Origin of the sequence: Nocardioides sp. REDSEA-S30_B4, assembly GCF_001627265.1 — a bacterium.
Lineage (GTDB): Bacteria > Actinomycetota > Actinomycetes > Propionibacteriales > Nocardioidaceae > Nocardioides.
Genome location: NZ_LUPI01000080.1, coordinates 1 through 56,628 on the forward strand (window position 1 = coordinate 1; position 56,628 = coordinate 56,628).

At 72.9% G+C, this 56,628-nt stretch carries 54 protein-coding genes and 1 pseudogene; 17 read left to right on the top strand and 38 right to left on the bottom strand.

What is annotated here, in order from left to right:
- Positions 1-50 precede the first annotated feature (50 nt).
- Complete coding sequence (locus A6R01_RS14670) at positions 51-710, top strand: inositol monophosphatase family protein (RefSeq protein ID WP_292607297.1); 660 nt, start codon at positions 51-53, stop codon at positions 708-710.
- Here the strand turns inward: A6R01_RS14670 and A6R01_RS14675 are convergent.
- Genes A6R01_RS14675 through A6R01_RS14685 form a run of 3 tightly spaced genes read right to left on the bottom strand, consistent with a single transcriptional unit; the run spans position 682 to position 3,140 of the window.
- Positions 682-1,341, bottom strand: a complete 660-nt coding sequence (locus A6R01_RS14675) for a hypothetical protein (RefSeq protein ID WP_292607299.1) — start codon at positions 1,339-1,341, stop codon at positions 682-684. The two genes, A6R01_RS14670 and A6R01_RS14675, sit on opposite strands and share 29 nt — an antisense overlap.
- 26 nt (positions 1,342-1,367) lie before the next feature.
- Positions 1,368-2,765: a glycine--tRNA ligase gene (locus A6R01_RS14680; RefSeq protein ID WP_292607302.1), complete on the bottom strand. Its 1,398-nt coding sequence runs from the start codon at positions 2,763-2,765 to the stop codon at positions 1,368-1,370.
- Positions 2,766-2,819: 54 nt separating this feature from the next.
- The gene (locus A6R01_RS14685) at positions 2,820-3,140 is read right to left on the bottom strand and encodes an antibiotic biosynthesis monooxygenase family protein (RefSeq protein ID WP_292607305.1); all 321 of its coding nucleotides are present in this window, start codon (positions 3,138-3,140) and stop codon (positions 2,820-2,822) included.
- Positions 3,141-3,212: 72 nt separating this feature from the next.
- Between A6R01_RS14685 and A6R01_RS14690 the strand changes: the two genes are divergently transcribed.
- From A6R01_RS14690 to A6R01_RS14700, 3 genes are read left to right on the top strand one after another with little or no spacing between them, the layout of a single operon-like run.
- Entirely contained in the window at positions 3,213-4,217 is a 1,005-nt protein-coding gene (locus A6R01_RS14690; RefSeq protein ID WP_292607308.1) for a metal ABC transporter substrate-binding protein, read from the top strand.
- Positions 4,208-5,014, top strand: a complete 807-nt coding sequence (locus A6R01_RS14695; protein WP_292607311.1) for an ATP-binding cassette domain-containing protein — start codon at positions 4,208-4,210, stop codon at positions 5,012-5,014. Before A6R01_RS14690 ends, A6R01_RS14695 begins: the two co-directional genes overlap by 10 nt.
- Positions 5,011-6,018 carry a metal ABC transporter permease gene (locus A6R01_RS14700; RefSeq protein WP_292607313.1) on the top strand — a complete coding sequence of 336 codons (1,008 nt, stop codon included), beginning with the start codon at positions 5,011-5,013 and terminating at the stop codon, positions 6,016-6,018. The genes A6R01_RS14695 and A6R01_RS14700 overlap by 4 nt, the downstream gene beginning before the upstream one ends.
- Positions 6,019-6,031: 13 nt before the next feature.
- Here A6R01_RS14700 and A6R01_RS14705 read toward each other — a convergent pair whose 3' ends face one another.
- Genes A6R01_RS14705 through A6R01_RS14720 form a run of 4 tightly spaced genes read right to left on the bottom strand, consistent with a single transcriptional unit; the run spans position 6,032 to position 9,985 of the window.
- The gene (locus A6R01_RS14705; RefSeq protein WP_292607315.1) at positions 6,032-7,474 is read right to left on the bottom strand and encodes an alpha/beta hydrolase; all 1,443 of its coding nucleotides are present in this window, start codon (positions 7,472-7,474) and stop codon (positions 6,032-6,034) included.
- Positions 7,475-7,525: 51 nt separating this feature from the next.
- Positions 7,526-8,329, bottom strand: a complete 804-nt coding sequence (locus A6R01_RS14710) for an isoprenyl transferase (RefSeq protein WP_292607318.1) — start codon at positions 8,327-8,329, stop codon at positions 7,526-7,528.
- A gap of 31 nt (positions 8,330-8,360) precedes the next feature.
- On the bottom strand, positions 8,361-9,089 hold the full coding sequence (gene recO / locus A6R01_RS14715; RefSeq protein WP_292607321.1) for a DNA repair protein RecO: 729 nt from the start codon (positions 9,087-9,089) through the stop codon (positions 8,361-8,363).
- A 35-nt stretch (positions 9,090-9,124) separates the two neighbouring features.
- Positions 9,125-9,985, bottom strand: a complete 861-nt coding sequence (locus A6R01_RS14720) for an alpha/beta fold hydrolase (protein ID WP_292607324.1) — start codon at positions 9,983-9,985, stop codon at positions 9,125-9,127.
- Positions 9,986-10,143: 158 nt separating this feature from the next.
- Between A6R01_RS14720 and A6R01_RS14725 the strand changes: the two genes are divergently transcribed.
- A complete protein-coding gene (locus A6R01_RS14725; RefSeq protein WP_292607503.1) occupies positions 10,144-12,819 on the top strand; it encodes an ATP-binding protein in 2,676 nt (891 codons plus the stop codon).
- A gap of 79 nt (positions 12,820-12,898) precedes the next feature.
- Here A6R01_RS14725 and leuA read toward each other — a convergent pair whose 3' ends face one another.
- The gene (gene leuA / locus A6R01_RS14730; RefSeq protein ID WP_292607507.1) at positions 12,899-14,590 is read right to left on the bottom strand and encodes a 2-isopropylmalate synthase; all 1,692 of its coding nucleotides are present in this window, start codon (positions 14,588-14,590) and stop codon (positions 12,899-12,901) included.
- Between the two features lie 319 nt (positions 14,591-14,909).
- Here leuA and A6R01_RS14735 point away from each other — a divergent pair, with 319 nt between their 5' ends.
- A complete protein-coding gene (locus A6R01_RS14735; protein WP_292607327.1) occupies positions 14,910-15,473 on the top strand; it encodes a response regulator transcription factor in 564 nt (187 codons plus the stop codon).
- 24 nt (positions 15,474-15,497) lie between these two features.
- Here the strand turns inward: A6R01_RS14735 and A6R01_RS14740 are convergent, their stop codons facing one another.
- Positions 15,498-17,267, bottom strand: a complete 1,770-nt coding sequence (locus A6R01_RS14740; RefSeq protein WP_292607328.1) for a glycosyltransferase — start codon at positions 17,265-17,267, stop codon at positions 15,498-15,500.
- 28 nt (positions 17,268-17,295) lie between these two features.
- On the bottom strand, positions 17,296-18,918 hold the full coding sequence (locus tag A6R01_RS14745) for a hypothetical protein (protein WP_292607331.1): 1,623 nt from the start codon (positions 18,916-18,918) through the stop codon (positions 17,296-17,298).
- A gap of 205 nt (positions 18,919-19,123) precedes the next feature.
- On the opposite strand from A6R01_RS14745, the gene A6R01_RS14750 reads away from it, so the two are divergent.
- Positions 19,124-19,615: an NAD(P)H-dependent oxidoreductase gene (locus A6R01_RS14750; RefSeq protein WP_292607334.1), complete on the top strand. Its 492-nt coding sequence runs from the start codon at positions 19,124-19,126 to the stop codon at positions 19,613-19,615.
- Positions 19,616-19,659: 44 nt separating this feature from the next.
- Positions 19,660-20,460 (top strand): septum formation family protein, encoded by an 801-nt coding sequence (locus A6R01_RS14755; protein ID WP_292607337.1) that lies wholly within the window; start codon positions 19,660-19,662, stop codon positions 20,458-20,460.
- A 25-nt stretch (positions 20,461-20,485) separates the two neighbouring features.
- On the opposite strand, the gene era is transcribed toward A6R01_RS14755, so the two are convergent.
- Genes era through A6R01_RS14795 form a run of 8 tightly spaced genes read right to left on the bottom strand, consistent with a single transcriptional unit; the run spans position 20,486 to position 28,016 of the window.
- Entirely contained in the window at positions 20,486-21,424 is a 939-nt protein-coding gene (gene era / locus A6R01_RS14760) for a GTPase Era (protein WP_292607339.1), read from the bottom strand.
- On the bottom strand, positions 21,421-22,203 hold the full coding sequence (locus A6R01_RS14765) for a siderophore-interacting protein (protein WP_292607341.1): 783 nt from the start codon (positions 22,201-22,203) through the stop codon (positions 21,421-21,423). The genes era and A6R01_RS14765 overlap by 4 nt, the downstream gene beginning before the upstream one ends.
- A gap of 13 nt (positions 22,204-22,216) precedes the next feature.
- Positions 22,217-23,503 (bottom strand): class I SAM-dependent methyltransferase, encoded by a 1,287-nt coding sequence (locus A6R01_RS14770; protein ID WP_292607344.1) that lies wholly within the window; start codon positions 23,501-23,503, stop codon positions 22,217-22,219.
- Positions 23,500-24,870, bottom strand: coding sequence for an FAD-binding oxidoreductase (locus A6R01_RS14775; protein WP_292607347.1), 1,371 nt, complete (start codon positions 24,868-24,870; stop codon positions 23,500-23,502). The genes A6R01_RS14770 and A6R01_RS14775 overlap by 4 nt, the downstream gene beginning before the upstream one ends.
- A 21-nt stretch (positions 24,871-24,891) precedes the next feature.
- Complete coding sequence (locus A6R01_RS14780; RefSeq protein WP_292607350.1) at positions 24,892-25,248, bottom strand: cytidine deaminase; 357 nt, start codon at positions 25,246-25,248, stop codon at positions 24,892-24,894.
- On the bottom strand, positions 25,241-26,536 hold the full coding sequence (locus A6R01_RS14785; RefSeq protein ID WP_292607352.1) for a hemolysin family protein: 1,296 nt from the start codon (positions 26,534-26,536) through the stop codon (positions 25,241-25,243). The genes A6R01_RS14780 and A6R01_RS14785 overlap by 8 nt, the downstream gene beginning before the upstream one ends.
- Positions 26,533-26,988, bottom strand: coding sequence for an rRNA maturation RNase YbeY (gene ybeY / locus A6R01_RS14790; protein ID WP_292607354.1), 456 nt, complete (start codon positions 26,986-26,988; stop codon positions 26,533-26,535). The genes A6R01_RS14785 and ybeY overlap by 4 nt, the downstream gene beginning before the upstream one ends.
- Positions 26,985-28,016, bottom strand: a complete 1,032-nt coding sequence (locus tag A6R01_RS14795) for a PhoH family protein (protein ID WP_292607357.1) — start codon at positions 28,014-28,016, stop codon at positions 26,985-26,987. Before A6R01_RS14795 ends, ybeY begins: the two co-directional genes overlap by 4 nt.
- A gap of 146 nt (positions 28,017-28,162) precedes the next feature.
- Between A6R01_RS14795 and A6R01_RS14800 the strand changes: the two genes are divergently transcribed.
- Positions 28,163-28,438, top strand: a complete 276-nt coding sequence (locus tag A6R01_RS14800) for a hypothetical protein (protein WP_292607359.1) — start codon at positions 28,163-28,165, stop codon at positions 28,436-28,438.
- Between the two features lie 6 nt (positions 28,439-28,444).
- On the opposite strand, the gene A6R01_RS14805 is transcribed toward A6R01_RS14800, so the two are convergent.
- Positions 28,445-29,683 (bottom strand): hypothetical protein, encoded by a 1,239-nt coding sequence (locus A6R01_RS14805; RefSeq protein WP_292607361.1) that lies wholly within the window; start codon positions 29,681-29,683, stop codon positions 28,445-28,447.
- A gap of 20 nt (positions 29,684-29,703) precedes the next feature.
- Positions 29,704-30,045: a histidine triad nucleotide-binding protein gene (locus A6R01_RS14810; protein WP_292607364.1), complete on the bottom strand. Its 342-nt coding sequence runs from the start codon at positions 30,043-30,045 to the stop codon at positions 29,704-29,706.
- A 91-nt stretch (positions 30,046-30,136) separates the two neighbouring features.
- Here A6R01_RS14810 and A6R01_RS14815 point away from each other — a divergent pair, with 91 nt between their 5' ends.
- Positions 30,137-31,048 carry a Gmad2 immunoglobulin-like domain-containing protein gene (locus A6R01_RS14815; protein ID WP_292607367.1) on the top strand — a complete coding sequence of 304 codons (912 nt, stop codon included), beginning with the start codon at positions 30,137-30,139 and terminating at the stop codon, positions 31,046-31,048.
- Positions 31,049-31,261: 213 nt separating this feature from the next.
- Here the strand turns inward: A6R01_RS14815 and A6R01_RS14820 are convergent, their stop codons facing one another.
- The 3 genes from A6R01_RS14820 to hrcA form a co-directional block, all read right to left on the bottom strand.
- Entirely contained in the window at positions 31,262-32,002 is a 741-nt protein-coding gene (locus A6R01_RS14820) for a 16S rRNA (uracil(1498)-N(3))-methyltransferase (protein WP_292607369.1), read from the bottom strand.
- Between the two features lie 4 nt (positions 32,003-32,006).
- Positions 32,007-33,182, bottom strand: a complete 1,176-nt coding sequence (gene dnaJ, locus A6R01_RS14825; RefSeq protein ID WP_292607371.1) for a molecular chaperone DnaJ — start codon at positions 33,180-33,182, stop codon at positions 32,007-32,009.
- Positions 33,183-33,267: 85 nt separating this feature from the next.
- Entirely contained in the window at positions 33,268-34,299 is a 1,032-nt protein-coding gene (hrcA, locus tag A6R01_RS14830) for a heat-inducible transcriptional repressor HrcA (RefSeq protein ID WP_292607374.1), read from the bottom strand.
- 150 nt (positions 34,300-34,449) lie between these two features.
- On the opposite strand from hrcA, the gene A6R01_RS14835 reads away from it, so the two are divergent.
- The 5 genes from A6R01_RS14835 to A6R01_RS14855 all read left to right on the top strand — a co-directional run bounded on the left by A6R01_RS14835 (position 34,450) and on the right by A6R01_RS14855 (position 37,712).
- Positions 34,450-35,166, top strand: coding sequence for a hypothetical protein (locus A6R01_RS14835; RefSeq protein ID WP_292607376.1), 717 nt, complete (start codon positions 34,450-34,452; stop codon positions 35,164-35,166).
- A 46-nt stretch (positions 35,167-35,212) separates the two neighbouring features.
- The gene (locus A6R01_RS14840; protein ID WP_292607378.1) at positions 35,213-36,070 is read left to right on the top strand and encodes an MBL fold metallo-hydrolase; all 858 of its coding nucleotides are present in this window, start codon (positions 35,213-35,215) and stop codon (positions 36,068-36,070) included.
- Positions 36,071-36,128: 58 nt separating this feature from the next.
- Positions 36,129-36,362, top strand: a complete 234-nt coding sequence (locus tag A6R01_RS14845; protein WP_292607380.1) for a hypothetical protein — start codon at positions 36,129-36,131, stop codon at positions 36,360-36,362.
- A gap of 85 nt (positions 36,363-36,447) precedes the next feature.
- Positions 36,448-37,302 (top strand): DUF3097 domain-containing protein, encoded by an 855-nt coding sequence (locus A6R01_RS14850; protein WP_292607382.1) that lies wholly within the window; start codon positions 36,448-36,450, stop codon positions 37,300-37,302.
- Positions 37,299-37,712 carry a DUF4870 domain-containing protein gene (locus A6R01_RS14855; protein WP_292607385.1) on the top strand — a complete coding sequence of 138 codons (414 nt, stop codon included), beginning with the start codon at positions 37,299-37,301 and terminating at the stop codon, positions 37,710-37,712. Before A6R01_RS14850 ends, A6R01_RS14855 begins: the two co-directional genes overlap by 4 nt.
- A 6-nt stretch (positions 37,713-37,718) precedes the next feature.
- On the opposite strand, the gene hemW is transcribed toward A6R01_RS14855, so the two are convergent.
- From hemW to A6R01_RS14885, 6 genes are all read right to left on the bottom strand, one after another.
- Positions 37,719-38,678 (bottom strand): radical SAM family heme chaperone HemW, encoded by a 960-nt coding sequence (gene hemW, locus A6R01_RS14860; protein ID WP_366925114.1) that lies wholly within the window; start codon positions 38,676-38,678, stop codon positions 37,719-37,721.
- 157 nt (positions 38,679-38,835) lie between these two features.
- Entirely contained in the window at positions 38,836-39,816 is a 981-nt protein-coding gene (locus tag A6R01_RS14865) for an intradiol ring-cleavage dioxygenase (protein ID WP_292607388.1), read from the bottom strand.
- An 80-nt stretch (positions 39,817-39,896) separates the two neighbouring features.
- Positions 39,897-41,717 (bottom strand): long-chain fatty acid--CoA ligase, encoded by a 1,821-nt coding sequence (locus A6R01_RS14870; protein ID WP_292607391.1) that lies wholly within the window; start codon positions 41,715-41,717, stop codon positions 39,897-39,899.
- 132 nt (positions 41,718-41,849) lie between these two features.
- A complete protein-coding gene (locus A6R01_RS14875; protein ID WP_292607393.1) occupies positions 41,850-42,494 on the bottom strand; it encodes an MOSC domain-containing protein in 645 nt (214 codons plus the stop codon).
- Between the two features lie 55 nt (positions 42,495-42,549).
- Positions 42,550-43,908 carry an MFS transporter gene (locus A6R01_RS14880; RefSeq protein ID WP_292607395.1) on the bottom strand — a complete coding sequence of 453 codons (1,359 nt, stop codon included), beginning with the start codon at positions 43,906-43,908 and terminating at the stop codon, positions 42,550-42,552.
- Entirely contained in the window at positions 43,905-44,759 is an 855-nt protein-coding gene (locus A6R01_RS14885) for an aminoglycoside phosphotransferase family protein (protein ID WP_292607397.1), read from the bottom strand. Before A6R01_RS14885 ends, A6R01_RS14880 begins: the two co-directional genes overlap by 4 nt.
- Positions 44,760-44,886: 127 nt before the next feature.
- On the opposite strand from A6R01_RS14885, the gene A6R01_RS14890 reads away from it, so the two are divergent.
- Positions 44,887-46,308 (top strand): sugar transferase, encoded by a 1,422-nt coding sequence (locus A6R01_RS14890; protein WP_292607400.1) that lies wholly within the window; start codon positions 44,887-44,889, stop codon positions 46,306-46,308.
- Here A6R01_RS14890 and A6R01_RS14895 read toward each other — a convergent pair.
- From A6R01_RS14895 to A6R01_RS14925, 8 genes and pseudogenes are all read right to left on the bottom strand, one after another.
- On the bottom strand, positions 46,265-46,567 hold the full coding sequence (locus A6R01_RS14895) for a hypothetical protein (RefSeq protein WP_292607402.1): 303 nt from the start codon (positions 46,565-46,567) through the stop codon (positions 46,265-46,267). The two genes, A6R01_RS14890 and A6R01_RS14895, sit on opposite strands and share 44 nt — an antisense overlap.
- Before the next feature lie 191 nt (positions 46,568-46,758).
- Positions 46,759-47,370, bottom strand: a pseudogene (locus A6R01_RS18350) (glycosyltransferase); the annotation flags it as partial.
- Complete coding sequence (locus tag A6R01_RS14900) at positions 47,289-48,614, bottom strand: hypothetical protein (RefSeq protein ID WP_292607405.1); 1,326 nt, start codon at positions 48,612-48,614, stop codon at positions 47,289-47,291. The pseudogene A6R01_RS18350 and the gene A6R01_RS14900, both read right to left, overlap by 82 nt.
- A gap of 176 nt (positions 48,615-48,790) precedes the next feature.
- Positions 48,791-49,897 carry a glycosyltransferase family 4 protein gene (locus A6R01_RS14905; RefSeq protein WP_292607407.1) on the bottom strand — a complete coding sequence of 369 codons (1,107 nt, stop codon included), beginning with the start codon at positions 49,895-49,897 and terminating at the stop codon, positions 48,791-48,793.
- Positions 49,894-51,063, bottom strand: a complete 1,170-nt coding sequence (locus A6R01_RS14910; RefSeq protein WP_292607410.1) for a glycosyltransferase family 4 protein — start codon at positions 51,061-51,063, stop codon at positions 49,894-49,896. The genes A6R01_RS14905 and A6R01_RS14910 overlap by 4 nt, the downstream gene beginning before the upstream one ends.
- Positions 51,060-52,196 (bottom strand): O-antigen ligase, encoded by a 1,137-nt coding sequence (locus tag A6R01_RS14915; protein ID WP_292607412.1) that lies wholly within the window; start codon positions 52,194-52,196, stop codon positions 51,060-51,062. The genes A6R01_RS14910 and A6R01_RS14915 overlap by 4 nt, the downstream gene beginning before the upstream one ends.
- Positions 52,193-53,011 carry a polysaccharide deacetylase family protein gene (locus tag A6R01_RS14920; protein WP_292607415.1) on the bottom strand — a complete coding sequence of 273 codons (819 nt, stop codon included), beginning with the start codon at positions 53,009-53,011 and terminating at the stop codon, positions 52,193-52,195. Before A6R01_RS14920 ends, A6R01_RS14915 begins: the two co-directional genes overlap by 4 nt.
- Positions 53,008-54,546, bottom strand: coding sequence for an oligosaccharide flippase family protein (locus tag A6R01_RS14925; protein ID WP_292607418.1), 1,539 nt, complete (start codon positions 54,544-54,546; stop codon positions 53,008-53,010). Before A6R01_RS14925 ends, A6R01_RS14920 begins: the two co-directional genes overlap by 4 nt.
- Positions 54,547-54,731: 185 nt before the next feature.
- On the opposite strand from A6R01_RS14925, the gene A6R01_RS14930 reads away from it, so the two are divergent.
- Entirely contained in the window at positions 54,732-55,505 is a 774-nt protein-coding gene (locus A6R01_RS14930; protein ID WP_292607420.1) for an FxLYD domain-containing protein, read from the top strand.
- Positions 55,506-55,699: 194 nt separating this feature from the next.
- On the opposite strand, the gene A6R01_RS14935 is transcribed toward A6R01_RS14930, so the two are convergent.
- Complete coding sequence (locus tag A6R01_RS14935) at positions 55,700-56,485, bottom strand: hypothetical protein (RefSeq protein WP_292607423.1); 786 nt, start codon at positions 56,483-56,485, stop codon at positions 55,700-55,702.
- Positions 56,486-56,628 lie beyond the last annotated feature (143 nt).

Genomic DNA, 56,628 nt, shown 5'->3' on the forward strand with positions numbered 1-56,628 from the left:
GGACATGCGTCCATGGTGCCGCCTGTCAGGCTGTGCGGGTGAATCGGCCGATGGACACCGACGCAGTGCTCGAGCTCGTGCGCGAGGTCGTCGCCGAGCACGTCACGCCGCACTTCGGTGCGCTCGAGCGGGACGACGTGTCGAGCAAGCGGCGCCCCGGGGACCTGGTGACCGTCGCCGACCGCGAGGCCGAGGCGGCGCTCTCCGCTGCCCTGGGCGCCGCCCACCCGGGGGCCCTCGTCGTCGGCGAGGAGGCCGTGTCCTCGGACCCGACCCTGCTGTGCGGCCTCTCGACGGCGGAGCACGCCTTCGTCGTCGACCCCGTCGACGGCACCCGCCACTTCGTGGCCGGCTCGCCCGACCACGCCACGATGCTCGCCGAGCTGCGCCACGGTCGCACCGTGCGGAGCTGGATCTGGCAGCCCCAGCACAGCCGCGCCTACGTCGCCGAGCACGGGGCCGGGGCGTGGGCGGACGGTGTGCGGATCGAGCCCGCCACCGACCCCAGGACGCTCCGGCCGACGGGGACCTGCTGCGGCGTGGACTACCCCCGGTTGGCCGTGGGGCAGGCCGGCTGGGCGGCGTACGTGAAGAAGAAGCCGTGGGACCACCTGCCCGGCGGGCTGCTGCTCGCCGAGGCCGGCGGTCGTGTGGTGCGCCGCGCGGGGGTGCTGCTCGCGCTCAGCCCTTCCGCTTCGCGCCGAGCTTGAGCACGTCGCCGGACCAGGTGATCGGGTTGAACTCCTGCGCCGGGCGGAACGACACCGCGACGAGCTCCCCGGCGTCCGGGGCGAGGTAGACCAGGCACCGGGTGACCTTCTTGCCCGGCTTGAACTTCTTCGGGAAGTCGGTCGACGGGCAGGCGTCGAAGTCGCTGACGAAGGTGGAAGACTCCACCAGCGTGTCGTTGCCGTCGACGATGTAGAGCGGCGGACGCTCCCCGCCCAGGTCGGTCTCGCCCATGTTCTTGAAGGTCGCCTCGACGAAGTAGGGGTTGGCCTTCTTCAGCTGCTTGCCGAGCTTCCAGCCCTGGAAGGACTGCTTGAACGTCGTCCTGCGCATGTCGGTGACCGTGATGGCCAGCACGCCGACGGTCGACTGGTCGACCTCGTAGGCGACCGTGGCGGTGTCACCGAGCTCCAGGGCCGAGCCCTGGGTGGTGAGCTCGACCCCGTCGGGCACGTCGATGCTCGGGGTGGCCGAGGGCTCCTCGGTCGCGGACTCGGTGACCGACGGGCTCGCGCTCGGCTCGGCCTCGGGCTCCTCGGAGCCCGAGCAGCCCGCCAGTACCAGGGCGGGCAGCACCGCCGCCAGGGTCAGTCCCACCAGCCTCGTCCGCATCACGCCATTGTGCACGTGCTCAGCCCTCAGGCGCCGAGGAACCGCTGGGCGAAGTAGCCGCTGATGCCGTCGATGGCGATCCGCTCCTGCTGCATCGTGTCGCGCTCGCGCACCGTGACAGCGCCGTCCTCGAGGGTGTCGAAGTCGACGGTGACGCAGTAGGGGGTGCCGATCTCGTCCTGGCGTCGGTAGCGCTTGCCGATCGCGCCGGCGTCGTCGAAGTCGACGTACCAGTGCTTGCGAAGCTCGGCCGCCAGGTCGCGGGCCTTGGGCGAGAGGTCGGCGTTGCGCGAGAGCGGCAGCACCGCGACCTTGACCGGGGCCAGGCGCGGGTCCAGGCGCAGCACGGTGCGCTTGTCGACGCCGCCCTTGGTGTTGGGGGCCTCGTCCTCGTGGTAGGCGTCGACCAGGAAGGTCATCAGGCTGCGCGAGAGACCGGCTGCCGGCTCGATGACGTAGGGCGTGTAGCGCTCGTTGCCGGCCTGGTCGTAGTAGGACAGGTCCTTGCCGGAGTGCTTGGCGTGCGTGGACAGGTCGAAGTCCGTGCGGTTGGCGATGCCCTCGAGCTCACCCCACTCCGAGCCCGCGAACTTGAAGCGGTACTCGATGTCGACGGTGCGCTTGGAGTAGTGGGACAGCTTCTCCTGCGCGTGCTCGTAGTGGCGCAGGTTGTCGGGGTCGATGCCGAGGTCGACGTACCACTGCGTGCGGGTGTCGATCCAGTACTGGTGCCAGTCCTCGTCCTCACCGGGCTTGACGAAGAACTCCATCTCCATCTGCTCGAACTCGCGGGTGCGGAAGATGAAGTTGCCCGGGGTGATCTCGTTGCGGAAGGACTTGCCGATCTGGGCGATGCCGAACGGGGGCTTCATCCGCTGGCTGGTGACGATGTTGGCGAAGTTGAGGAAGATGCCCTGCGCGGTCTCGGGGCGCAGGTAGTGCAGGCCGGACTCGTCCTCGATGACACCGAGGTAGGTCTTCAGCAGGCCGGAGAACTGCTTGGGCTCGGTCCAGGCGCCGCGGGTGCCGCAGTTGGTGCAGGCGATCTCGGCCATCGGCACCGAGTCGGGGTCGTCGATCCCCTTCTTCTCCGCGACCGCCTCCTGCAGGTGGTCGGCACGGAAGCGCTTGTGGCAGGACTGGCACTCGGTGAGCGGGTCGGTGAACGTGTCGACGTGGCCGCTGGCCTCCCACGTCTGGCGCGGCAGGATGATCGAGGAGTCCAGGCCCACGACGTCGTCGCGCTGCTGGACCATCGCCTTCCACCACTGGCGCTTGATGTTCTCCTTCAGCTCCACGCCGAGCGGGCCGTAGTCCCAGGCGGAGCGGGTGCCGCCGTAGATCTCGCCGCAGGGGTAGACGAAGCCTCGGCGCTTGGCCAGGGAGACGACGTTGTCGACGGCGGACGGGGGCGGCTTGGCCACGGGTGGCTCGCTCTCTGGGTGCGGGACGACGCCGGCTGGCTGCCGACGGAGCGCTCAGCCTAACGAGCGTGCCGACGCGACGTTCAGGTCGGTCCCGGGGTCCACGACCTCGTAGGCGCTGGGCTCGTCCACGGCCCGGTAGAGCACGGGCACGGCGCGCATCTTGACGTCGTACGACGACAGCGCGCGGCGGTAGGCGCCGACGTTCTCCCAGCGGGTGGTCAGCACCCACAGGTCGGGCTCGTCGACGTTGCGGCCCACCGTGCCGTCGAGGTAGCCGCGACAGGCCGCCAGCGCCTCGTGGGCGGTCATCAGGTCGTCGCGAAAGGAAGCGACGTCCTCGACGGGAACCCGGAACCGCGTGACCACCAGCACACGGGGAGCCTACGTCACGCGCCCGGCCCGCTGAGTTGACAACGATTCCCGATCCTAGTGAGAATCGTTCTCATGAGCTCGTCCCCCACCCGTCGTGCCCTCCGCGCTGCCGCCCTCCTCCTTGCCGGGTCAGTGGCGCTCTCCGGATGCTCGGCGTTCTCCGACGCCTCGTCCTCCCGCAACTCCGTCGGAAGCGACGGCACGCCCGCCGTGGCGGCGTCGTTCTACCCGCTGGAGTTCGTGGCACAGCGGGTGGGAGCCGATCTCATCGACCTGACGGTCCTGTCCGGCCCGGGTCAGGAGCCGCACGACCTCGAGCTCACCGTCGCCCAGACCGCCACCGTCTCGGCCGCCGACCTGGTCATCCTCGAGGAACCGCTGCAGCCGGTCGTCGCCGACGCCGTGGAGCAGAACGGCAACGGTCGCGTGCTGGAGGTCGAGGAAGTGATCGCGTTGCGACCGTTCTCCGAGGGCGGGGACGACCACGCCCACGAGGACGAGCAGGAGCACGCCGACGAGCAGGACCACGCCGACGAGGCGGATGACCACGACCACGGCGACGAGGACCCGCACTTCTGGCTGGACCCCGTCCTGATGGGCGAGCTGGCCGACGCGGTCGCGGAGGAGTTGTCCGAGATCGATCCGGAGCACGCGGAGGACTACTCCGCCAACGCCGCGGCGCTCGTCGAGGAGCTCGACGCGCTGGACGCCGCCTGGACCGACGGGCTGGCCGAGTGCGAGCGCGACGTCGTGGTGGTCTCGCACGACGCTTTCGGCTACCTGACCCGCTACGGCCTGGACTTCCACGGCATCGCCGGCCTCTCGCCGGACGCCGAGCCCACCCCTGCCGACCTCGGTGAGCTGCAGGCACTGATCCGCGACGAGGGCATCACGACCGTCTTCAGCGAGGCCCTGGCCCCCCGTGCCCTCTCCGAGACCCTGGCCCGCGACGCCGGTGTCGAGACCGCGGTCCTCGACCCGATCGAGGGCCTCTCGGACGAGACCGCCGAGGAGGACTACCTTTCCCTCATGGAGGCGAACCTCGAGGCCCTGCGGGAGGCCAACGCATGCCGGTAGCACCCGTGCACCTCGAGGACGGGGCGGTCGCCATCGGCGGTCGCCCCGTCCTTCGTCACGTGGACCTGCGGGTGGAGGCCGGTGAGTTCGTCGCGCTGATGGGGGCCAACGGGTCCGGGAAGTCCACCCTGGTGCGCGCCTTGGTCGGGCTGCGCCCGCTGACCTCGGGACAGCTGCGGCTCTTCGACACCGACCTCGAGCGCTTCCACAGCTGGGCCCGCGTGGGCTACGTGCCCCAACGGGGCGGGGCCGCCTCCGGCGTCCCGGCCTCGGTGTGGGAGGTCGTCGCCTCCGGCCGTCTGACCCGTCGCCGCCTGCTGCGTCCGCTCCGTGCCGCCGACCGCGCAGCGATACGGGACGCCCTCGAGGTGGTGGGACTCCTCGACCGCGCCGGCGACGGCGTCTCCCAGCTCTCCGGCGGCCAGCAGCAGCGGGTGCTGATCGCTCGGGCGCTGGCCGGGGAGCCTGAGCTGTTCTTCCTCGACGAGCCGACCGCCGGGGTCGACCTGGCTAACCAGGAGGCGTTCGCACACGCCCTGTCGGTGCTCAAGTCGCGCGGCGCCACGATCGTCCTCGTCGCGCACGAGCTGGGGCCCCTCGCGGGCCTGGTCGACCGCTCCGTGGTGATGCGGCACGGCCGGGTCGCCTACGACGGCGCCCCGCTCGGCGACCACGCCTCCCCCGGCCTGGCGCCCGACGGCGGTCACGCGCACCACGTCGACCACCTCCACCGCACCCGGCACGACGTGGCACCGCCTGTCACGGGACCGCTCGACACCCGTCCGGAGAGCCGATGAGCACCTTCGAGCTGCTGACCCTGCCCTTCATGCAGCGTGCGCTGCTGGCCGCCGTCTTCACCGGGCTGGCGGCCCCGGCCGTCGGCACGTACATCGTCCAGCGACGACTGGCGCTGATGGGTGACGGCATCGGTCACGTCGCCGTCACGGGTGTCGCGCTCGGCCTGCTGACGGGTGCCTCGCCCACCTGGACCGCAGTCGGCGTCGCGGTCATCGGCGCGATCCTCATCGAGGTCATCCGAGAGCGCGGGCACACCAACGGCGACGTGGCCCTGGCACTGCTGTTCTACGGCGGGCTGGCCGGCGGCGTCCTCATCACCGGCCTGGCGGGGCAGAGCGCCGCTCGGCTCCAGACCTACCTGTTCGGCTCCATCACGACCATCTCCGTCGCCGACGTGGTGGTCACGATGGTGCTCGCCGCGGTCGTGGTCGTCGTGTGCCTCGGCCTTTCACCGCAGCTGTTCGCGGTTGCCCAGGACCAGGAGTTCGCGCGGGTCGCAGGGCTCAACGTGCGCTTCTACAACATCCTCGTGGCGGTGCTGGCCGCGGTGAGCGTCACCGTCGCGATGCGCACCGTGGGGCTGCTGCTGGTCTCCGCGCTGATGGTCGTGCCGGTGGCGACAGCCCAGCAGCTCACCCGGTCCTTCCGCACCACGCTCGGCGCGGCGATGCTGCTGGGTCTCGGCGCCTCCGTCGGGGGTCTGCTGGTGTCGGCGTTCGCCTCCTCGCGCGCCGACGTGGCGCCCGGTCCGAGCATCGTGCTCCTCGCGCTCGCCGGCTTCGTCGTCACCTGGCCCGTCGGGCTGTGGCTGCGTCGGCGCCAGCACCTGACCGAGCCGTTCGACGACGAGATCCCCGAGGACCACCATGACGTGAGCGAGGGGCACACGCACCAGCACGGGGCCGACTGCGGTCACGTCGCGGTCCCCCACGGCGACCACGTGGATTACCTGCACGACGGTCATCGCCACGCGGCGCACGGCCGTCACTACGACGAGCACTGAGCGGGACGACCGGCTAGCAGCCGACGTCTGTCAGGTCCCCGTCGTCGATCGCCCCGCGCCCCAGGTGCATGGCCGAGCAGTAGTAGAACGACAGCAGCGGGTCGCGTCGCAGCACGACCGGCATCCACTCGCCGCTGCTCGTCGGCTCCAGGTAGCGCATCTTCGTGGCGAGCAGCGTGCGCACGGACGTGCGGTGCTTGAGGTAGTGCTCGAGCCACCGCTGGACGTAGGCGCTGGTCAGGGCCTGCCCCCAGCGGCTGGCGGGGAGGACGAGCGGGATGTCGGTGTACTCCAGGTGGGTCGAGGCCCGCGGGACCACGAGCATCGAGTCGACCCCGGCGTCGCGCCACGCGTCGTACCCGGTGGCACGCTCGCGGCGCGGGTCGGGCCCCTGGGGCGAGGGCTGCGGGGCGATCGAGGAGCCACCCGCGGCGAACCACGGGCCCACGGTGAAGCCGTACTCCGACTGCACCGCCAGCGCCGGGACGACCGGCTCGAACGCATCGCTGCCGTCGGTGCCCGAGCTGGTGCTCAGCCCCAGCTTGTCCAGTGCCACGACCGTGGAGACCCGCTCGTCGGTGCCCTGCACCTGCGTGACGGCCGCGGCGCCGAGCGAGTGACCGATGATCGCGATGCGCGTCGTCCTGCCCGTCGCGTTGGGGCGCCTGTCGGGACGTCGGTCGAAGCGGCGGTGCCACGGGTTGTGGGCGTCGACCAGGTCCCCGGCGCCGTGGTCGGGGTAGGGGGTGCGCGGTGTGGAGGTGAAGAAGGACAGGGCGTCCTCGGTGCCGACGACGAAGTTGTCGATCTGCTGGCTCGGCACCCCGTTGAGCGTGCCGTCGTGGGGCAGCGTCTCGCTCGTGCCCTGCCCCTGCACGTCGTAGGTGAGCACGAGGTAGCCGCGCTCGGCGAGGTCCTGGGCGAGCCAGCGGTACATGCCTTCGGAGCCCTGGACGGACCCCTCGGTGATGACCACGCCCGGGAGTCGACCCCTGATCCGCTTGCCGGTGTAGGGATCGCGAGCGCGTGGCAGGGGTGCGTACAGGGTGCCGCGCAGCAGGGCGCCGTAGCGGTTGGTGAACGAGACGTCACGCATCCGGCCGCGGGTGCCGTCCCAGGCGGCGCGGAAGGGGTTGCCGACGTTCCAGCCCGGGACGAAGGCGCCCGGTGTCACGGAGGGGCGGTCCGGAGTGGCGACCTGCTCGAGGAGCTGGGCCACGCCGACCGCGGTGCCCTGCTGGACCAGCGCGGGCAGGTACGCCGGGTCGCCGAGCTGCTGGTCGGTGATGCGGCCGTAGGCGTCGGCGATGTTCTGGGTGTCGCGGGCGACGTACTCCGGCGACCCGACCGCCGGGTCGTCGGCACGCGGGGTGCCCGCGTGCGCGGCCTGGGTGGGCGCGAGGCCCGCCCCCGCGAGCAGGGAGGAGAGGACGAGTGCGGCTCCGAGCGTCTTCACACCCTGGTGAACGACGTCACACCGGACCCGTCACGCATCCGGGTCGTCGTCTCACCGACGGGGCGGCTCGGGGTTGGGCAGGGGGTTGGGCAGCGCCCCGCCGAAGCGTCGGTCCCGCTCGGCGTAGATCTCGATGGCCCGCCACAGGGCACGGCGGTCGACGTCGGGCCAGAGCACGTCGGTGAAGACCATCTCGGAGTAGGCGGCCTGCCAGAGCATGAAGTTCGAGAGCCGCTGCTCCCCCGAGGTCCGCCAGACCAGGTCGGCGTCGGGCAGATCCGGGAGGTAGAGGTGACGGGCGAGCCGCTTCTCGTCGATCTTCTCCGGGTCCAACCGCCCGGCCGCCACCTCGCGCGCCAGTGACCGCGCGGCGTCCGCGAGCTCGGCGCGTCCGCCGTAGTTGACGCACATCGTCAGGGTGAGGACGTCGTTGTCCCGGGTCAACTCCTCCGCGACCTGCAGCTCCTTGACGACCGACCTCCACAGCCTCGGCGCGCGGCCGGCCCAGCGGACCCGGACACCGAGCTCGTGCATCTCGTCGCGGCGCCGGCGGATCACGTCGCGGTTGAAGCCCATCAAGAACCGCACCTCGTCGGGGCTCCGCGACCAGTTCTCGGTCGAGAAGGCGTAGGCGGAGATCGCCTTGACGCCGATCTCGATCGCTCCCTCGACGACGTCGAAGAGCGAGTGCTCCCCCGCCTCGTGCCCCTTGGTGCGCGCCAGCCCGCGCTGCTTGGCCCAGCGACCGTTGCCGTCCATCACGATGGCGACGTGCCCGGGGACCAGCTCGCGCGGCAGGGCCGGGGGGCGGGCTCCAGAGGGGTGCGGGGTCGGTGGGCGGACGGCTCGCTTCACGGCACGGAGACTACGTGTGCCGACGGTGCCCTCAGCGCTGGACGTGCTCCATCGACCGCAGACCGCGCTCGAGGTGCCAGGCGAGGTACGCCGAGACCAGCCCGCTGGCCTCGCGGAGGGTCCGCTGCTCGGCGGCCCCCACGGTGGCCCAGTCCCCGGCGAGCAGCGCACCGAGGACCGCGACGGTCCCCTCGGCCGGGCTCGCGGAGCCGGGCACCCGACAGGTCGTGCAGAGCACCCCGCCCATGGAGGGGTTGAACCAGCGGTGCGGACCTTCGAGACCGCACCGCGCGCAGCCGTCGAAGGTGGGGGCGTAGCCGGCCACCGACAGGGAGCGCAGGAGGTAGGAGTCGAGCACCTGGGCGGGCCCCAGCTCACCGGCCGCCATCGCCCGCAGCCCGCCGACGAGGAGAAGGAACTGCTGCGTGGCGGGCTCCCGCTCCTCGGTGACCAGCCGTTCGGCGGTCTCCAGCATGACGGTCCCGGCGGTGTAGCGCTCGTAGTCGCCGCCCATCCGACCGGCGAACGGGGTCAGTGTCTCGGCCTGGGTGACGGTGTCGAGGCTGCGGCCGTCGGCGAGCTGCAGGTCGACGTGGGTGAACGGCTCGAGACGGGAGCCCCACCGCGAGGACGTGCGGCGCACGCCGCGCGCGACGGCGCGGACCCGGCCGTGCTGGCGGGTCAGCAGCGTGATGATGCGGTCGGCCTCGCCCAGCTTGTGCGTGCGCAGCACGACCGCCTCGTCGCGGTAGAGAGGCACCGCACCATTGTGCCCCGCGGGTGGGTCCGGGGCGGTCAGCGACCGGCGGCGCGGCGGCGACGGCTCGGAGCCCGCCAGCTGCTCTGGCAGAATCCGATGGCCACGTTCGTGAGGCGCTCGGGGCGCAGCCGCCACTCCAGGACCCCGCGGGCCCGCACCAGCTCGGCCCCGGGGACCTCCGAGGCCAGCAGGTCCGCGTCGGAGGTCGGGTGCAGCGGGTCGCGCGGGTGCCCCACGACCAGCGTGGGAGCGGCGATCTGCCGCCTTTCCCTCGAGCGGGGGGCCAGCCTGCCGAACAGGAGTCCGTGGAGCAGCGCCGCCGTGGGACCCGACCTCTGGTCGAGGGCGTCGACGGCCACCCCGGCCCAGAAGGGCAGCAGGGACCGTGGCACGGGGCGGCTGAGCAGTCGCGCGGCGTCGAGGGTGAAGGGCAGCACCCGCGCGGTGAGGAGCAGCGGGGAGGCCGCCAGCAGCCCGGCCTCGAGCGCGTTGTCGAGCACCGGACCCTCCACGAGCAGGCCGCGCACGCGCTCGGGGGCGCTCACCGCGACCTCGAGGGCGACGTTGGCGCCCAGGGAGGTCCCGCCCAGGACGGCTTGGGGCGCTCCCAGGTGGTCCAGCAGCGCCACGACGTGCTCGCCGAAGGCCTCCACGGAGTAGGCGAGCGGATCCGCCGGGCGGTCGGAGCGGCCATGGCCCAGCAGGTCGGGCACAACGACGTGCAGACCGGACGCGGCCAGCGCGCGGGCCAGGGGCTCGTGCATGCGGCGGGTGAGCAGCGGGGCGTGGACCAGCACGACCCACGAGTCGCCCGCACCGTACTCGGTGTACTCGACCCGGTCCCGTCCGTCCTCGGAGTGCAGGAAGAACTGACCGACGCGCTCGGAGACCAGCATGCGGTGAATCTAGCGGGACCTCCCACCAGCAGGGGCTCGGACCGGGACAATGACCCCATGGCCACCACGGTCACCAGCGCCCCCGCATCCGCCCCCGCCCCGACGTCCGCTCCGGTCGTCGGCCCGGTGATGGTGGCACCGGTAGCCCCTCGCATCGGCTGGCGCGGCTCCGTGCCGTTGCTGCTTGGCCCGCCGCGGGACTCGCGGTGATCCTCGTGACACTGGGCCGACCCGGCCTTCGTCGGCTGGTGCTGACCACCGCTGGGCTGGTGGTGGTCACCGGACTCGCCAACGTCACCGGCGGGCGGGACTGGGGCATCTCGGCGGCCTTCGGTGTCGCCAACGCCGCCGAGGCCGTCGTGGCCGGTCTCGTGCTCCGCGCGCGACACCAGGGCCCCCCTGCGCTGGTCACCCTGCAGGACTTCGTCCGGCTCATCGTCGCCGCCGTGGCCGGTGGCGTCGTCATCGCGCTCGGCGCCGGTCTGGCCGTGCTCACCATGGCCGACGGCAGTCTCGTGGAGACCGCCAAGTCCACCTTCAGCTCCCACTCCGCCGCGGTCCTGGTGCTCGTCCCGCTCGCGCTGACCTGGCGGGTACACGCCCACCGCGACCGTCCCGGTGAGCTGCCGGTCCAGGTCACGGCGCTGGCGCTGTCCATCGTCCTGGTGTTCATGCCGGCACAGGAGCTGGCGCTCACCTTCGTCCCCCTGACCTTCCTCGTCTGGGCGGCCCTGCGCTTCGACATCCGGGTGGTGGCCGCCGAGCTCGTCGTCTTCGCCGCCGTGACGACCTATCTCAACGCCCTCGGGTGGGGGCCCTTCGCGGCCGAGATCGACGAGGGCCACACCACCCAGGCCGGGGCGGCCGCACTGTGCCAGCTCTACCTGGTGTGCGCCTCGCTGCTCACCGTGCCGCTCGCGCTCGTCCTGGCCGAGCGCAACCGGCTGGTCGCGCAGGTGACCGCCGAGGAGGTCGTCTTCCGCCGCAACTTCACCGACTCCCTGCTCGGACAGCTGCTCCTGCGTATCGACCACGGCGTGCTGCGCGTCGTCGACGCCAACGACACCGCCGCCGAGGTGGTGCGGCGACCGGCCGGCAGCCTGGTCGGGACCCCGTTGGAGGACCTCCTGTCGACACCGGCCGAGCTCGGCGTGCGGCTGGTGTCCGGCCAGTCCTGGCGCGGTCGGGTCAGCGTGCGCGACGACGACGCCTCCCGGGTCGAGGTCGCCCTGAGCCGGCTCTCCGACACCGGCGACGACGGCAGCCCGGTGTGGTCAGCGCAGCTGCTCGACGTCTCCGCCGAGCACGTCGCACGCCAGGGGCTCGAGGCGGCCGAGCGCCTCACCTCGGCCACCCTCGACACCACCGCGGCGGTCATCCTCGTCACCGACCGGGAGGGCCGGATCGTGCGCGCCAACCAGGCCACGACCGACCTGACCGGCTGGCGCGAGGAGGACCTGCTCGGCCGCAAGGTGTCCGAGACGACACTCGCCGCGAGCGCCACCCCCGACCTCGAGGCGCTGTTCGTGTGGCCGAACCGTTCCGGGCAACCGGTGGTCCGCGAGGGGGAGGCCACGACGCGGGACGGCAAGAAGCTGCGCATCCTGTGGAGCAACAACATGGTGCGCGACGAGCAGGACCTGCCGGCGTACGCCGTGCTGACCGGCATCGACGTCACGACCGAGCGCGCCAGCTCGGGCCTGGTCTCCCACCTGATGCGGGCCGCGATCACCACCGCCATCATCGGTGTCGACCAGGACGGTCTGATCACCGTCTTCAACGCCGGCGCGGAGCTGATGCTCGACCAGGACGCGAGCCGGCAGATCGGGCACCGCTTCGTCGACCTCCTCGACCCCGACCAGGTCGCCGAACGACTCGGCAGCCGCAATCCCGCCCACGCGTTCGCGGCGCTGGTGCGCGACGTCGGCGGGGGCGAGCTGCCGGCACGCGACTGGCTCTGGGTCGCCCGCGACGGCAGTCGTCGCATCGTCTCGATGACGCTCAGCGCGACCGAGGCGTCGGTCAACACCCAGGTCGGTTTCCTGTGCGTCGGGCGCGACGTCACCGAGCAGCGCCAGGGCCAGGACATGCTCGTGCAGGCCCTGGAGAAGGAGCGCACCGCCGTCGAACGGCTGCGCGCCCTCGACGAGGCCAAGAACGAGTTCGTCTCCACCGTCTCCCACGAGCTGCGCACGCCGGTGACGAGCATCGTCGGGTACACCGAGATGCTCCAGGACGGCACCGTCGTGGAGCCGCTGGAGGACCAGCTGCCGCTCTTCTCGACGATCGCCCGCAACGGGCAGCGGCTCATCGTGCTGTGCAACGACCTGCTGACCCTGGCCGGGCTGGACTCGGAGTCGATCACCTGGGAGGCCGAGGACATCGACCTTCGCGAGACCCTGGCCACCGTGGAGACCGCCGTGGCGCCGATGCTCCACGAGCGCGACCTCACGGTGCTCTACGAGACCGCCGAGGAGCCGGTGCGCGTGGTGGGTGACCCCACCCAGCTCGAGCGCGTCGTGATGAACCTCGTGACCAACGCCGTGAAGTTCACCGAGGACGGCGGCGTGGTGCGCGCCCGCGTCGAGGTGCAGGGCGACGAGGCGGTGCTGACCGTCACCGACACCGGCATCGGCATCCCCGGGGAGGAGCAGCCGAACCTCTTCCAGAAGTTCTTCCGCTCCTCCACCGCGCAGAAGGAGGCGATCCAGGGCACCGGGCTCGGGCTCTCGATCGTGGCTGCCATCGTCTCCGCGCACGGAGGCACGATCCGGGTGCGCTCCGAGCACCTGGAGGGCTCCACCTTCACGGTGCGCCTGCCCGTGAAGTACTGATCCCTCCCTCACCCGCTCGTGCCGAGCCGGCGCGTCCTTCCGGAAGGATGCGCCGGCCCGGCGTGGCTCGTGGCGGCGGTCAGGCGCGGTTGACGGCGCTGATGACGGCCTTGAGGGAGGCGGTGACGATGTTGGCGTCGATGCCGACGCCCCAGAGCACCTGACCGTCGACGGCGCACTCGACGTACGCCGCAGCCAGGGCGTCGCCGCCGGCCGAGAGCGCGTGCTCGGCGTAGTCGAGCACGCGCACGTCCTCCACTCCCCCGAGCTCGGTCCCACCGAGGCTCAGCAGGGCGTCGACGAAGGCCGAGAGCGGACCGTTGCCCTCGCCGTGCAGGCTGCGCAGCTCGCCGCGGACGTAGACGTTGACGTCGAGGGCGTCCTTCTGGCCGGCCGCCGAGGAGGTGTGGACCGAGTTGAGCTTGAGCGGCGTCTCGCGGTCGAGGTACTCGGAGCGGAAGACGTCCCAGATCGCCTCCGGGGTCATCTCGCCGCCGTCGGCGTCGGTGCGCTGCTGGACCACGCGCGAGAACTCGATCTGCGCGCGTCGAGGCAGGTCGAGCTTGTGCTCGGCCTTCAGCACGTAGGCGACGCCGCCCTTGCCGGACTGGCTGTTGACCCGGATGACGGCCTCGTAGGTGCGACCCACGTCCTTGGGGTCGATGGGCAGGTACGGCGCCTCCCACGGCAGCTCGCCCACGGGTACGCCGCGCTCGGCGGCCTGCCGGTCCAGGTCCTCCAGGCCCTTCTTGATCGCGTCCTGGTGGGAGCCGGAGAAGGCGGTGTAGACGAGGTCGCCGGCGTAGGGGTGGCGCGGGTGCACCGGCAGCTGGGTGCAGTACTCGACCGTGCGGCGGATCTCGTCGATGTCGGAGAAGTCGACCTGGGGGTCGACCCCCTGGCTGAAGAGGTTCATGCCCAGCGTCACCAGGCAGACGTTGCCGGTGCGCTCGCCGTGCCCGAACAGGCAGCCCTCGACGCGGTCGGCACCGGCCATCATCGCCAGCTCGGTGGCTGCGACGGCGGTGCCCCGGTCGTTGTGCGGGTGCAGGGAGATGACGGTGTTCTCCCGGCGGGTCAGCTGCCGGGAGAACCACTCGATCTGGTCGGCGTAGACATTGGGCGTGGCGACCTCGACGGTCGCCGGCAGGTTGAGGATGATCTCGCGACCGTCCTCGGGCTGCCACACGTCGGTGACGGCCTCGCAGACCTCCAGGCTGAACGGCAGCTCGGCGGAGGTGAAGATCTCCGGGCTGTACTCGTAGCCGATGACGGTCATGTCCAGGTGCGCCTCACCGTGCTTCATGACCAGCTCGGTGCCACGGACCGCGATGTCCTTGACCTCGTCGGTGCTGGCCTTGAACACCACGCGACGGAACAGCGGTGCGACGGCGTTGTACAGGTGGATGTTGGCGCGCGGCACGCCGACCAGGGACTGCACGCTGCGCTCGATGAGGTCCTCGCGGGCCTGCGTGAGCACCGAGATCGTCACGTCGTCGGGGATGCGGTCGCCCTCGATGAGCTGGCGGACGAACTGGAAGTCGGTGTCGCTGGCCGAGGGGAACCCGACCTCGATCTCCTTGTAGCCCATCTTCACGAGCAGGTCGAACATCCGCATCTTGCGGGCCGGGTTCATCGGGTCGATCAGCGCCTGGTTGCCGTCGCGCAGGTCGGTCGAGAGCCAGCGCGGCGCCTCGGTGATGGTGCGGGAGGGCCACGTGCGATCGGGCAGGTCGATCGGCGGGAAGGGGCGGTAGCGCTCGAAGGGCATGCCGCTGGGCTGCTGGGGCGGGATGGTGGTCACGGTGTCCTCGCTGGTGGTGGCTGGTGCTCGGCTGATGGTCAGGTGACCGGCGCGCAGAAGGGCCTCCGCAGCGAGGGGGTCCGGTGTCAGACCTCGCTGCGGCAGCGAAGGAGGAGGAGCTGCTGCATCATGACGCCGCCCACCATAGCCCAGGGCTCCTCGATGAGCGGTCCTCGTCCGAATTCACCCCATCGGGCGAGGCGTCGCGCGAGTCGCCGCCGAAGCACCGCCACTACGTTTCGTGACCATGCCCCCGAGCCCGTCCAGACCAGTCCGTCTGGGCGTCGTGGGCGAGACCGAGCTCGTGACCCACGGCCTCGCCGGGATGCTGCGGCCCCACAGCGGACGGGTGTCCCTGTCGGTGCTCCGGGAGCCGGGGCCGACCCCCGGCCTCGACGTCGTCCTGTGCGACCCCTTCGACGGCCGCGACGTCGCCGGGCGCCTCGAGCGGATCCCGACACTGGGACCGGCGAAGGTCCTGGTCTTCACCTGGACCGACCACCCCCAGCGACGACGGCGCGCCCTGGAGGCCGGGGCGAACGGGTTCTTGACGAAGCACGCGAGCACGCGCGAGCTCCTCGCGGCCGTCGAGGCGGTGCTGCGCGGGGACCCGGTGCCGGACACCAGGGCGCCGGACGAGGACGTCCAGGTCTTCCCCGGGCTCTCCCAACGCGAGTCCGAGGTGCTCGTCCTCATCGGCCTCGGGCTGTCCAACCAGGAGATCGCCGACCGGATCTACGTGTCGGTGAACTCGGTGAAGACCTACATCCGCCAGATCTACGCCAAGACCGGCGCGACCCGGCGCACCCAGGCGGTCGCCTGGGCCCACGAGCACGGCTGGGACGGCTGAGGCCGACCTGACCTCGGGCCGACCTCACACCAGGACGGCCTCGCGCGACTGCTCCGACAACCAGCGCACCGGCGCCTTGGGCACCTCCCGGACCACCGGACGAGCTCCGCCACGGACGGGACGGGGCGCCGGTCGAGCAGGCCGTGCCGGCATCCGCGGCGCGGAGACCCCGGGTGCGACGTATCCCGTCGCGAGCACGGAAGCCGTGCGGTCCGGCGGCAGGAACCTGACCGCCGGCTTGGCGACGCTGCGCACCGGGGTCGGCTCCGGGGCGGCGAACCAGGTGGCCGAGGCCAGCGCGAGCCGGCGGCCCATCCCGAGGTGGCGCACCCCGTGCGCGGTCTTGTTCCACGACGGACGCCACGAGGGCACCAGCAGCTCCAGGGCCGCCACGTAGGTCGCCAGGGAGAGCAGGCACCACCAGACGGGCAGGACCGTGAGGAGGTGCCGCACGGTGCCGTGCCGTCCGCGTGACTCGGCGGCGTACAACGAGACCGTCAGCAGAGCGAGGTTCCCCACCACCAGCAGTGCCATGCCGGCGTAGTAGACCGGGCCCGGGAACAGCGACGCGATCCGGTCCGACCCGGTGAGCAGGTACGCGCCGAACAGTCCCCAGAACACCGGTGAGAGCGCCAGCGAGACGAAGGTGCCCCCCACCTGGAGCTGGAAGGCGAGGTAGGACAGCGGCCCCATCGCCCGTGCCGTGCGCCAGGGGTGGCGCAGGAGGACCAACGAGGTCTGGGCGTAGCCCTTGACCCACCGGCTGCGCTGGTTGAGGGCTGCGCGGGCGGTCAGGCAGGCCTCCTCGTCGGTGTGGCTGTCCAGCACGGTGGTGCGCCACCCCGCGGCGGCGATGGCACCGCCCAGCTCGGCGTCCTCGGTGACGTTCCACGGGTCCCAGGCACCCACCGACCCGTCGTCCGGGTCCGGCATCGTCGGCATCTGCTCGCGCTCGAAGGCGATCTCGCGCAGCAGCGCGACCGGGAAGTGGTTGGAGGTCCCACCCAACGGCACCGGAAGCCCGAGGCGCGCCAGGCCCGTGAGGACCAGGTCGAAGTGGACGGCGTACTCGTTGCCGAGCAGCCGGCTGGTCCAGGTGGTGGGGCGGACGTCGTAGCCGTCGTCGTCGCGCCGGGTGCGTCCCTCCCCGTCGCGCAGCGGTTGCTCGTTGTCGAACACCAGGCGCGCCTGCACGCAGCCCAGTCGGTCGCCGCGACGCTCCGCGGCCCGGAAGGTCGCGGCCGCCTTGCGCAGCTGTTGCGGCTCGGGTCGGTCCTCCGCGTCGAAGATCACCGCCAGATCCCCGGTGGCGTGCTGCAGCGCGTAGTTGCAGGCCTTCGGCTTCCCGTAGGGACGGGCGGCCGGCACGATCACGATCCGGAAGTGGTCGGGCAGGTCGAACGCGCGGGCCGCCGCCACGGTCGCGCCGTCCCGCTCCTCCAGCACCAGCAGGCACTCGAGTCGGTCGCGCGGGTAGTCCACGGCCTCCATCGCCGCGACGACCACCGGGATCATGTTCGCCTCGTCGTACATCGGGTGCAGCGTCGTGTAGCGGGGCAGCTCGTCGTCGGGCACCGGCTCCTGCTCGGGGGTCCGGTAGCCGCGAGAGGCCAGCACGAGCGTCAGCCGCAGCACCATGTAGGCGGTGAGGAAGACCATCGCCGCCCCGACCAGGGTCGCTCCGAGCGAGCTCGGCGACCAGGCCCCCAGGAGGGCGAGGCCGACGAGCAGGTACGCCGCGACGGCTCGTTGCGCGCGTGTCGTGGTGTGCTCGGCGGTCTCGCGACGGTGCACGGGCCGTGCCTCCGTGCCGGCGAGGCCGTCACTGCCGTGAGAGGGTCGTCCCATCACCTGCTCCCTTCGAGAGGACGAGGAAGTTGTCGGTCTGCAGCACGACGCCGAACCCGGCCAGCCGGGGCGAGCCGTGCAGGGCGAGGGCCAGCGAGTCCTCGTCGCCCGGGGTGGTCCTCATGACCACGACGTCGATGTCCGAGTCGTCGTCGGCCGGTCTCTCCAGGGCGGAGTCCCAGGCTCCGGCACTGCCCTCGTAGACGACGCGGTCCTGGTTGGGGAAGATCACCCACTCGTTGAAGATCGACTCCGCGAGGATGCGTCCCGTGGTGCGTTCGGCCACGAACCGCCCCACCTCCCGCTGCTCGGCGTAGGCGGCGCGGGCCTGACCGGCCTCCACGGCGGTCACGGGCACCGCGGGCGTGCTGAGGGCGTGGGACACCAGGAGTCCCGCGGACCCCACCACGACCGCGGCCAGGGCCGCACCTCGGACACCGGGCGCGCGCGTCGGGCGCGGCAGCGCACCGACGAGGTAGCCCGTGAACAGCGCCGCCGGCACCACCAGCACCACGGCCATCCGCAGGTTGTAGAGGTCGCCGTCCACCTCGACGACGCGCATCGGCTGGCTGCCCGACCACAGGCCGTAGACGAGGAAGGCCGGCGGCACCGTCGTGGTCAGCAGGGCGGTGAACCGAGGGCCGCCGCGCTCCCGGGCCCCGGCCACCAGCAGCCCCAGCGCACCGCCGACGAGGGCGAGCCACCCGGCGGTGTGGATGCCGCCCCAGGCGTAGGTGCGCCACGAGCGGGACCAGGAGCCGACCTGGCTCATGTCGAGCCTGGACATCTGGTCGACGCTGGACCAGGCACCGCGGTACCAGTGGAGCCAGTCCCCGAACAGGACGGCGTTCCAGACCAGCCACCCGAGCACCGCGAGGGCCATGTAGAAACCGAAGACCAGGAGCGTGCCCTGGGCGGCCTGGTCCCCGCGCCACAGCCGCTGGCGGCGTACGGCGCAGGCGTGCGCGACCACGCACCACAGCGCTGCCGAGAAGACCCAGGCCTCGTAGCGGACCAGGACCAGCAGGGCGCACAGACCCGCACCGAGGAAGAGCCAGCGCGTGCTCCCGTGCCGCTGCCAGCGCAGCACGGCGTGCACGGCCCATACCATCCCGGCGTACATCAGGGGCTCGCCCATCGGGGTCGCCTGCAGGTAGAGCACGTCGGCGTTGAGGCCGAGGACGGCGGCCGCTGCCCAGCCCCCGGCGCGCGAACCCGTCAGGTCCCGCACGACCAGGAAGAGCCCCAGGCACGTGGCGACGTGACAGGCCATCGAGAAGACCGACCCGGCGAACCCGGAGAGGTAGAGGGCGTCGTTCCACGCCAGGGTGCTGATGAGGACGTGCTGGAGCGGCAGCCAGATGCCGCCGAGCTGGGCGAGCCCGGTGCTCTCCCCCACCACCACGCGCCGACCGATCATCAGGTGCGAGAGCGCGTCCTTGTATCCGAGCACGAGGTCCTGGTGGAGCACGTGCCACCAGGAGAGCACCGAGAGGGCCAGCGCGAGCAGCACGACCCAGGTCGCGTCACGACGCAGCAGGCCGGCACGCCGCCCCGTCGTCGGAGAAGCACGCGTGGACGCAGGACGCGTCGACACGACACCCGCCACAGCCGCCCCCCCGGCTCCTCGGTCCGCGCCGCCCCCTCCCGGACCGCGCGGGCACCACCCTGGCAGCGACGCGGGTGATTTACCTTCGTTTGCTGGGATCGTCCGCTCCGGCCACCGCGGACGGCGATCCCTTTACCTTCAGCGGACACCCGTGGGTCCCCGGCACCCGGCCCGCTCTCCTAGGCTCGCGGGCATGGCCACCCTGCTCGTCGTCCACCACTCCCCGACCGACACCGTGCGTGCGTTGACCGACGCCGTCCTCGCCGGGGCACGGCACGAGGACATCGAGGGCGTCGAGGTGGTCGAGCGCGCCGCGCTGGAGGCCTCGGCCGACGACGTGCTCGCCGCCGACGGCTACGTCCTCGTGACGCCCGCGAACTTCGGCTACATGTCCGGCGCCCTGAAGCACTTCTTCGACTCCCTGTTCCTGCAGGTGGGCGGCGCGCTCGCCGACGACGGCGCGGCGGGCGGGTCCGGCGCGACCGGCGGGCGTCGGCCCTTCGGCCTCGCGGTGCACGGTCGCTACGACACCACCGGGGCGGTGCGATCGGTGCTCTCGATCACCGGCGCCCTGCCCTGGCAGCAGGCGGCGCCCGTGCTCGAGCTGCTCGGCGACCTCGACGACGAGGCGCTCGAGGCGGGGCGCGAGCTGGGAGGCACGGTGGCGGCCCTGCTGTCGCAGTGACCCGCGGTCGGTCGATCGTCCCGCTCGGCAGGTAGCCTCCCGGCGTGCGCCCCACCCGACGTCGACCGAGCACCGCCCTGGCGGGGCTGCTCGGGACGCTCCTCCTCGGTGGGCTGGTCGCGTGCGGTGAGGAGCGCTCCTCCGCCGCCACCACCGAGCCGCCCGAGAAGGGTGAGTGCCGGCTGCTCACGCCCGAGGACGTCGCACGACCCAGCAACGGCACCGCGACCGTGCCGTGCGGGGACCGTCACACCGCGCAGACCTTCCAGGTCGGTGAGCTCCCCGAGGAGCTGCACGACCTCGAGCCGGACGACCCCGCGCTCGGGACCCACGTCTACGGGGAGTGCAGCTCCTCCTTCGCCGGCTTCCTCAAGGGCGACGAGTCCGCCGTGATGCGCAGCGTCGTCTCGTGGGTGTGGTTCCGCCCCGACGACGCGTCCTGGGACGCCGGGGCCCGGTGGTTCCGGTGCGACGTGATCGGTGGCGGTGAGCAGCTGACGCCGTACCGTGCGCTGCCGAAGAACGCCAAGGGGCTGCTGGAGGGGCTGCCGCCCGACCAGTGGATGGTGTGCGCGACCGGCCGCAGCGTGCAGGCGGGCACGAAGGTGCCGTGCAGCGAGCCGCACACCTGGCGGGCCGTGACCACCATCAAGGTCGGCGAGCCGGGCGAGCCCTACCCCGGCGACGACGCGGTCGCCGAGATCACCAGCGACTTCTGCTCCGACTCGGTCGGGGCGTGGCTAGGCTACCCGACGTCGTACGACTACGGGTCGACGTTCTTCGGCGAGGCCGAGTGGGAGGCCGGCAACCGGCGCTCGGTCTGCTGGGCCAAGACGCAGCAGTAGCAGCCTCCGGCCCCGGAGTCAGCAGTCAGAAACCGAGCTTGCGCAGCTGGCGCGGGTCGCGCTGCCAGTCCTTGGCGACCTTGACGTGCAGGTCGAGGTAGACCGGGGTGCCGAGCATCGCCTCGATCTGCTGGCGCGCGGCCGTGCCGACCTGGCGCAGCCGGGCGCCTTTGCGGCCGATGACGATCCCCTTCTGGGAGTCGCGCTCGACGTAGAGGTTGGCGTGGATGTCGAGCAGGGGCTTGCCCTCGGGGCGCCCCTCACGCAGGCCCATCTCCTCCACGACGACGGCGATGGAGTGCGGCAGCTCGTCGCGTACGCCGTCGAGGGCCGCCTCGCGGACCAGCTCGGCCACGAGGACCTCCTCGGGGCTGTCGGTCAGCTCGCCCTCGGGGTAGAGCGGCGGGCCCTCGGGCAGCAGCCCCACCAGCAGGTCGGCCAGCAGGTCGACCTGGTCGCCGGCCTTCGCCGACACCGGCACGATCTCGGCCCAGTCCGTGCCCGTCTCCTGCCCCAGCGCCTGGATGGCCAGCAGGTGCTCGCCGATCCGCTCGGGGCTCGCGAGGTCGGTCTTGGTCGCGATGGCGATCTTGGTGGTGCGGCGGACCTTGGCCAGCTCGCCGACGATGAACCGGTCACCGGGACCGATCTTCTCGTTGCTGGGGAAGCACACCGCGACGACGTCGACCTCGGCCCAGGTGGTGGTCACCAGGTCGTTGAGCCGCTCGCCGAGCAGCGTGCGCGGACGGTGCAGGCCGGGGGTGTCGACGAGGACCAGCTGGGCGTCGGGACGGTGCACGATGCCGCGCACCACGGTGCGCGTGGTCTGGGGCTTGTCGCTGGTGATGGCGATCTTCGAGCCCACCAGGGCGTTGGTGAGCGTGGACTTCCCGGCGTTGGGCCGTCCCACGAACGAGGCGAACCCGCTGCGGTGCTCCGGCTGGTCCTGCGTGGTCTCGGTCATCCCTGGGCCTCCCGTGCCTGGTCGTAGTCGGCCCAGATCTCCTCGTCGGACTTGCCGGCGGCCTTGCCGGCCCGCCAGATCGGGCCGGGGTCGACGGCCCGTGGCTGCCGCTCCTGGCCGCCGCGCCAGTAGCCCATGACGTCGTACTGGTCCGAGGGCAGGCGCCGCTCGCGCATGAGGTGCTTGCGGATGGCGCGCATCTGCGCGGACTCCCCCGCCATCCAGAAGTAGCCGGTGCCCTCGGGCCAGGTCAGGTCGCTGACCACCTCGGCCAGCGCCGACACCCCGTCGCCGGGTTGGGCCAGCCAGGCGACCTCGGCACGCTCGGGGAGGTAGCCCGGGACCCGCTCGGGGACCTCGGCCCACACCCGCACCGGCAGGTCGGTGCTCTCCACGATGCGGGCCATCGCCGGCATCGCGGTGAGGTCGCCCACGAGCATCAGCCAGCCGGCCTCCGCCGGCGGCGCGAAGGAGCCCTTCGGGTCGGTGACCGTCACCGTCTCGCCCACGACGGCGTCGGGTCGTTGGGCCCACTCCGTCACCAGCCCGACGTCGTGCACGACGACGTCGAGCACCAGCTCGGCGCCGTCCCACGAGCGGACGGTGTAGTAGCGGCTCTGGAACTGGCCGGGCACGACCAGGCCGACCCACTCGTCCGGCACACCGGTGCTGCTGAAGCCCGCCAGGCCCTCGCCCCCGAGGGTCAGCCGGAGCAGGTGGTCGGCGAGCCGCTCGCGGCGCAGGACGGTCGCGCTGTGCTGCTGGGCTCGGACACTCACGCGCCGAGGCTACTCACCACGACGGACGCAGCGGGAATCCGTCACCGCCCGCGTCGTCGGTCCGCACCGCCAGCACCTGGTGCAGCTGGATCTCGTTGCGCTCGAACGCCAGCCGGCTTCCTGCCATGTAGAGGCCCCACACCCGGGCGGTCCCCTCGCCCACCTCGGCGACCGCGGCGTCCCAGTTCTCCACCAGGTTGCGGCACCAGTCGCGCAGCGTCATGGCGTAGTGGACGCGCAGGTTCTCCTCGTGCATCACCTCGAGCCCGGCGTCCTGGGCGGCGGTGATGATCGTGCCGGAGCCGGTGAGCTCCCCGTCGGGGAAGACGTAGCGGTCGATGAAGGCGCCGGTCTCGGTCGGCCGGTTGTCGTGCCGGGTGATGCAGTGGTTGAGCAGCCGGCCCTGCGGACGCAGGTGCTCGCGCAGGAAGCCGAAGTACGCCGGGTACTGCTTGACCCCGATGTGCTCGGTCAGCCCGATCGAGGAGATCGCGTCGAAGTCGCCCTCGAGGACGTCGCGGTAGTCGCTGTGCCGCACCTCGGCGAGGTCCCCGAGGCCGTCGCGGTCGATGGCCTCCTTGGCGTACGACGCCTGCTCCCTGCTCAGGGTCACCCCGAGCGCCCGCACGCCGTAGTGCTGCGCGGCGTGGCGCACCATCCCGCCCCAGCCGCAGCCGACGTCGAGCAACCGCTGCCCGGGCTGCAGGTCGAGCTTGCGGCACACCAGGTCGAACTTCTCCTGCTGCGCCTCCTCCAGCGTCGCGTCGGCCTCGGGGTAGACCGCACAGGTGTAGGCCATCGAGGGGCCGAGCACCAGCTCGTAGAAGGCGTTGGAGACGTCGTAGTGGTGCTGGATCGCCTCGGCGTCGCGTGCCAGCGAGTGGCGCAGCCCCTCGACGGTGCGGCGCCAGCGCGGCAGGTGCTCCTGCGGCGGCGGGGGCGGTGGCTTGAGCACGCCCAGCCCGGCGCCCGCGACCAGGCCGCGGACCAGGCCGAGCGCCTCGGCCGGCGAGGGCGCCCGGAAGCGCAGGTGGTTCTGCAGCAGCCGCATGGCGTCGTACGGATCCCCGGGGTGCACGCCGTGGACGCGCAGGTCGCCGCTGACGTAGGCCCGGGCCATCCCGAGGTCGCCCGGCGCGGTGAGGAGGTAGGCCAGGCCGCGCTCGGTGACCAGCTCGAGGGTGATGTCGGCGCCGGGCGGGCCCGCGCTCGAGCCGTCGTAGGCCTCGAGGCGCACCGGCATGCCGTCGCGCAGCAGCGAGGCGACCGCCTCGCCGATGGAGAGGTTCCGAGAGGTCACTGGCGTCGCACCACCTTGTCGTAGAGGGAGGTCAAGCGGCCGTCGGGGTCGTGGACGGCCTTCACGGCGGCCAGCCGGGCGCCGTCGTAGAGCCGGTCGAAGGTCTCGCGGTCGTAGAACGCCTCGGAGTACAGCGACTTGTGCCCTCCCAGGGCATGGACGCGCTCCTCGACCGCGCGGTTCACCGGACCCAGCGGGGCGTCGTCACCGACGTGGACGGTGCCCCAGAAGCCGATGTTGACGTAGGGCCGCCCCGGCTCGAGGGGGTACGTCGGCCAGTCCCGTCGCGCGACCAGCGGACAGATCCACACCGGGGTCATGCCCACGTGGTCGTCGAACCAGTCGAGGAACTCCGGGAGCCGCTCGACCGGCACCTCGACGTCCTGGACGACGCGCTCACGCCGGGGACGCCCGGCGCGACGGTCGAGCCGGTCCACCAGGCCCCAGCGGGTGTCGAGACCGACCAGCCGGTGGTAGACGTCGCTGCGCCGCCAGCGGCGCGGCCAGGCTCGACGCACCCAGGGGCGGTGCAGGCCCAGGGCACCGGAGCACCAGAACCAGTCGGTGTCCCAGCGCCACAGGTAGTCCAGGGTGGTCAGCTCGTCGCGCGGGCGACTCTGCACCGACCGGAAGAAGATCTCCGTGCCCGTGTAGTCGCTGGGCCGGGTCGCCGGTCCCTCGCGCCAGCGGGCCACGGTGAGGTAGGCCTCGTCGGGGGCGAAGACCACCCCGTCGAGCCCGTCGACCTGCTCCCCGTCGTGCTCACCGGTCTCCACGATCGTGGCGACCGTCTTGGCCAGCAGGCCCCGGTCGTCGATGCGGACGTGCTCGAGCTCGACGTGCCCCGGTGCCGGCAGCAGCTCGATCACGAGCCGCGTGGCGTAGCCCAACGAGCCGTAGGAGTTGGGGAAGGCGTCGAAGAGGTCGTCCCCCGGGCGGACCGTCACCACGTCCCCGGCCCCGGTGAGGACGTCCATCTCCAGGACCGCCTCGTGCGGCAGGCCGTGGCGGAAGCTCGTGGACTCGATCCCGAGACCGGTGACCGCGCCACCGAGGGTGATGGTGCGCAGCTGCGGCACCACCGTGGGGACCAGGCCGTGGGCCAGCGTCGCGTCGACGAGGTCCTCGTAGGTGCACATCCCCTGCACCTGGGCGGTCCGGCTCACCGGGTCGACCTCGAGGACGCCCGCGAGACAGGACACGTCGAGCACGGCCCCCACCGCGGTGCGGGGCCGGAAGAGGTTGGAGGTGGTCTTGGCCAGCCGCACCGGGGAGCCCGCCGGGATGGCGGCGTACGACGCCCGCAGCGCCCGGATCGCGTCCGCGTGCTGCTGCCAGGGGTCGATGGAGCGGCGTGCCTCCCTCACCCCACCGACGGTACTCCCGGATCAGCCGGTGTGGGTCTCCACCAGGTTGCCCTTGATGTCGCCGCGGTGAACCGGCACTCCGGTGCCGGCGAAGTCGCGCACAGCCGCGAGGTCGGCCTCGGCGAGCGTCTCCGCACCGGTGAGGACGACGGCCGCCTCGAGGCCGCCGGACCCGGAGGCCACCGCCATCGCCACGCACACGCCGAGCGCGGAGACCCGCAGTGAGGGCAGGTCGACGGTGGCGGCGGCGTAGGTGCGTCCGTCGGAGTCGCGGACCGCGGCCCCCTCCGCGGCGCCGGTGCGCGCACGGGTGGCACGGGCCAGCGTCACCAGCTTCGTGTCCTCGGGGCTCGGCTGGACGGCCTGGGGCTCACTCATCCTCGTCCTCCTCCTCGTCGTGCTCGACCCGGGTGATGAGCACGGTGTCGATCTTGTTGCGGCGTCCGGCGGCGGACTCGGCGACGAAGCGCAGGCCGTGCGCCTCGACCATGGAGCCGGGGATCGGGACCAGCCCGAGGTGCTTGGCCATCAGGCCGCCGACGGAGTCGACGTCCTCCTCCTCGACGTCGAAGCCGAACAGCTCGTCGAGGTCGTCGACGGGGTAGCGCGAGGAGACGCGGTAGAGGTCGTCGGCGACCAGGTGCGCGTGCACCTCGTCGGCGTCGTACTCGTCGCTGATCTCGCCGACGATCTCCTCCAGGATGTCCTCGATGGTGATCAGGCCGGCGGTGCCGCCGTACTCGTCGACGACGATCGCGACATGCTGGCGGCGGGCCTGCATCTCGCGCAGCAGGTCGTCGACCGGCTTGGACTCCGGCACCCAGTACGGCTCACGCATGTGGGACTCGATGCGCTCGGTGAACTCCGCGTCGGGCTCGTCGAAGTCGCGACGGACGAGGTCCTTGAGGTAGGCGACCCCGACGACGTGGTCGAGGTTGTCCTCGATGACCGGCACCCGGCTGAAGCCCGAGCGCAGGAACAGCGACAGCGTCTGGCGGAGGTTCTTGTGGCGCTCGACGAAGACCACGTCGCCGCGCGGGACCATCACCTCGCGGGCGGTGGTGTCGGAGAGGTCGAAGACCGAGTGGATCATCCGGCGCTCCTCGCTCTCGATGAGGGAGGAGGCCTCGGCGAGGTCCACGAGCTCGCGCAGCTCGGTCTCGGTCGAGAACGGGCCGTCGGTGAAGCCCTTGCCCGGCGTGATCGCGTTGCCGAGCAGGATCAGCACCCGCGGCACGGGTCCGAGGACCCGGGTGACCCACGTGAGCGGGCCGGCCGAGAACAGGGCGACGGACTCCGAGTGCTGGCGCCCCAGGGTCCGCGGGGCGACGCCGATGACCACGAAGGACAGCACGAGCATCACCGCCACGGTGACCATGACGGTCACCGCCCACGACTCCTGGAAGCGCTCGCGCACCAGCAGGGTCGCCAGCACGATCGCGGTGACCTCGCACGCGAGGCGGAGCAGCAGCGCGGTGTTGAGGTAGCGCGGCGCGTCCTCCAGCAGGTGCAGCAGCCGCTTCGAGCCGGCACGCTCCTCGGCCGCCAGCTCCCCGGCGCGTGCCTGGGAGAACGACCCGAGCGCCGCGTCCGCGGCCGAGAAGGCCCCGGCGAGCAGGACCAGTGAGGCCACCGTCACCAGCAGCCAGAGGTCACCCGCGCTCATCCGAGGCTCGACCGCCAGGCTGCGAGCAGCTCGTCCTGGAGACCGAACATCTCCTTGTGCTCCTCGGGCTCGGCGTGGTCGTAGCCCAGCAGGTGCAGGATGCCGTGCACGGTGAGCAGGTCGAGCTCGGCGACGGTGCCGTGGCCGGCGGTCTCCCCCTGGCGCTCGGCGACCACGGGGCACAGGACCAGGTCGCCCAGGACGCCCTCCTCGGGCTCCTCGCCCACCAGGCCGGGACGCAGCTCGTCCATGGGGAAGGCCAGCACGTCGGTGGGGCCCTGCTTGTCCATCCACTGCTCGTTGAGCTCGGCGATGGTCTGCTCGTCGACGGCCTTGATGCACAGCTCGGCCAGCGCGTGCACCCGCATCCGGTCCATCACGAACCGGGCGAGGGTGGAGAGCCGGCGTACGTCGACGTCGCGACCGGACTCGTCGAGGACCTCGATGCTCACGATCGCTGCTTCCTGTGGGGTCGAGGCTGGGCGGGCCGCTGGTCGCGTCCCTCGCCCTGCTGGGCCCGTGCGTCGAACTCGTCGTAGGCGGCGACGATGCGGCCGACCAGCTTGTGCCGCACGACGTCGGCGGAGGTCAGGCGGTGGAAGCCGATGTCCTCGACCCCGTCGAGGATGTCCTCGACGACGCGCAGGCCCGAGCGGACGCCGCCGGGCAGGTCGGTCTGGGTGATGTCACCGGTCACGACGATCTTGGAGCCGAAGCCGAGCCGGGTGAGGAACATCTTCATCTGCTCCGGCGTGGTGTTCTGCGCCTCGTCGAGGATGATGAAGGAGTCGTTGAGCGTGCGGCCCCGCATGTAGGCCAGCGGCGCGACCTCGATGGTGCCCGCGGCCATCAGCTTGGGGATCGAGTCGGGGTCGATCATGTCGTGCAGCGCGTCGTAGAGCGGCCGGAGGTAGGGGTCGATCTTCTCCCCCAGCGTGCCGGGCAGGAAGCCGAGGTGCTCGCCGGCCTCGACGGCCGGGCGGGTCAGGATGATCCGGTTGGCCTGCTTGGACTGCAGCGCCTGCACGGCCTTGGCCATCGCGAGGTAGGTCTTGCCGGTGCCCGCGGGACCGATGCCGAAGGTGATGGTGTGCTCGTCGATGGAGTCGACGTAGCGCTTCTGGTTGAGCGTCTTGGGTCGGATCGAGCGGCCGCGGTTGGACAGGATGTTGAGGCTCAGCACGTCCGCGGGGCGCTCGGTGGTCTCGGCGCGCAGCATGCCGAGCACCCGGTCGACCGTCTCGGACGTAACCGACTGGCCGGTGCGCAGGATCGTGACGAGCTCGTCGAGCAGCCGCTCGCCGAGCGCGAGCTCGGAGGGCTCACCGATCATCGTGATCCGGTTGCCACGGACGTGCAGGTCGGCCTCGAGGGCCTCCTCGAGCCGCGCGAGGTGCTCGTCACCGGGGCCGAGCAGGCTGACCATGTCGATGCTGGTGGGGACCACCACGGTGTGGCGGGTCTGGTGCGCGTCAGTCATGGATGCCCGGGCGGGCCCTCTCTCTTGCGGGTCTCATGCAGCCCCTCCACTCTACGGCGTGGGGCGCTGCGCTCCCAGCGGGTAACGCGTCGGGGCTCGCTCCTCGGGCCCGGGGTGGACGCACAGCCGCCGCGTACCGTGGCAGCGTGCCCGGTCCCGACTCCCCGCCCCTCGACTGGGACGACGAGGACCCCGACCCCGACGACGAGTCGCTGCCGCCGTACTGGTTCGCCGGGCAGGCGCTCCCCCAGGACGCTCGGCGGATGGGGCTGACCCACCACACGGCCGAAGGGGCCCTGCTCGACTTCGGCGGACGGTTGGACCCTGCCAAGCCGCTGCACCGGTGGACGGCGTGGTTCCTGCTGGTGGTCTTCGGGCTGCCGGTCGTCTTCGCCGTGGTGCGGGTGGTGCTCTACCTGTAGGCCCGATCAGAACCTGCTGGTCGGCGCGCCCGCGGCGTAGGCCACCGAGAGCGTGCCCAGGCACATCTCGTCGGTGGAGCCCTCGCCCCACAGGACGTACTTCTCCTGCTGGCCCTCGAAGGCCGGGAGCTTGTCGCGCAGCCACTGCTCGTGGCGGCAGGTGACGGTCAGCGTGTCTCCGGGCTCGAGGGTCAGCGGCTCCACGGGCTGGCTGCCCTGGTCGTCGAAGTCCCACAGGTCCACGTCGAGCAGGGTCCGCTCGCGCGGCGTGCCCTGGTTGGCGACGACGGAGATCTCGCGACCCAGCAGGTGCATGTGCCCGGCGACCCCGAGGACGGTCATCTCCTGGCCCACCCGCCGGGTGCACGTGGTGGTCTCGGAGGGCTCCTCGAGCTCCCCGCAGAGCAGGTGCAGGGCATCGGCGGTGAGCGCGGCGCCGCCGAAGCGCTGGCGCAGGTCGACCATCGCGGCCTCGCGGTCGCAGAGCGGGCCCTCCGAACGGGCCTCGCGGCAGGGCAGCTCCACCGGCGCCGGCATGAGGTAGGTGTGCAGCGACTGCAGGTCGGTGTCGCCCGGCATCCACCGCAGCTGGGTGGCCGACCGGTCGGGGGTCGCGCCCTTGAGCAGGTTGTAGTGCACCTGCATGACGACCCGGCTGCCGGCCTCCAGGCGGGTGCCGTAGCCGTCGCGGGTCGCCCGCTCGTCGCCGCCCGGCGCCCACGCGGCCAGCCAGTTGGCGTCGGTGAGCCGGGAGAAGTCGCCCTCCAGGCCGCTCCCGCCGAAGCAGGTCCACCCGGGGTCGACCGTCTTGGCGTCGAGCTCCTCGGCCGCCGCGACCTGGTCGGCGTCGACCTTGAACAAGATGACGTGGTGCACGACGTCGGGGTTGCCCGGCAGCACCTGGCTGCCGGTGAGCCAGACGTCCTCCTCGAGCCCGGGGTCCAGGAGGAAGCAGCGGTAGTCGTCGGTGCCGGCCCCGCTGGGAGCACTGGGGGTGTAGTCGGTGTCCATCTCCAGCGTCATCCGCTGCTCGCCGCGGCGCAGGGCGACCTGCTTGCCGGGCTCGACCGACGAGAGCTGCTGGGCGGCCACCTCGGGCGGGGCCGGTGGCTCGAGGACGTCGGCGGCGTCACCGGTACGCCTGTCCTCCCCCGTCTGCAGCAGCGCGACCGCCACCGTGCCGACCACGGCCAGCACCGCGGCGACCAGGACCGCCAGGAGCCGCCGGGTCGTCCGACCACTCATCCAGCCGCTCATCCGGCCGCCTATCCGGGGGGCCAGGTCAGGTCGCGACCGGCGAGCACGTGCAGGTGGGTGTGGAAGACGGTCTGGCCGGCCTTCGCGCCGGTGTTGAACACCAGCCGGTAGCCGTCCTCGTGGCCCTCGGCGGTCGCGACCGCGTGACCGGCATCGATGAGCTCGGCCATCGCCACCGGGTCACCCACCGCGAGCTCGCCGGCGTTGGCGAAGTGCGCCTTGGGCACGACCAGCACGTGGGTCGGCGCCTGCGGGTTGATGTCACGGAACGCGACAGTGCGCTCGGTGACGTGCACGACCTCGGCCGGCACCTCGTCGGCCACGATCTTGCAGAACAAGCAGTCGGACATGGGTCTCCCTTCCCCCCGCCGATCATCGCACGCGCGACACACGACGGAACCTGGAACGCGGATCGGACGTCCCAAGGGCATCATGGACACCATGCGCACCACTCCACGACCCGTCCGCACCTTGGCCGCCCTGGCGGTCGGGGTCCTGCTGACCACCTCCGCGTGCGGTGGTGACGACAGCGCGACCGACCCGGTCGCCGCGGACCGCTCGGAGTCGCCCACGGCCGCGGCGTCGCCCTCGGAGCCCGCGCCCAGCGACGTACCGTCCGAGGAGCCGGCGCCCGCAGGGGCGGTGCCGGTCTACTACGTCGGCGACACCGGCGTCGGACCGCGGTTGTTCCGCGAGTTCCGCCGGGTCAGCGGCGAGCCGGCGCTCGGCGCGGCCGAGATGGCCGCCTCCGGTGAGCCCGCGGACCCGGACTACCGCTCGCTCTTCCCCGGCGGCGGCGGCTTCGACGCCGTCGACCACTCCGGCGGCACGATCGCGGTGAGCCTGTCCGACGAGACCTGGGTCGACCGCCCCTCGGGCATGGCCGGCGCCGAGGCCGAGCTGGCCCTGCAGGCCCTGGTGCACACCGTCCAGGGCGCGCTGCAGTCGCGCGACCCCGTCAGCGTGACCTCACCGTCCGGCGCCACGACGCTGTTCGGCGTCGAGACCTCCGACGGCGTCGACAACGCCGACCCCTTCGACGTGCTCAACCTGGTGAGCATCACCGCCCCCGAGCAGGGCGCGTCGGTCTCCGGCACCTTCACCGCCAGCGGGGTCGCGTCCTCCTTCGAGGCCACCGTCCCCTGGGAGGTGCGCGACGGCTCCGACGCCGTCGTCGCCCGCGGCTTCGCGACCGCCGAGGGGTGGATGGACGCGCTCTACCCGTGGGAGACCGAGGTGGACGTCTCCGACCTGGCCCCGGGCACCTACACCTTCATCGCCATGACCGACGACCCCTCGGGTGGCGAGGGCAACCCGCCGATGTTCGACACCAAGGAGATCACCGTCGGCTGAGCCCTCGAGGGCGGTGGGCAGTCAACCGTCCGGGCAGTCCGTTCGGTTCCTGAGCCACCGCCCCGGCACGTCCGGCGCGGGCGGTGAGTGTTGAACCGAACGGGGATCCGATTCGGTTGAAGGCTCACCGCTCCCCTGACCGACCGCCGTAGGCGGTGAGCAGGCAACCGATCGACAGCCGGATTCGGTTGCGCACTCACCGCTCCCGCGAGATCAGCCCCAGCGGGAGGTCCGCGAGAGCAGGGCCGCCACGGCAGCCACGCCCGCGGTGGAGGTGCGCAGCACCTCGGAGCCCAGCCGGACCGAGGTGGCGCCGGCGGCCGTGAACGCGTCGAGCTCCTCGGGAGCGATGCCACCCTCGGGCCCGACCACGAGCAGCAGCGACCCCGTGGCCGGCACCTCGAGCCCGGCCAGCGTCGTGGTGGCGTCCTCGTGCAGTACGACGGCGAGGTCGGCGGCGGCGACGAGCTCGGCCACCCGGGGGGTGCCGGCCATCGGGTCGACCACCGGGTGCCAGGTGCGCCGGGCCTGCTTGGCGGCCTCGCGGGCGGTGGAACGCCACTTGGCCAGGCCCTTCTCGGCCCGCTCCCCCTTCCAGACCGCCACGGAGCGGGACGCGGCCCACGGCACGACCCGGCCGACGCCGACCTCGGTCAGCACCTCGACCGCGAGCTCGCCCCGGTCACCCTTGGGAAGCGCCTGCACGACCGTGACCGACGGTGCGGGCTCGGGGTCGCGCGTGGCCTCGTGCACGCTGACGTCGAGGGTGCGCTTGCCGGTGGCGGCGACCTCGCCGAGCACCGACCGGCCCAGCCCGTCGGTCAGCACGAGCCGCTCCCCCACCCGCAGGCGTCGTACGGCGACGGCGTGGTGCGCCTCGTCGCCCTCGACGACCACCGTGGCACCCGCGGTCACGCCCTCCAGCGAGGGCACGAGGTGGACCGGGAGCGACATCGGCTCAGTGGTTGAACGCGTCGCGGAGGCGACCGAAGACCGACTTGGCGCCCGGCTTGACCGAGCCCTCCGGAGACTCCTCGCCGCGGATCGCCGCCAGCTCGTGCAGCAGCTCCTCCTGCCGGGCGTCGAGGCGCGTCGGGGTCTCGACCGCGATCGTGACGACCAGGTCGCCGCGACCGCCGCGCAGACCGGGCACGCCGCGTCCGCGCAGCACCTGCTCGGTGCCGGACTGGGTGCCGGGCCGGATGTCGAGCTCGAAGGAGGTCTCGAGGTCGGTGACCTGCTCGGACCCCTCGACGACGTCGGCCTCCAGCGTGGGCATCTCGATCGTGGTGCCGAGCGCCGCGGCCGTCATCGGGACCGTCACGGTGCAGTGCAGGTCGTCGCCCTGGCGCTTGAAGACCGGGTGCGCCGCCACGTGGATCTCGACGTAGAGGTCGCCGGCCGGACCGCCGCCGGGGCCGACCTCGCCCTGCTCGGCGAGCTGGACGCGGGTGCCGGTGTCGACGCCCGCGGGGATCTTCACGGTCAGGCTGCGGCGTGACCGGACCCGGCCGTCGCCGGAGCACTCGCGGCACGGGTCGGGGATCACGCTGCCGAAGCCGCGGCACGCGGCGCACGGACGCAGCGTGCGGATCTCGCCGAGGAACGAGCGCTGCACGTGGGCGACCTCACCCTGGCCGCGACAGGTCTCGCAGGGCACCGCGTGCGAGCCGGGAGCAGCACCCTCGCCGGCGCACGCCGAGCAGGTGACCGCGGTGTCGACCTTGATCTCGCGCGAGACGCCGAAGGCGGCCTCGGCCAGGTCGATCTCCAGCCGGATCAGCGCGTCCTGCCCGCGGCGTACGCGCGGACGCGGACCACGGCCCGTGCCAGTGCCCTGACCACCGCCTCCGAAGAAGGCGTCCATGATGTCGGTGAAGGAAAACCCGGCACCCTGGCCGAAACCACCCGCCCCGCCCCCGAACGGGTCGCCGCCGCGGTCGTAGGCCGCGCGCTTCTGCGGGTCGCTGAGCACCTCGTAGGCGCGGGAGACCTCGCCGAACTTCTCCTGCGCGGCGGGGTCGGGGTTGACGTCGGGGTGGTACTGCCGCGCGAGTCGCCGGTAGGCCTTCTTCAGCTCGGCGTCGTCGGCGTCACGGGAGACCCCGAGGATGTCGTAGAGGTCCTGGCTCACTGCGGTCGCTTCCTCGTCTTCTGTGCTGGTCGTCAGCTGGTCTGCGGCTGGTCGTCGGCTGGTCTGCGGGTGCGGGACGGGCGGCTCAGGCCTCGTCGAGGATCCGGGTCACGTAGCGGGCGACGGCGCGTACCGCAGCCATCGTCCCGGGGTAGTCCATGCGGGTCGGGCCCACGATGCCCAGGGTGGCCAGCGACTGGTCCTCGGGGCCGTAGCCCGTCGACACCACGCTGGTCGAGGCGAGCTCCTCGTAGGGGCCCTCGGCGCCGATCCGGACGGTCACCATGCCGCTGGACCCGGCCTCCCCGAGGAGCTTGAGCAGCACGACGTGCTCCTCCAGCGCCTCGAGCAGGGGGCGTACGGCGGAGTCGAAGCTGTCGCCGTAGCGGGCGAGGTTCGCCGCGCCCCCGACCGCCACCCGGTGGTCGGAGCGGTGGTCGCTCATCGCCTCGCAGAGCGCCTCGACCACGGCCCCGGTGGCCTCCGCGCCGGGCTGGGCCGCGGCGTCGTCGGCGGGCACCAGGGCGCGCAGCCCCGCCACGGCGTCGGCGATCCGCTGGCCGGTGGCGACCAGCAGCAGCCGGCTGCGCAACGTGGCGAGGTCGTCGTCGGCCAGCGGGGAGGAGAGCTCCACGAGGCGCTGCTCGACGCGCCCGGTGCTGAGGATCAGCACCACGAGCAGCCGCTCGGGGGTGAGCGCCACGAGCTCGACGTGCCGGACGGTCGAGGAGGAGAGCGTGGGGTACTGCACGACGGCGACCTGGCGGGTCAGCTGCGAGAGCAGCCGCACCGAGCGCTGGACCACGTCGTCGAGGTCGACCGCGCCGTCGAGGAAGCTGGAGATGGCGCGCTTCTCGGCCGAGGAGAGCGGCTTGACCGTGGTGAGGCGGTCGACGAACATCCGGTAGCCCTTGTCGGTGGGCACCCGCCCGGCGCTGGTGTGGGGCTGGGTGATGTAGCCCTCCTCCTCCAGCACCGCCATGTCGTTGCGCACGGTGGCCGGGGACACGCCCAGCCCGTGCCGCTCCACGAGCGCCTTGGAGCCGACCGGCTCCTCGGTCGAGACGTAGTCCTCCACGATCGCGCGGAGCACGGCGAGTCGACGGTCCTCCTGCACGCCCCACCTCCGGATCCCCTGGTCGTTCGAGCTCGGGCTCGAACCTGGCACTCGATCTCAGTGAGTGCCAACTCTACAAGCCCCGCGAGCCGACCCTTGGCACCCGTCGTGAGTGAGGTTAGGCTTGCCTCACTTCGACCGGAGGTCCTCATGCCCCTGCTCCGCCCCCGCGCCCAGCGCGACCCCTCGCCCATGGCCGCCCGGGCGCGCTCGGCGCTGGCCTGCCCGTCCGGTGCCGACCTGCGCGGCCACGACGACGCCCCGCTGCTCGACGCGGAGGTCGTGTCACTGACCGACGACGGGGGCCGGCCCACCCTGCTGTGCACCCCGACCTCGCCGCTGCTCACGCACGCGGCGCGGCGCGACGTGGTCCGGCTGCGCGTCACCAGCGGCGTGCGCGGGTCGACGAGCGACGAGGACGGCGCCCTGGACGTGCTCGAGGTCTCCGGGCGACTGGTGCTCGGCGGCTCCGAGGGCTGTGGCCGCTGTCCCGAGGAGCATCGCCTGGTGGTGCTCGAGCCGGCCGCGGTCACGCTGCGGGTCCAGGGCCGCACCGTGCCCGTGCCGGTGGAGGACTTCCTGGGCACCGAGCACGCACTCAACCGGGGCTACCTCCAGCGGGCCGCCGAGCACGCCACCGCGTGCCACGGCGAGGAGCTGCGCCGCGTCGTCGCCCGGCTCACGGGCTGCCCTCCGGGTCGCCTGGCGGCCGCGTCGCTCGCGGGCCTGGGCGTGGACGGGGTGGAGCTGCGGTGGGTCGACACCGACGGCGCGCACGCGCAGCGGCTCGTCTTCGACCCGCCGGCCACCGACGCCGCCTCCCTGGGACGGCTGCTGCGCGAGCACCTGGACCCGGGCATCTGCTGAGGGCGCCCGGGACGCTCCTGGCGGGGTGTTCCTAGGCTGGGCACCCATGAGCACCTCCCCCGCCACCCTCACCGAGGTCGCCGACCGCGTCTGGGTGGCCCGGCACCCCTGGTTCGACGTCAGCACGACCGTCGTCGGCGGGGAGCGGGGGCTGGTCGTCGTCGACACGCACGTCTCCACCCGCGTCGGCCGTGAGCTCGTCGAGTCCGCGCGGTCGCTCGGCGCCGGGGACGTGATCGGCGTCGTCGCGACGCACGCCCACCACGACCACGTGCTCGGCACCGCGGCGTTCCGCGAGGCCTTCGGGGAGGCGCTGCCCGTCCACGCCCACGAGTCCTGCGTGGACGAGCTGCGACGGTGGGCCGCCGACCGCCCGGCGTACGATGGCGAGGAGCCGGTGCCCGGCGAGGTCGACGCCAGCCCGGTGGTCCTGCCGGACCGGACCTTCTCCTCCGCCGCCGTGGTCGACCTCGGCGACCGGGTCCTGGAGCTGGTGCACCCCGGCCGGGCGCACACCTCCGGCGACCTCGTGGTCCGCGTGGCCGACGCCGACGTGCTCGTGGCCGGGGACCTGGTCGAGGAGTCCGGGCCGCCGGCGTACGGGCCCGACTCCTTCCCGATGGAGTGGCCGCTGGCGCTCGACGTGTGCCTGCAGCTGTGCACCGACCGCACCGTCGTGGTGCCCGGGCACGGCGCGCCCGTCGACCGGGCCTTCGTCATGGACCAGCGGGCCGACATCGGCGTGGTCGCGGAGACCATCCGCGACCTCGCCGGTCGTGGCGTCCGGGTCGAGCAGGCGCTGGAGGTCGGCGACTGGCCGCTCGATCGCGGCGCCCTGGTGCACGCGGTCGCGCGCGGCTACGAGCACCTCCCGGCCAGCCAGAAGCGGCTGCCCCTGCTGTAGCCCCACACCCCCTCGCGGGGGTGAGGCCGGGCACCGGGCGCCGACCTAGCGTCGGGACATGTCCGCGCACGAGCACGAGAACGAGAACACCGCCGGCATCCCCGACGAGCAGCTGCCGCCGGACCTGGTGGCCGGCGAGGACAACCCGCTGGCCGAGGGCCTCCCGGACGGCGAGGGCGAGGGGTTGCTCGAGGCAGGCAAGCCGGCCGAGGAGCCCTTGGACCCGGAGGCCCCCGCACACGCAGGGGACGACCGCGAGAAGCGGAGCGGTCCCGCGGAGGAGACGGACTGAGCGGGTCCAGCTGATCGGGTCCAGGTCGGTCCGCCCGGCGGCGCGCCTGCCACGGGCGGCGGGACCGCGTTCCTAGCCTGGACCGGTGAACGACCGCTACGGAACCGACGTCCTCTCGACCGACTGGCGCGCCCCCAGGCGCGGGCGGGCCACGGAGGCCCCGGCCACCCTCGGCGAGGTCGTCGAGGAGGTCACCGCTGACTTCTGCGGCGAGATCGTCGCCGTCGACCGGGACCTGGACGTCCTCACCCTCGAGGACCGGCGCGGCCGTCGCCGGACGTTCCCCCTCGGCCCGGGCTTCCTGCTCGACGGCAAGCCGGTGATCCTCACCGCCCCCGTCACGCAGAAGGGCCCCGCGAAGCCGACACGGACGGCCTCGGGGTCCGTGGCGGTGGAGACGAGGGCCCGCGTGGCGCGGGCCAGCCGGATCTTCGTCGAGGGTCGCCACGACGCCGAGCTGGTGGAGAAGGTCTGGGGGGACGACCTCCGGGTGGAGGGCGTGGCCGTGGAGTACCTCGGCGGAGTCGACGACCTGGCCGACCACCTGCGCGACTTCCGCCCCGGACCGGGCCGGCGCGTCGGCGTCCTCGTCGACCACCTGGTCGCGGGGTCGAAGGAGAGCCGGATCGCCCAAGGCATCGCCCGCTCCCCCGTCGGGAAGCACGTCCTGATCGTGGGACACCCCTTCGTGGACGTCTGGCAGGCGGTCAAGCCCGACCGGCTGGGCCTGGAGGCCTGGCCGTCGATCCCGCGCAGCATCGAGTGGAAGAAGGGCGTGTGCCAGCACCTCGGCTGGCCGCACCGCGACCAGGCCGACATCGCCCGGGCCTGGAAGCAGGTGCTGGGCCGGGTGGGTTCCTTCGCCGACCTCGAGCCCGCCCTGCTGGGTAGGGTCGAGGAGCTGATCGACTTCGTCACCGCAGACCAGGGGGACCGATGAGCCAGGTGCCGCCGCAGGGCCCCGGACCGATGCCGGGACCGCCCGGGCCCGGTGGGTGGGGCAAGCCGCCGATGTCCCCGTCGGAGGAGCGCACCTGGGGATCGGCCGCGCACTGGTCGGCCTTCGTGGCCGCCTTCGTGGCCCTGGCGTTCCTCGGCCCCCTGCTGGTGCTGCTGCTCAAGGGCAACGAGTCGGCCTACGTCCGGCGCCAGGCCGTGGAGTCGCTCAACTTCCAGATCTCGATGCTGATCTACGCCGTGGTCTCCGGCGTGCTGGTGCTGGTCCTGGTCGGCCTGCTGCTGCTCGTCGTGGTGGGCCTGGCGTGGGTGGTCTTCACCCTCATCGGCACGATCCGCTCGACCAACGGCGAGGAGTACCGCTACCCGCTCACCCTGCGCCTGGTCAGCTGACCCGGCTCAGGACAGCAACTCGCGGACGACCGCGTCGGCGAGCAGCCGCGCCGCATCGGTCAGGACCAGTCGCTCCCCCACCTGCTGGAGCAGCCCCCGGTCGACCAGCCCCGGCAGCGCGGCCAGGCCGTCGGCGCCGAGCACGTCGACCGGCAGGCCGTCGCGCAGTCGCAGCTCGAGCAGGACGCGCTCGACGCGCCGGTCCTCGGCCGACAGCACCTCCCGGGCGAGCGCCGGGCTGCGGCCCGCGGCCAGCCGCTCGGCGTACGCCGCGGGGTGCTTGACGTTCCACCAGCGCACCCCGCCCACGTGGCTGTGCGCCCCCGGGCCGACGCCCCACCAGTCCGCGCCGGTCCAGTAGAGCAGGTTGTGCCGGCAGCGGCTGGCCTCGCCCGCGGCCCAGTTGGAGACCTCGTACCACTCCAGCCCGGCGGCCCGGAACCGCTCGTCGGCAAGCTCGTACTTGTCGGCGAGGTCGTCCTCGTCGGGCATCGGCAGCTCGCCGCGGCGGACGCGGCGGGCCAGCGCGGTGCCGTCCTCGACGATGAGGGAGTACGCCGAGACGTGGTCGGGCCCGCAGGCCAGCGCCGCCTCGACCGAGGTCTCCCAGTCCGACAACGACTCGCCGGGCGTGCCGTAGATGAGGTCGAGGCTGACCTGCTCGAACCCGGCGGCCCTGGCCCACTCCACGGCCTGTGGCACCCGCAGCGGGTCGTGGGTGCGGTCGAGCACCGAGAGCACGTGGGTGACCTGCGACTGCATGCCGAAGGAGATCCGGGTGAACCCGCCCTCCCGCAGCCGGGCCAGCCCCTCCGGGGTCACGGAGTCCGGGTTGGCCTCGGTCGTGACCTCGACGTCCGGGCTGAGCCCGAGCTCGTCGCGGGCGGCTGCCAGCACGCTCGCGAGGTCCTCGGGCGGCAGCAGCGTCGGGGTGCCGCCGCCGAGGAAGACGGTGTCGACGCGCACGTCGCGATCCCCCAGCACCAGAACGGCACGTGCACGTAGAGGCCGAAGGGTCGCGTCCCCACGCCCTGCAGCGCCCCCGGCGGCAGCGAGCCGTCCTCGGGGGCGGTCTCGCCGTCGGGCAGGGAGGATGGCACCGACCCATCCTCCACGCTGGGGCTCAGACGGGCACGTTGAGGGTGACCGTGTAGCCGTCGTCGACCGAGCCGGTGACCGACGCCATCTGCAGGGAGTAGCCGTCGGAGAAGACGTTGTCGGAGTCCAGGGAGATCGCGGCGAGGTTCGCCGCGCTGCCGGAGTATCGGGCGTCGGCGTAGACGTCCTCGCTCACGTCCTGCGGCAACGCGAGCTGGGAGGTGCGCAGCTTGTTGGTGTAGCTGGTGGCGGCAGCCTCGGACTCGTAGACCTCGAAGTGCATGTGCGGCCAGCGACCCGAGTAGCAACCCGGGAAGATGCTGGTGAACTCCACGCGTCCGTCGGCGTCGGCGACCTGGACCCCGCGCAGGTAGTTCTCGTCAGCGACGGCCTCGCTGTACATGGAGTAGTCACCGGCCGCGTCGCAGTGCCACAGGTAGATCGCCGCACCCTCCAGCGGCGTCGCCTCGTCGCCCGAGAGGTCGTAGACCCGCATCCGGACTGTGACCGGCACCCCGTCGGCCACGCCGGAGGCGTCACCGAAGCTCGAGGTGATGTCCGAGCGCACGACCCCGCTCTCGGCCAGCACGTTGACCCCGTTGGAGCCGTCCCCGGGATAGGGGCCTGCCGTCTCCTCGGGGATCTCCCCCTCGGCGACCTCCACCGAGGACCCGGTGTCGGGCGCCGCACCACCCGCACCGCCCGGGCCGCCCTGGCCGCCCGGAGCACCGCCCGCCGGCGGCGCTGCGGCCGTGTCGCCGCCGGTCTCGATCGTGGTCGTCGAGGAGGAGTCGGTGCCACAGGCGACGAGAGCCGCCGAGGCTCCGAGCCCACCGAAGGCCGCCAGCAGGCGGCGTCGGCCCAGCAGGCCCTGACGCTCGGCGATGCGCGGCAGGTCGTGGGACAGACCAAGGTCGTGGTCCTCGAGCTCCCCCTCGTGGTGCCCGTGGTGCCTGTGGTGGTCGTCGTGTGCGGGGTGTGCGGCGTGGTCGCTGGATCGGCTCATGGGAACAGTGAACGCCCCGGACCTGTGCACCTGCTGTGCACGGACCGGGGCGTCCCTGTCAGACCCTCAGCGGGACCCGATCAGCTGTAGAAGCTGTCGATCAGGTCCTTGTTGTTGCCCTCGACGACCGCGCGCTTGACCTTCATCGAGGGGGTCAGCTCGCCGGACTCGATGCTCAGGTCGTGGTCGAGGATCTCCCACTTCTTGATGGTCTCCCAGCGGTTGAGCTTGGCGTTGAGCTGCTCGACGTAGCCGGCCACCATGTCCTTGACCGCCTGCGACTGCACGACCTCGGTGTAGGACTTGCCCGCCATGCCGTTCTCCTCGGCCCAGCCCGCCATGGCGTCGGGGTCCAGGGTGATCAGCGCGACGACGAAGTTGCGCTCGGCGCCGAAGACCATGAACTGGCTGGCGTAGGGGCACAGCGCCTTGAACTTCGACTCGATCGCCGGCGGCGCGACGTACTTGCCGCCGGAGGTCTTGAAGAGCTCCTTGATGCGGCCGGTGATCGTGAGGAAGCCGTCGGCGTCGATCTCGCCCTTGTCGCCGGTGCGCAGCCAGCCGTCCTCGGTGAGCGTCTCGGCGGTCTTGTCGGGCAGGTTGTGGTAGCCGGCCATGACGTGCGGGCCGCGCAGCTGGACCTCGCCGCCCTCGCCGATGCGCACCTCGGAGCCCGGGAAGGCCTGGCCGACCGTGCCCATCTTGTACTCGTCGGGGTGGTTCACCGTCGCGCCGGCGCAGTTCTCGGTCATGCCGTAGCCCTCGAGGATGAGGATGCCCGCGGCGTGGAACCACTCCGCGATCTCGGCGTTGAGGGCCGCGGAGCCGGAGATGAAGAACTTCACGCGGCCACCGAAGCGCTCGCGGACCTTGCTGAAGACCAGCTTGTCGAACAGGCCGTGCTGCAGCTTGAGCGGCAGCGGGATGCTCTTGCCCTCGCGCTTGCGCTTGTCGACCTCGATGCCGACCTTGAAGGCCTGCTTGAAGATCTTCTCCTTGGCACCACCCTCGGAGGCGGTCATGGTCACGATGCGCGCGTGGGCCTTCTCGAAGATGCGCGGCGCGGCACCCATGAAGGTCGGCTTCACGACGCCCAGGTTGTCCACGATCTTCTCGACGCGGCCGTCGATGGCGGTCGCGAAGCCGCACGCCAGCTGCGTGGAGAGGAGCACCTTGCCGAAGGAGTGGGCCATGGGCAGCCACAGGAACTGCAGGTCGTCCTCGTGCAGGATGTTCTGCGACTTGATCGCGGCACCCTCGTAGACCCAGCCCCGGTGCAGCAGCCGCACGCCCTTGGGCTTGCCGGTGGTGCCGGAGGTGTAGATCAAGGTGGCCAGCGCGTCGGGAGCGATCGACTTCGCGGTCTCCTCGATCACGCCCGGGTGCTCGGCGAGGTAGGCCTCGCCCAGCTTCTCGAGGTCGTCGAGGCTGATCAACCAGTCACCGTCGGTCGCGCCGTCGAAGACGACGACCTTCTTCACGGTGGGGATCTGGGACTTCTGCTCGGTCAGCTTGGCGACCTGCTCGTCGTCCTCGGCGAAGACCACCTGGCACTCGGAGTCACCGACGATGTAGGCGGTGTCCTCGGCGTTGGTCGTCGGGTAGACCGTGGTGGTCGCACCGGCGGCGCACATGATGGCCAGGTCGGCGAGGATCCACTCGTAGCGGGTGCCGGAGGCGATGCCGACGCGCTGCTCGCTGGTCAGGCCCAGCGAGAGCAGGCCCGCGGCGAGACGGCTGACGCGGTCGCCGGCCTGCTTCCATGTGACCGACTCCCAGGCCTCGCCGACGGGGAAGCGGAAGGCCTCGGCCTGCGGTGAGGTCTCGACGCGGTCGAGGAAGAGTACGGCGAGGTTCTGGGCGAGGTCGTCGACGAAGCTGGCGTCTCTGTTGGCGGGCATGTCGCTCCTGTACGAGAGTGCGGCGGGACTCCCGGCGCCCCCTCCGGCGCCGGGTGTGGTTCGTAACCTATGTCACTTTGCCTACTCGCGCGTAGCAACCCGTGCACCAAGATGCGCCGATCGCCGGACCGGTCAGCGAGCGGCGAGGTAGGTCTCGGCCTTCTCCCGGGCCTTCGGCAGCAGGTCCGGGACGTCCAGCAGCCGCGGCAGCAGCGAGTGGTCGGTGTTCAGCGCACGGAACATGGTGCTGACCGTGACCCCGTGACCGGGCCGGTGCACGACGGTCAGGTCGTCGCCGGCGCGCAGCACGCCCTCCCCGAGCACCCGGAGGTACGGCCCCGGGCGGGCGACCTGCGCGAAGCGGCGTACCCAGGCGGTGCTGTCGTAGCCGGTGCGGCCCATCCACACCTTGAAGTCGTTGCAGGGGGTGCGGACCGAGCGCACCTCGAGCAGGACCTCGCCGACCTGCCAGCGCTCGCCGATCTCCGCCTCGTTGACGTCGATGCCGACCGTGGTGAGGTTCTCCCCGAACTGCCCGTCGGGGATCGGCTGGCCGAGCTCGCCCTCCCAGTGGTCGAGGTCCTCGCGGGCGAAGGCGTAGACCGCCTGGTCCGGCCCACCGTGGTGGCGGGTGTCGGAGACCTCGTCGCCGTCCAGGCCCAGACGACCCACGTGCACCGCCCCGGTCAGCGCGGTCTTGTCGATCGAGGTGCGTCCGATGCCGGCCCAGTCGGCCTCGCGGGGCCGACCGACGTTGACGGAGAGGAGGTGTGCCACCGGCACATCCTCCCCCACGTCACCCCTCTCCTCCGACAGGGCAGCGCGCTGACCCTCAGACCCGGCGCGACACCGCCACGGCACCGGCGCCGAGCACCGAGGTGAGGAGCAGGACGGCCACGAACGCCTCCCGGTCCACGGCTGTGCCGACGGTCGTGAAGAGGAGCCCCGCCAGCGCGACCGCGGCCGCCGCGCCGACCGCGTCGGCCAGGGTCACCGCCGCCGAGGACGTCCCCCGCTCCCGCTCGTCGCTGCGGGCCAGCACCGCGCGGGTGATGCGGGGGTACATCAACCCCATCCCGGCCGCGGCCACCAGCCATCCGACCACCACGAGCGCCCCCGGGAGGTCGAGGGCGGCCACGACGAGGATCAGCACCACCCCGGCGGCCAGCCCCAGCGCACCCGTGCGCAGCGCGCCCTCGTCGCTGAGCCGCGCGCCGAGGCGCGCCTGGACCTGGGAGGCGCCCGCCCACCCCAGGGTCGCCGCGGTCAGGACCAGGCCGCTGGTCGCCAGCCCGGCGTCGTACTGCTCCTGGAGGAGGTAGGGCAGGTAGGCCTCGGTGGCGAAGAACGTCGCGCCGACCGCGCCCCGCAGCGCGACGACGGCGGGCAGCCCGCGCGCACCGCGCAGCGTGCCCGCAGGCAGCAGGGGACGCAGCGACGCCAGGGCGACCCCCAGCGCCAACACGCTCAGCGGCCAGGCCACCACGCGGGGCAGGCCGGCCACGGCGTTGAGCGTCAGCAGGCCCGCGGACACGGCCGCGGCCAGGGCGACCCGGCGCAGCCCGCCGGGGACCGGTGGGCTCGGTGCCGGTGGCTCGACCTCGGCCAGCGACGGCACGAGCAGCGCCAGGGCGAGGCCGGTGAGGACGAGGACCCCCAGGAACACCCAGCGCCAGCCGACGGTGTCGGCGACCAGTCCGGCGGCGAAGGGCCCGACGATGCCCGGGAGCACCCAGGCGGCCGCGAACGCACCGAGGATCCGCGGGCGGTCGACGTCGTCGTACACCTGCGCGACGAGGACGTAGAGCGCGACCGTGAGGCCGCCGCCGCCCAGGCCCTGCAGCACGCGTCCCGCGACGAGCACCGGCATCGTCGGGGCCAGCCCGGCGGCGAGCAGGCCGAGCCCGAACAGCGCCACCGCCGCCAGCAGGGGTCGCACCGCCCCGCGACGGTCCGCCCAGAGCCCGACCACGACCATGCCGACGAGGCTGGCCGCGAGCGCGGCCGAGAAGGCCGCCGCGAACCACGCCCGGCCGTCGAGCTCGCGACTGACCGTCGGCATCACGGTGGCGACGGCCAGCGCCTCGAAGGCCGCGAGGAAGACGAGCGCGAAGGAGCCGATGGTGGCCCCTCGGTAGCCGCCCGCGAGCAGGCTGCGCGTGGACGTCGCCTGCGTCCGGTCCGTCGTCACGACTGCACCGCCTTGAGCACCGTGAGCATCCGGGTGACGTACGCCGGGTCCGGCCGGTCCGAGCGCACCGACCAGAAAGCGTTGAGCACCAGCCGCACCACCGCCCAGGCCCGGGCCCGGTCCTCGTCCAGGCCGGCCGCGTCGACGACGGTCTCGAACCGCACCCGCACCGTCCGGCGCACGTCGCCCTCGGCCTCCTCCAGCCTGTTCCACAGCAACGGCGCCGGCTCCCAGTGCGGGTCGCCGCTCAGCGCCCGCGGAGCGATCGCGACCCACTCGCCGGTGACGTCGGCCAGGACGTTCTCGTCGTGGAGGTCCCCGTGCACCAGCGTCCCGGTGCTGGCGGCGTCGGCGCCGAGGTCGCGCAGGTGGGCCAGGCACTGCTCCACCATGCGACGGGGCAGCGGCGCGTCGCGGGGCAGTGCAGCGAGCGGTTCGGCGTGACGACCGACGTGCTCGGTCAGCGGCCGCAGCTGCGGCGGGGCGGGGACGTGCAGCAGCCGGTAGAGGTCGGCGACGGCCTCGCAGGCGTGCACGTCCCACTCCTGCGTCAGGTCGCGCCTCTCGAGCCGCTCGAGCAGCACGGCGCGGCGACGAGGGTCGGCCCGCAGCGGGCGGACGGCGCCGCGACCGCCCCAGTGCTGCAGCGCGAGCGCCTCGTGCTCGGTCCCGGGGTCCGCCGCCGCGACCTTCAGCACGGCGGGGACACCGTCCGCGGTCCGCACGGGCACGACGTGGGAGGACCGGCCCCAGTCCTCGACGGGATCCGGCGTGAGACCCCACTCACCCACCAGCGACCGGGACACCGCTGCGAGCGATCGCGCGGTCTCCGGGGGCAGGGCGCTGGTCACCGGCGGAGCCTACGAGGACTTCACCCTCCCAGGCGATTGAGGTCCCACGCCCGAGGGAAGCATCGCCACCGTCGGGGCGATCCTCCGACACCGATGACAGGGGACGCAACACCATGGGGGCACACGCATGACCACAGCGCGCGCGCAGCGCCGGACCATCACCATCACACCCGCACTCGTCGCGACCGACCTGGTCGCCCTCGTGCTCGCCGTGCTCGTCGGCGGGCACCTCCCAGCGCTGGCCACCGCCGGGGCCGTCCTCGGCGCCCTGATCGTCGCCGGAGCGTTGCACCTCAACCGCTCCCGCCTCGTCCTCTCGGTGCTCGAGGACCTGCCGGCACTGGGCTTCGTCGCCCTCACCGGCGGCGTCCTGCTGATGGCCTTCGACGTCTCGGGGGCCAGGACGGTGGGCGAGTCGATCATCGGCGCCGCCGTCACCGCGCTGGCCATGCTGGGGGCCCTGATCGTCTCCCGCGGCCTCGCCTACGCCATGGTCCGCCACCTGCGTCGCACCGGCGTCCTGGCGCACCGGGTCGTGGTGGTCGGCACCGACAAGGTCGGCCGGGAGCTCGTGTCCGCCCTGCGCGCCGACCCCACCCTGGGGCTGCGGCCGCTCGGGTTCGTCGACGACGACGTCGACCCGCGCACGCTGAGCGCTCCCCTGCTGGGCCCCACACACCGACTGCCGGCCGTGCTGCGCGACCTGTCGGTCGACGACGTGATCTTCGCCTTCGGCGCCGCCGAGGACCAGCGGACCCTGTCCCTGGTGCGGTGGTGCCAGCTCAACCAGCGCCAGGTCTTCGTGGTCCCGCGCTACTTCCAGCTGCTCGGCCACGATCGGGCGCGCAGCCTCGAGGTCGTGCGCGACACCACCCTGGTGCGCCTGCACCGCTTCCGCGCCCAGCCCGGCCAGGTGCTGGCCAAGCGGGCATTCGACGTCGTGCTGTCGCTCGCCGCCCTGGTGGTGCTCTCGCCGCTGCTCGCGGTCGCCGCCGGGCTGCTGCACCTCGAGACCCGCTCGGGCGTCCTGTTCCGCCAGGAGCGCGTCGGCCGCGGTGGCCGCACCTTCGAGCTGCTGAAGCTGCGGACCATCCCCGCGACCACGGCCGAGGCCAACGTGACGTGGAACGCCGACCACGACCCCCGCCTGGGCCGCGTCGGGAAGTTCCTGCGTCGCACCGGCATCGACGAGCTGCCGCAGCTGTGGAACATCCTGCGCGGCGACATGTCGCTGGTGGGCCCGCGACCCGAGCGGCCGTTCTTCGTGCAGCAGTTCTCCGAGACCCTCGAGGAGTACCGCGACCGGCACCGGGTCGCCACCGGGCTCACCGGCTGGGCGCAGGTCAACAAGCTGCGCGGCGACACCTCCATCGAGGACCGCGTGCGCGCCGACAACTACTACATCGAGAACTGGTCGCTGTGGACCGACGCCAAGATCCTGGTGCGCACGCTCGGCACGTTCCGCCACGACCCGGCGCGCAAGCGGCCCGAGGTCATCAGCATGCTCACCGCCGCTGCGCAGCCAGCAGGCTCAGCGACAGCTGACTGACGGTCCGGGCGGCCGTGGCCGCGTCCCGGTGCTTCTGCACGTGGACGTGGCCACGCCGCCCCTCCAGGTCGGCCAGCGCCGGACGGGAGAGCCGCAGCGCGACGGCCCGGGCCAGCGCGTCGACGTCGCCGGGGGCGACCAGCTCGCCGCACTCGAACGGCAACGACTCCTGGATGCCCTCGACGCGCGTGGCGACCACGCTGCGTCCGCTGGGCGTGATGATGTCGGGATTGTAGTATTTGCCCTGATCGTCGAGCACGGCCCAATCGTCGATCCCCGCGCTCCCGGCACTCGGGCGGTGACCTTGGGCCAGGCCCGCAGCAGCAGGTGCTGACCCTTCTGCGGGCTCAGGCGTCCGACGCAGACGGCGGTCGGCGCCTCGTCGATGCCCAGCTCGACACGCGTGAGGACCCGGTCGACGGGCCCACGGACGGTGAACTTCTCCAGGTCGACCCCGTTGGGGACCACGGCGAAGGGGGCGGTCACGCCGTGGCGGCGGCCGACGTCGGCCTCGCCCTCACCGACGCAGACCAGCTGGCCGGTCCAGCGCGAGGCGAAGCGTTCCCAGCGCAGCGCCGCCTTCGAGGTGAGGCCGGAGCCGGCGAGGAAGGACCAGCCGTGCGGCTGGAAGAGGGTGGGTCGGCGACCGCGGACCGCGAGCCGGCCGACGAGTCCGGCCTTGGAGCTGTGCAGGTGCACCAGGTCGGGATCGAGGTCGTCGACGATCCTGGCGAAGCGCCTGGTCTCCGACAGGGTGCTGCGGCCGGGCTCACGGGTGGCGTCGAACCACTGCACGTGCGCGCCGGCGGCCCGGGCCTCGAACCCGAGCCACCCGTCGGAGGGGCACACCACGCTGACGCCCCACCCGCGGGCCACCTGCTCGCGGACGTAGCCCATCAGCGCGACGGCGGTGCCCTCGGAGGTGGGGACGGAGGCGTGCAGGATCCGTGGTCGTCCGTGGGGGCGCCGTGGCGGGGGGCTCAGCTCGCCCCTCCGGGCTCCAGGCCGGCCCAGTCGGGCTCGGCGTCCTGGGCGCGGCCGCGCGAGCGGGCCTTGCCCCAGTCCTTGCCGCGACCGACGAGCACGGTGCCGAGCAGGCGCGCTCCCACGGCCCCGATGCGGTAGGAGGTGCGGCGCAGCTGCTCGGGCGAGAGCGCGCCCTCGGGCACGGCGAGCACGACCGCTCCGCGCGCCCCCATCGTCACGGCGTCGTCGTTGACCGTGGTCGGGTTGGCGATCACGACCACGACGTCGAAGTGCTCCTGGGCCTCCTCGGCCATGCTGGCGAAGCTGGTCTCCAGCAGCTGGGCGTGGGACTCCGCGCCCCAGGACCCAGACGGCAGGACGTCGAGACCGTGGACGGGTCCGGGGCTGAGCGCGCGGACCAGCGGGGTGCCGCGCAGGACCTCGTACAGGCCCGGAGTCCCGGGCTCGGTGCCGGTCTGGCGCGCCGCGCCGGCACCCATCCGCGCGTCGACCAGCAGCGTGCGGCGACCGACCTGCGCGGTGGAGATGGCGAGGTTCGCCGCCAGCCACGCGTTGAGGTCGCCGTCCCCGACACCCGTCACGACCACCAGGCTGGCCGGCTCGTCGCTGGCCTCGGCCTCGATGGAGATGCGCAGGCGGCGGAACACGTCGGCATCCGGCGTCCCGGCGTACATCGCCAGCAGGCTGGGCTCGCGGGGCGGGTGGACGTGGCCGAGGACCGGGGCGGTGACCACGGACTCGAGGTCGGCCGCCGTGGTGATGCGGAAGGTGCGGCGGTCACGCGCGAGCGCGGCGGCGGCGCCGAGCACGAGGGAGACCATCGTGCCGACGAGGATGGCGAAGAGGAGGTTGGGGCTGCTGTAGGTCACCGGCGGGTTGGCCGGGTTGCTGAGGGTGTAGCGCAGGCCGCCGCGGCTGGGGTCGTTGCGGGTGAGCGCGGCGTAGGTCAGGTTGGCGATCCGGGCGGCCATCTCGGGGTCGCGGTCGTCGACGCTGATCTCGACCAGCACGGTGCCCTCGACCCAGCGGCCGGCGATGGAGCGGCGCAGCTCGTCGCCGCTGCGGGCGCCGTCGAGCTCCTCCTCCACGTCGGCCACCACCTCGCGGGAGTTGGCCAGCTCGCCCAGCGTGCTGCGCAGCGAGTCCTGGTCGTCGTTGCTGCCCTGGACCGAGGACAGTGCGGAGATCTCCGCGGTCGCGGTGTAGGTCTTGGGCGCCATCATGACCCCCACGGCCACCGCGGCCCCGGTGAGCACCGTCACCAGCAACGCGATGGGCCACTGGCGCCACAGCACCGCTCCGACGTGCCGACCTTCCATGTGCGTGTCGCCCCATTCGACTCAGCGCCACCGTGGCGCATTGGCGTGCGATCCCACGCAAGGGCCGTGACACGGACCGTGTCGGCGCCCCCCGGCGCGAGGACCACGGACGGTGGCCCGAGCGCCGTCCCTTCCTCTGACGGACGGTGGATACCCGTGCTCCGACGCAGGTAAACTCACCGGTAGGTGGACGTGACCAGTGCCTCGTCCAGGGCGAGGTACGCCTCGACCATCCGGTCGGGGGAGAAGCGCGTGTCCACCAGCGCGCGACCGCGCGCCGTCCGTTGACGCTGCTCCTCCCTCGCGGTCCCGGCCAGCTCACGGTCCAGCGCCCTCCCCCACCGCTCGCCGAGCTCCCGGTCGTCGCCGTCGGCGGGGACGAGCGCCAGCACGTCGGCGAGGTCGGGCAGACCACCGACCGCCGAGGCCAGGACGGGGACGTCGGCCGCGAGCGCCTCCAGCACCCCGATCGGCAGTCCCTCCCAGTCCGAGGGCAGCGCCAGCAGGTCGGCCCGGCGCAGCAGCGCCCCCACGTCGTCCCGGTCGCCGAGGAAGGTGACGTCGGCGCCCAGGCCGAGCTCGCGGGCCAGTGCCTCGTGCCGCGGACGCTCGGGCCCGTCGCCGGCGAGCAGCAAGTGACCCGTCCGGTGCTCGCGCGCCGCCCAGCCGCGCAGCAGCAGGTCCTGGCGCTTCTGCGCGGTCATCCGTGCCGCGCACAGCACGATCGGACCGGAGGCCGGGAGGTGCGGGAGGTCCGGCAGGTGCGCAGCGTCGTCGGGACGTACGGCGGGGGCGCTCACGGAGTTCTCGACGACCCGGATCCGCGCCTTAGGGAGACCGGCACGCTCCAGGTCCTCAGCCACCGCTCCGGACACCGCGACCACCTGGTCGCTGCAGCGGCGCAGCACCCGCACGGCCCGGGGGTAGTCCTGCGCCCCGAGGCCGTGGACGGTCGTGACCAGGGGGGCCCGGCGGGCCCTGGCCACGGGGTAGGCGGCGAGGGTGGCCCGGATGTTGTGGGCGTGCACGAGGTCCACGGGTCGTCCCGGCGCCCAGGCCAGCAGCCGGGCCGCGCTCGCCGCGAGGGCGACCGGGCCGCTGGGTGCGAGGGGCACGCGGACGTGGTCGACGCCGGGGACCTCCGCCAGCAGCGGCACCCGCCACCCGCGGTCGCTGGCGACCCAGGTCCGGTGGCCGCGGGCGGCCATCCCCTCCGCGAGGCCGAGGACGACCGCCTCGGCACCGCCGGTCCCCAGCTCGGCGACGACCTGCAGGACCCTCATCGCGTCCGCTCCGCGCGCGCCGTCGCGTAGGTCCGCAGCAGCCCCTCCAGGCAGTGCTCGGTGGTGTAGGTCGACAGGACCCGCTCGCGGGCCCGGGCACCGAGGTCGGCACGCAGCGTCGGGTCGGCCACCAGGGTGTCCAGCGCAGCGGCGAGTGCCCGTGGGTCCCCCGGGGGGCAGAGGAGGTCCGGGGCGACGGGCCCCCACACCTCCGGGACGCCCCCCACCGCCGTGGCGACCGCGGGGAGCCCCGTCGCCATCGCCTGCAGCAACGCCATCGGGCAGCTCTCCGCGGCCGAGGTCAGCACGAACCCGTCGGCCTGCTGGAGCAGCGGGGCGGGATCGGTGACGTGCCCGAGCAGGGTCACCGTGCGCCGCTCGCGCACGGGCTCCGGAAGCCGGTCCGCCACGAGGGCGCGGATCTCGGGGGCGAGCTCGCCGTCCCCGGCCACGAGCACCTCGACGTCCTCGCGCATCAGTGCGACGGCCTCGACCAGCACGTCGGCCCGCTTGACCGGGACCAGTCCGCCGAGCCAGACCAGGCGCGGTCGCGCCCCTGTCCCGTTCGGAGCCCGGGACGGGGTCGGGGACGGTGCCGGGGGCCCCGGACGGAAGCGGTCGGCGTCCACCCCGTTGGGCACGACGTCGACGCGGGAGGGGTCCAGGCCGACGTGGCGGACCGCGAAGTCGGCGACCGCACGGCTCGGGCTGACGACCCGCGCCCTCCCCCACCGCGTGATCCAGCGCTCCCCGTGCAGGTAGTACAGCCGGTCGCGTCGCCGTCGGCGGTCCGCGAGCAGGTTGCCGGCCACGTGGTCGCTGAGCCCGTCGGCGACACCGTGCAGCGTGTAGACGACCGCGGTCCTCGGCAGGCTGCGCGCCAGGCCGCGCCCGACCCAGCCGGCTCGGCGGTCCTGCAGGTGGAGCACGTCGGGTGCCAGGGAGCGCAGCAGCCGGGCGAGGCCGGCGAGACCGGCGAGGTCGCGCTTGGAGGGCGCCTCCTGGTCGTGCCAGGTGATGCCGGCGGACCCACCGGCCCGGCGGCGTACGTCGGGTGGCGCGACGACGTGGGAGTCGATCCCCCGGCCGGCGAGACCGACGGCGACCTCGACGGCGTGGTCGACCGGCCCCCCACCGGACTGGGTCAGCACCTGGACGACCCTCACGGGCCCCCCACGGTCCGGGGGCGAGGGCCGTCGTCGGCCAGTCGGGGCAGGACCCCGCCCAGCGCGACCAGCAGCCACAGCGGCAGGAAGAACTGCTCGGTGACGAAGCAGGCCGCCACGGAGGTGCCGACGAGACCCGCCACGACCGCCGCCCCGATGCGACCCACGCGCGACCCGGCCCGCCAGGCCGCCCAGGCCCCGGACAGCCCGACGAGGAGCAGCACGAGGAACACCGCGAGCCCCACGAAGCCGGCCTCGGCGGCGACCTCGAGGTAGGTGTTGTGCGCGACGTCGAGGTCGTTGCGCGTGTCGACGGGCAGCCGGGAGGCGAACCAGGCGTGCTCGGCGGCGAAGGACCCCGGCCCGTGCCCGAGGAGGGGACGATCGAGCACCATGCGCGCCGCGGCGTCCCAGAGGTAGAAGCGCTCGGAGACGTTCTGGCCCGCGATCGCGGTCTTCTGGGTCAGGCTGTCCCTCACCAGCTCGCGCTGCCACACCGCCAGGACCGACGCCGCGGCCAGCAGCACGCCCCCGAGGCCGACGAGGTCACGCAGCCGGACCTGGCGGGAGAGCAGCGCCACGACGAGCATCACGCCCAGCCCGAGCATCGCGCCGCGCGAGACGGTGGCGACCATGCCGACGGTGACGACGGCGGCCGCGAGGTCCCAGCGGCCCGGCCCCGGACCCGGACGTCGCAGCGCCATGGCCAGCGGCAGCGCAGGGAGGAGGTAGAAGGCGAAGTCGTTGGCGTCGGCGATCGGCCCCGCAGCGCGCGGGTCCTCGGCCGTGCTCATCGCGAGCAGGCCCACGGCGGCCGCCGCCGCGGCGGCCAGGACGTAGGTGCGGGCGAGGTCCTCCGGTCGCAGGATCCGCCGCAGGAGCACGTCGACGAGCACCACCATGACCGCCAGGAACCCGGCCCACCGCAGCAGGATGCCTGCGGCACCCACCGGGGCGTTGACCAGCGTGGACACCAGGAGCACCCACCACAGGGCGACCCCCACCAGCAGCGGGGCGTGGCCGGTGGCCAGCCCGAGGACGATGCCGGTGAGCACGAGCGCGACCGGCAGCAGGACCCGGGACGTCCACGGCACGGGGACCGGGACGATGTGCGGGATCACGGGGTGGCTCACGACACCTCCCGGGGCCGGCGTACGGCGTCGACGGGCCGGAGGAAGCCGTAGGCGCCGTCGAGCAGCAGGTCGAGGTCGTCGGTCTCCTCCGGGACGAACGCCCGATGCAGCGAGAGGGGGTGGGTGCGGCGGCGGTTGGTGCCCTTGCTGACGGTGACCGCCGCGGTGTATCCGGCGCGGGCAGCAGCGGCGCGGACGCGCCGGTCCCAGCCGCCGGTCGGGTAGGCCAGGCTGCGGACCGGTGCGCGCAGGAGGTCGCCGATGACCTCCCGCGACTCCACCAGCTCCCGCTTGAGAGCGCGGTCGTCGAGGGCGGGGAGCCACGGGTGGGTGCGCGTGTGCGAGCCGATGTCGAGGCCCTCGGCGTGCGCGTCGGCGACCTGCTGGGCGGTGGCGAGCCGGTGGCGCTCGTGGATCGACTCGCGGGTGTCCCAGTCGAAGCGCTCGCTGCCGGGGAGGTACTCCGAGCAGACGAACAGCGTCGCGGGCATGTCCCGCTTGCGCAGCATCGGCCACGCGGTCTCCACGACGCTCGCGTAGCCGTCGTCGAAGGTGAGCGCCACAGCACGCGACGGCAGCGAGCCCAGCGCGAGGCGGTCGACCGCCTCCATCAGGGGCAGGACCCGGGCACCGCGCTCCTCGAGCAGGTCGAGGTGGCGCTCGAAGCCCGCCTCGGTGGTCGAGAGCCCGTCGGTGTGGCGGTCGTCGATGCGGTGCCAGCCGATGAGGGTCAGGGGCTGCTCGTGGCGGAGGCGACGCACGATGCGCCGGACCGGACGCAGCCCACGGGCCACCGCCCGCACCTGCGGCCTCACGAGGCGTCCCTCACGACGGACCAGGCGGCACGCACCTGGGTCGAGCGGGTGATCCAGAGCGTGGCGGCGTACGTCGACAGCACGGCGAGGCCGAGCAGGATCGTGCGCACCACCGAGACCTGCGCCAGGCCGACACCGTCCCCGACGCCGTCGACGACCAGCAGGGCCAGCACGGCCACGCCGCTGGCCAGGGCCACCGGCCACAGCGAGCGCAGCCAGCGCACGGGGTCGAAGCCGGCGACCAGCCGGGTCGCCACCAGCACCGCGACGACCGCTGTGGCGGTCGTGACGACCGTCTGGGTCCAGGCCACGGCGACGACACCGGAGCGGACCACCACCAGCAGCGCGACCGACAGGCCCGCGAGGTGCATCAGTCGCAGCCGCATCGCGACCCCGGGCAGGCCGGAGGCGTTGAGCGCCACCTGAATGGCCTGGGTCAGGCCGAGCACCCAGGAGAACAGCGCCATCGCGGCGAGCACGGAGACGGCGTCGGCCCACTTGGTGCCGAGCAGCATCAGCTGCTCGGGTGCCAGCGCGCTCAGCACGCACAGCGGCGCCAGCAGCGCGGTGAGGACGGTGAGGACCACCTCCGCGGCGTGCCCGACGCTCTCGCCGCGTCGCCGGCAGAGGTAGGGGAAGGCTGCGCCGGTCACGACGAGCACGAGCAGGACGTAGGGCATGTAGGCGATGCGGAAGCCCAGGGAGTACTGACCGAGCGCGACCGCGCCGAGGACGCGGGCGACCAGGAGGTAGTCGACGTTGAGCTGGAGCACCTCGAGGAGGTTGGCCCCGGCGAAGGGGGCGCCGTAGGACAGCAGCCCGCGGGCGCTGGCGGGGTCCCAGCCCGGCAGGACCGGCGGGTGCACCGCCCAGGCCAGCAGCAGCGTCAGGACGCCCTGCACCACCTGGCCGGCGACCAGCGACATCACGCCCAGCCCCTGGGTGGCGAGCACGATCGCGACCACCGCACCGACCACCGCGCCGGTCGCCTCCGGCACGATGCGGCGCAGGAAGCGCAGCTCGCGACGCAGGAGCTCCTGGGTCACCGCCGCGACGGCCAGGGCGGGCAGGGTGACGACCAGCCCGCGGATCACGGCGGCGCCGCCGTCCTCGGCACGCAGTGCGGTGGCGAGGGCCGGTGCGGTGAACCAGAGGAGGAGCGTCATGGCCGAGGCGCTCACGAGGCCGATGGTGACCGCCGTGCGGGCCGCGGCCCGCACGTCACCGCGCCAGTAGACCAGTGCCCCGGACGTGCCGAGGTTGCCGAGGATCGCCGACACGTTGACGACCAGGGTGCCGAGCGCCACGAGGCCGAGGGCGGAGGGGGCCAGCGTCGCCGCCAACGTGAGCAGCACGAGGGTCTGGGCGCCCTTGACGACGATGCCGTTGGTGGCGAACCACAGGGCCCCGCGTGCTGCACGACCCTCGTCGGAGCCGGTCCGGCCCTCATCGCCCGGCTGTGCGTCCTGCTCGTCAGGTGCCTGCTCGTCCGGTGCCCGCTCGTCGGGCGCACCGTGGACCTCGAGCCGTGCCACGGCACCCCCATGTCGTCTGCTGCTCATGTCGTCTGCTGGCCGACTGCTGCCGCCGTCGACGCAGGGGCTTATACCGCGATCGGTTTAGGCTCACACCTCTCGGGAACAACGTGCAGCGTGACTCGGCCGACATCGCGGCCGGCGAGGACCGACCACGGCTGACCGGCCGGGAACAGGGGCAGACAGTGCGACGACTCGGTCTGGCGTGCGCCGCGGTCGCGGTCGCGATCGGCTCGAGCGGGTGCAGCGACCTGCGCGCCCAGCTCGAGGGCGCCGAGGTCGTCGAGCCGTCCGTCGACGCGTCGTACGCCGCGCTCCCCGCCGTCCTGGAGACCGCCGAGTGGTCGGTCACCGACGGCCTGGTCTCGGTCATCGTGCGCAACGACACCGACCGTGACCTGCGCACCGCCGAGGTCACCATGACCGCGCGGGACGAGAACGGCGAGGTGCTGGGCACCTACGGCACGTCCTCGATGGGCGGCGACAGCTCCTGCTGCACGGTGCAGTCCCTGGCGCCCGGTGAGGAGTTCGGTCTCTACTTCGCCGTCGGCGAGGGGTCGGACCGCATCGACGACGTCGAGCTCACCTACTCACGCCTCGCCTGGGCGCAGAAGCCGTCCGGCAGCCCGTCCGCGGACGCCGGCGACGGAGCCGAGGTCAGCGACGGCGCCGAGGTCAACGCGCGGGCCACCGACTTCGTGATCCAGCAGGACCAGACCGTGGTGCGCGCCACCGTCGAGGTGGGCGAGGAGGACATCCCGCGCGCGCTGGTGCAGGCGATCCTCCGCGGTCGCAGCGGCAAGCTGATCGCCGTGGTGACCGGGCGGTGGTCCTGCTTCGAGGCCGACTCGACCCGTCGGATCCGCATGGAGCTCTTCCAGCCCGTCCCTCTGGGCACCGGCGTCGACAGCGTCAGCATCCGCCCGATCAGCGACGCCGTGGCCCCCCGCTGCTCCTGACCGCCGAGACGTCACTCACGCACGGCCCAGACGTCGCTCACGCACGGCCCAGACGTCGCTCACGCAGGGCCCGGAGGTCTGCGGGTCAGAGGTCGCCCGCGCCTGACGACACGGGACAACGACACAGGAGGACGCCGTCGGGTCGGACCCGACGGCGTCGTCCTGTGTCGTCCTGTGTCGTGCCCGAGCGGTCGTCAGACCCCGCGGAAGAGCCACCCGAGGGGTCGCTGCTCTTGCTCGACGGTGGTGCGTGGGGTCTCCTGTGGCTCGAAGATCTCGCCGCCCGGGTCGCCCCCCAGGTCGCGGGTGAGGTCCGGGGTCGAGTCGCCCAGGTCGATGTCGAAGCGGGGGGAGAAGTCATCGGCGTCGACGGACCCGGCCGTGCTGACCTGCTCCGCGGAGCTCTCGTCCGCCACGACCGCGGGGGTGGGCTCAGGTGTGGGCTCGGGAGTGGACTGGTCCTCCACGAGCTGGACGGCCTCCATCGCCCGGGGCGTCTGCGCAGGGGTGACGGCAGCGGCCTCGCCCCGGTCGTCCCGGTTCTCCGAACGGTCCGGGGCGCTCGTCGCCTCGACCGGGGCGCTGGCCGCGGCCGGCTGGGCGGCCGCGGTCCGCTGGTCGTGCGCCGCGATGCGACGGCCCACCTCGTCGAGGTCCGAGGCCGTGCGCAGGACGTGCTCGACCGTCGACTTCGCCCCGCCGAGGAGACCGCCCAGCTCACCGAGCGTGCTGCGGAGCTCCTCGACCAGGCTCTCGGTGCGGGCCCGCAGGGCCGCCACCTCCTCGCGCAGCTCGGCGGTGACCTCCTCACGGGCACGCGTGCGCTGCTGCTCGAGGTCCTCACGGGCGCCGGCGACCTCGAGGGCCGCCTCGTCGCGCAGCTCCTGGCTCTCCTGGCGTGCCTGGGTGACCAGTGCCTCGGCGCGCTCGCGGGCCTCCGCGACCAGGCGCTCGGCGGTGTCCTGGGCGCTGACCAGCACCCGGTCGGCCTCCTCGGCCGCCTCCTGGCTCAGTCGGGTGGCCTCCGCCAGGAGGGTTCCCGCCTCGCGCCGCGCTGCGGCCTCCTGACGGATGCGGGCGGCCTCCTGGGCCGCCTCGCTCGGTGCCCGGGGGTGGACCTGGT

Coding starts and splice junctions, on each gene's coding strand:
- A6R01_RS14750 (WP_292607334.1), top strand. CDS start 19,124: ATGGCCACCCTGCTCGTCGTCCACCACTCCCCGACCGACACCGTGCGT.
- A6R01_RS14795 (WP_292607357.1), bottom strand. CDS start 28,016: ATGACTGACGCGCACCAGACCCGCCACACCGTGGTGGTCCCCACCAGC.
- A6R01_RS14695 (WP_292607311.1), top strand. CDS start 4,208: ATGCCGGTAGCACCCGTGCACCTCGAGGACGGGGCGGTCGCCATCGGC.
- era (WP_292607339.1), bottom strand. CDS start 21,424: ATGACCGAGACCACGCAGGACCAGCCGGAGCACCGCAGCGGGTTCGCC.
- A6R01_RS14845 (WP_292607380.1), top strand. CDS start 36,129: ATGTCCGCGCACGAGCACGAGAACGAGAACACCGCCGGCATCCCCGAC.
- leuA (WP_292607507.1), bottom strand. CDS start 14,590: ATGCCCTTCGAGCGCTACCGCCCCTTCCCGCCGATCGACCTGCCCGAT.
- A6R01_RS14810 (WP_292607364.1), bottom strand. CDS start 30,045: ATGTCCGACTGCTTGTTCTGCAAGATCGTGGCCGACGAGGTGCCGGCC.
- A6R01_RS14670 (WP_292607297.1), top strand. CDS start 51: ATGGACACCGACGCAGTGCTCGAGCTCGTGCGCGAGGTCGTCGCCGAG.
- A6R01_RS14690 (WP_292607308.1), top strand. CDS start 3,213: ATGAGCTCGTCCCCCACCCGTCGTGCCCTCCGCGCTGCCGCCCTCCTC.
- A6R01_RS14700 (WP_292607313.1), top strand. CDS start 5,011: ATGAGCACCTTCGAGCTGCTGACCCTGCCCTTCATGCAGCGTGCGCTG.
- A6R01_RS14855 (WP_292607385.1), top strand. CDS start 37,299: ATGAGCCAGGTGCCGCCGCAGGGCCCCGGACCGATGCCGGGACCGCCC.
- A6R01_RS14835 (WP_292607376.1), top strand. CDS start 34,450: ATGCCCCTGCTCCGCCCCCGCGCCCAGCGCGACCCCTCGCCCATGGCC.
- A6R01_RS14840 (WP_292607378.1), top strand. CDS start 35,213: ATGAGCACCTCCCCCGCCACCCTCACCGAGGTCGCCGACCGCGTCTGG.
- A6R01_RS14865 (WP_292607388.1), bottom strand. CDS start 39,816: ATGAGCCGATCCAGCGACCACGCCGCACACCCCGCACACGACGACCAC.
- A6R01_RS14675 (WP_292607299.1), bottom strand. CDS start 1,341: ATGCGGACGAGGCTGGTGGGACTGACCCTGGCGGCGGTGCTGCCCGCC.
- A6R01_RS14900 (WP_292607405.1), bottom strand. CDS start 48,614: ATGGAAGGTCGGCACGTCGGAGCGGTGCTGTGGCGCCAGTGGCCCATC.
- A6R01_RS14905 (WP_292607407.1), bottom strand. CDS start 49,897: ATGAGGGTCCTGCAGGTCGTCGCCGAGCTGGGGACCGGCGGTGCCGAG.
- A6R01_RS14890 (WP_292607400.1), top strand. CDS start 44,887: ATGACCACAGCGCGCGCGCAGCGCCGGACCATCACCATCACACCCGCA.
- A6R01_RS14720 (WP_292607324.1), bottom strand. CDS start 9,985: ATGCTGGTCTCCGAGCGCGTCGGTCAGTTCTTCCTGCACTCCGAGGAC.
- A6R01_RS14820 (WP_292607369.1), bottom strand. CDS start 32,002: ATGTCGCTCCCGGTCCACCTCGTGCCCTCGCTGGAGGGCGTGACCGCG.
- A6R01_RS14780 (WP_292607350.1), bottom strand. CDS start 25,248: ATGAGTGAGCCCCAGGCCGTCCAGCCGAGCCCCGAGGACACGAAGCTG.
- A6R01_RS14785 (WP_292607352.1), bottom strand. CDS start 26,536: ATGAGCGCGGGTGACCTCTGGCTGCTGGTGACGGTGGCCTCACTGGTC.
- A6R01_RS14805 (WP_292607361.1), bottom strand. CDS start 29,683: ATGAGTGGTCGGACGACCCGGCGGCTCCTGGCGGTCCTGGTCGCCGCG.
- A6R01_RS14815 (WP_292607367.1), top strand. CDS start 30,137: ATGCGCACCACTCCACGACCCGTCCGCACCTTGGCCGCCCTGGCGGTC.
- A6R01_RS14870 (WP_292607391.1), bottom strand. CDS start 41,717: ATGCCCGCCAACAGAGACGCCAGCTTCGTCGACGACCTCGCCCAGAAC.